This window comes from Massilia sp. 05N420, assembly GCF_056397205.1.
Map to the genome: position 1 here is coordinate 1 of NZ_JBFTMX010000020.1, position 56,329 is coordinate 56,329.

Annotated in this window: 52 protein-coding genes (1 of these 52 cut by a window edge); 21 read left to right on the top strand and 31 right to left on the bottom strand. The window is 65.2% G+C overall.

Annotated elements, in window-relative coordinates:
- Nucleotides 1-209: 209 nt before the first annotated feature.
- From AC1DIX_RS15160 to AC1DIX_RS15175, 4 genes are all read right to left on the bottom strand, one after another.
- Entirely contained in the window at nt 210-2,309 is a 2,100-nt protein-coding gene (locus tag AC1DIX_RS15160) for a M13 family metallopeptidase (RefSeq protein WP_477253938.1), read from the bottom strand.
- A 140-nt stretch (nt 2,310-2,449) separates the two neighbouring features.
- Nucleotides 2,450-2,941 (bottom strand): porin family protein, encoded by a 492-nt coding sequence (locus AC1DIX_RS15165; protein ID WP_477325405.1) that lies wholly within the window; start codon nt 2,939-2,941, stop codon nt 2,450-2,452.
- A 214-nt stretch (nt 2,942-3,155) separates the two neighbouring features.
- A complete protein-coding gene (locus AC1DIX_RS15170; RefSeq protein WP_477325407.1) occupies nt 3,156-4,946 on the bottom strand; it encodes a M56 family metallopeptidase in 1,791 nt (596 codons plus the stop codon).
- A gap of 267 nt (nt 4,947-5,213) precedes the next feature.
- Nucleotides 5,214-6,320: an S-(hydroxymethyl)glutathione dehydrogenase/class III alcohol dehydrogenase gene (locus AC1DIX_RS15175; RefSeq protein WP_477325409.1), complete on the bottom strand. Its 1,107-nt coding sequence runs from the start codon at nt 6,318-6,320 to the stop codon at nt 5,214-5,216.
- 137 nt (nt 6,321-6,457) lie between these two features.
- Between AC1DIX_RS15175 and AC1DIX_RS15180 the strand changes: the two genes are divergently transcribed.
- Entirely contained in the window at nt 6,458-7,474 is a 1,017-nt protein-coding gene (locus tag AC1DIX_RS15180) for a GlxA family transcriptional regulator (protein WP_477325411.1), read from the top strand.
- 5 nt (nt 7,475-7,479) lie between these two features.
- Here the strand turns inward: AC1DIX_RS15180 and AC1DIX_RS15185 are convergent, their stop codons facing one another.
- Complete coding sequence (locus AC1DIX_RS15185) at nt 7,480-8,133, bottom strand: ANTAR domain-containing response regulator (protein ID WP_477325413.1); 654 nt, start codon at nt 8,131-8,133, stop codon at nt 7,480-7,482.
- 323 nt (nt 8,134-8,456) lie between these two features.
- Here AC1DIX_RS15185 and AC1DIX_RS15190 point away from each other — a divergent pair, with 323 nt between their 5' ends.
- The 4 genes from AC1DIX_RS15190 (at nt 8,457) to AC1DIX_RS15205 (ending at nt 13,765) form a co-directional block, all read left to right on the top strand.
- Nucleotides 8,457-9,137: a class I SAM-dependent methyltransferase gene (locus AC1DIX_RS15190; RefSeq protein ID WP_477325415.1), complete on the top strand. Its 681-nt coding sequence runs from the start codon at nt 8,457-8,459 to the stop codon at nt 9,135-9,137.
- Between the two features lie 180 nt (nt 9,138-9,317).
- The gene (locus AC1DIX_RS15195; RefSeq protein WP_442123999.1) at nt 9,318-10,493 is read left to right on the top strand and encodes a sensor histidine kinase; all 1,176 of its coding nucleotides are present in this window, start codon (nt 9,318-9,320) and stop codon (nt 10,491-10,493) included.
- Entirely contained in the window at nt 10,490-10,927 is a 438-nt protein-coding gene (locus AC1DIX_RS15200; RefSeq protein ID WP_442124000.1) for a response regulator, read from the top strand. The genes AC1DIX_RS15195 and AC1DIX_RS15200 overlap by 4 nt, the downstream gene beginning before the upstream one ends.
- Before the next feature lie 39 nt (nt 10,928-10,966).
- Nucleotides 10,967-13,765, top strand: a complete 2,799-nt coding sequence (locus AC1DIX_RS15205; protein WP_477325418.1) for a valine--tRNA ligase — start codon at nt 10,967-10,969, stop codon at nt 13,763-13,765.
- Nucleotides 13,766-13,916: 151 nt separating this feature from the next.
- On the opposite strand, the gene AC1DIX_RS15210 is transcribed toward AC1DIX_RS15205, so the two are convergent.
- From AC1DIX_RS15210 to AC1DIX_RS15220, 3 genes are read right to left on the bottom strand one after another with little or no spacing between them, the layout of a single operon-like run.
- Nucleotides 13,917-14,546, bottom strand: a complete 630-nt coding sequence (locus tag AC1DIX_RS15210) for a response regulator transcription factor (protein WP_442124003.1) — start codon at nt 14,544-14,546, stop codon at nt 13,917-13,919.
- Entirely contained in the window at nt 14,531-15,673 is a 1,143-nt protein-coding gene (locus AC1DIX_RS15215) for a sensor histidine kinase (protein ID WP_477325420.1), read from the bottom strand. The genes AC1DIX_RS15210 and AC1DIX_RS15215 overlap by 16 nt, the downstream gene beginning before the upstream one ends.
- Before the next feature lie 21 nt (nt 15,674-15,694).
- Nucleotides 15,695-17,500, bottom strand: a complete 1,806-nt coding sequence (locus AC1DIX_RS15220) for a CIA30 family protein (RefSeq protein ID WP_477325422.1) — start codon at nt 17,498-17,500, stop codon at nt 15,695-15,697.
- Between the two features lie 203 nt (nt 17,501-17,703).
- On the opposite strand from AC1DIX_RS15220, the gene AC1DIX_RS15225 reads away from it, so the two are divergent.
- The 3 genes from AC1DIX_RS15225 to AC1DIX_RS15235 all read left to right on the top strand — a co-directional run bounded on the left by AC1DIX_RS15225 (nt 17,704) and on the right by AC1DIX_RS15235 (nt 20,911).
- Complete coding sequence (locus tag AC1DIX_RS15225; RefSeq protein ID WP_477325424.1) at nt 17,704-18,150, top strand: DUF2147 domain-containing protein; 447 nt, start codon at nt 17,704-17,706, stop codon at nt 18,148-18,150.
- A 33-nt stretch (nt 18,151-18,183) separates the two neighbouring features.
- Nucleotides 18,184-20,367, top strand: coding sequence for a putative bifunctional diguanylate cyclase/phosphodiesterase (locus AC1DIX_RS15230; RefSeq protein ID WP_477325426.1), 2,184 nt, complete (start codon nt 18,184-18,186; stop codon nt 20,365-20,367).
- A gap of 91 nt (nt 20,368-20,458) precedes the next feature.
- Nucleotides 20,459-20,911 carry a hypothetical protein gene (locus AC1DIX_RS15235; protein ID WP_477325428.1) on the top strand — a complete coding sequence of 151 codons (453 nt, stop codon included), beginning with the start codon at nt 20,459-20,461 and terminating at the stop codon, nt 20,909-20,911.
- On the opposite strand, the gene AC1DIX_RS15240 is transcribed toward AC1DIX_RS15235, so the two are convergent.
- The 11 genes from AC1DIX_RS15240 to tyrS form a co-directional block, all read right to left on the bottom strand.
- Entirely contained in the window at nt 20,908-21,360 is a 453-nt protein-coding gene (locus AC1DIX_RS15240; RefSeq protein WP_477325430.1) for a YaiI/YqxD family protein, read from the bottom strand. The genes AC1DIX_RS15235 and AC1DIX_RS15240 overlap by 4 nt on opposite strands.
- A gap of 10 nt (nt 21,361-21,370) precedes the next feature.
- Nucleotides 21,371-22,438, bottom strand: coding sequence for a Holliday junction branch migration DNA helicase RuvB (gene ruvB / locus AC1DIX_RS15245; RefSeq protein ID WP_442124010.1), 1,068 nt, complete (start codon nt 22,436-22,438; stop codon nt 21,371-21,373).
- A 109-nt stretch (nt 22,439-22,547) separates the two neighbouring features.
- On the bottom strand, nt 22,548-23,126 hold the full coding sequence (gene ruvA, locus AC1DIX_RS15250) for a Holliday junction branch migration protein RuvA (RefSeq protein WP_442124011.1): 579 nt from the start codon (nt 23,124-23,126) through the stop codon (nt 22,548-22,550).
- A gap of 19 nt (nt 23,127-23,145) precedes the next feature.
- A complete protein-coding gene (gene ruvC, locus AC1DIX_RS15255; protein WP_477325432.1) occupies nt 23,146-23,688 on the bottom strand; it encodes a crossover junction endodeoxyribonuclease RuvC in 543 nt (180 codons plus the stop codon).
- Nucleotides 23,689-23,828: 140 nt separating this feature from the next.
- Nucleotides 23,829-25,415, bottom strand: a complete 1,587-nt coding sequence (purH, locus tag AC1DIX_RS15260; protein ID WP_477325434.1) for a bifunctional phosphoribosylaminoimidazolecarboxamide formyltransferase/IMP cyclohydrolase — start codon at nt 25,413-25,415, stop codon at nt 23,829-23,831.
- Between the two features lie 97 nt (nt 25,416-25,512).
- On the bottom strand, nt 25,513-25,746 hold the full coding sequence (locus AC1DIX_RS15265) for a helix-turn-helix domain-containing protein (RefSeq protein ID WP_036235444.1): 234 nt from the start codon (nt 25,744-25,746) through the stop codon (nt 25,513-25,515).
- A gap of 87 nt (nt 25,747-25,833) precedes the next feature.
- Nucleotides 25,834-26,859, bottom strand: coding sequence for a tRNA dihydrouridine synthase DusB (dusB, locus tag AC1DIX_RS15270; protein ID WP_477325436.1), 1,026 nt, complete (start codon nt 26,857-26,859; stop codon nt 25,834-25,836).
- A 106-nt stretch (nt 26,860-26,965) separates the two neighbouring features.
- The gene (locus AC1DIX_RS15275; RefSeq protein ID WP_477325438.1) at nt 26,966-27,607 is read right to left on the bottom strand and encodes a histidine phosphatase family protein; all 642 of its coding nucleotides are present in this window, start codon (nt 27,605-27,607) and stop codon (nt 26,966-26,968) included.
- The gene (locus AC1DIX_RS15280) at nt 27,608-28,276 is read right to left on the bottom strand and encodes a YbhB/YbcL family Raf kinase inhibitor-like protein (RefSeq protein WP_477325440.1); all 669 of its coding nucleotides are present in this window, start codon (nt 28,274-28,276) and stop codon (nt 27,608-27,610) included.
- 172 nt (nt 28,277-28,448) lie between these two features.
- On the bottom strand, nt 28,449-28,907 hold the full coding sequence (gene dtd / locus AC1DIX_RS15285; protein ID WP_477325442.1) for a D-aminoacyl-tRNA deacylase: 459 nt from the start codon (nt 28,905-28,907) through the stop codon (nt 28,449-28,451).
- Nucleotides 28,904-30,178 carry a tyrosine--tRNA ligase gene (gene tyrS / locus AC1DIX_RS15290; RefSeq protein WP_477325444.1) on the bottom strand — a complete coding sequence of 425 codons (1,275 nt, stop codon included), beginning with the start codon at nt 30,176-30,178 and terminating at the stop codon, nt 28,904-28,906. Before tyrS ends, dtd begins: the two co-directional genes overlap by 4 nt.
- A 169-nt stretch (nt 30,179-30,347) precedes the next feature.
- Here tyrS and AC1DIX_RS15295 point away from each other — a divergent pair, with 169 nt between their 5' ends.
- From AC1DIX_RS15295 to AC1DIX_RS15305, 3 genes are all read left to right on the top strand, one after another.
- Nucleotides 30,348-31,709, top strand: a complete 1,362-nt coding sequence (locus tag AC1DIX_RS15295; RefSeq protein WP_442124019.1) for a M23 family metallopeptidase — start codon at nt 30,348-30,350, stop codon at nt 31,707-31,709.
- 93 nt (nt 31,710-31,802) lie between these two features.
- Nucleotides 31,803-32,906: an anhydro-N-acetylmuramic acid kinase gene (locus AC1DIX_RS15300; protein ID WP_477325446.1), complete on the top strand. Its 1,104-nt coding sequence runs from the start codon at nt 31,803-31,805 to the stop codon at nt 32,904-32,906.
- Between the two features lie 10 nt (nt 32,907-32,916).
- The gene (locus AC1DIX_RS15305) at nt 32,917-33,333 is read left to right on the top strand and encodes a GNAT family N-acetyltransferase (RefSeq protein WP_442124021.1); all 417 of its coding nucleotides are present in this window, start codon (nt 32,917-32,919) and stop codon (nt 33,331-33,333) included.
- A gap of 58 nt (nt 33,334-33,391) precedes the next feature.
- Here AC1DIX_RS15305 and erpA read toward each other — a convergent pair whose 3' ends face one another.
- The 5 genes from erpA to rplM all read right to left on the bottom strand — a co-directional run bounded on the left by erpA (nt 33,392) and on the right by rplM (nt 36,450).
- Nucleotides 33,392-33,769 (bottom strand): iron-sulfur cluster insertion protein ErpA, encoded by a 378-nt coding sequence (erpA, locus tag AC1DIX_RS15310; RefSeq protein WP_442124022.1) that lies wholly within the window; start codon nt 33,767-33,769, stop codon nt 33,392-33,394.
- A 54-nt stretch (nt 33,770-33,823) separates the two neighbouring features.
- Complete coding sequence (locus AC1DIX_RS15315; RefSeq protein WP_442124023.1) at nt 33,824-34,240, bottom strand: bactofilin family protein; 417 nt, start codon at nt 34,238-34,240, stop codon at nt 33,824-33,826.
- A gap of 126 nt (nt 34,241-34,366) precedes the next feature.
- Nucleotides 34,367-35,404: an N-acetyl-gamma-glutamyl-phosphate reductase gene (argC, locus tag AC1DIX_RS15320; protein ID WP_442124024.1), complete on the bottom strand. Its 1,038-nt coding sequence runs from the start codon at nt 35,402-35,404 to the stop codon at nt 34,367-34,369.
- A gap of 215 nt (nt 35,405-35,619) precedes the next feature.
- Nucleotides 35,620-36,012: a 30S ribosomal protein S9 gene (gene rpsI, locus AC1DIX_RS15325; RefSeq protein ID WP_323143189.1), complete on the bottom strand. Its 393-nt coding sequence runs from the start codon at nt 36,010-36,012 to the stop codon at nt 35,620-35,622.
- Between the two features lie 9 nt (nt 36,013-36,021).
- Nucleotides 36,022-36,450 (bottom strand): 50S ribosomal protein L13, encoded by a 429-nt coding sequence (gene rplM, locus AC1DIX_RS15330; RefSeq protein ID WP_435570927.1) that lies wholly within the window; start codon nt 36,448-36,450, stop codon nt 36,022-36,024.
- Between the two features lie 272 nt (nt 36,451-36,722).
- Between rplM and AC1DIX_RS15335 the strand changes: the two genes are divergently transcribed.
- From AC1DIX_RS15335 to AC1DIX_RS15350, 4 genes are read left to right on the top strand one after another with little or no spacing between them, the layout of a single operon-like run.
- Nucleotides 36,723-38,183: an alpha/beta fold hydrolase gene (locus AC1DIX_RS15335; protein WP_477325448.1), complete on the top strand. Its 1,461-nt coding sequence runs from the start codon at nt 36,723-36,725 to the stop codon at nt 38,181-38,183.
- A 13-nt stretch (nt 38,184-38,196) separates the two neighbouring features.
- On the top strand, nt 38,197-38,931 hold the full coding sequence (locus tag AC1DIX_RS15340) for an ABC transporter ATP-binding protein (RefSeq protein ID WP_442124026.1): 735 nt from the start codon (nt 38,197-38,199) through the stop codon (nt 38,929-38,931).
- A complete protein-coding gene (locus AC1DIX_RS15345; RefSeq protein ID WP_442124027.1) occupies nt 38,928-40,112 on the top strand; it encodes an ABC transporter permease in 1,185 nt (394 codons plus the stop codon). The genes AC1DIX_RS15340 and AC1DIX_RS15345 overlap by 4 nt, the downstream gene beginning before the upstream one ends.
- 41 nt (nt 40,113-40,153) lie before the next feature.
- Nucleotides 40,154-40,576 carry an OsmC family protein gene (locus tag AC1DIX_RS15350; RefSeq protein WP_477325451.1) on the top strand — a complete coding sequence of 141 codons (423 nt, stop codon included), beginning with the start codon at nt 40,154-40,156 and terminating at the stop codon, nt 40,574-40,576.
- A gap of 35 nt (nt 40,577-40,611) precedes the next feature.
- On the opposite strand, the gene coq7 is transcribed toward AC1DIX_RS15350, so the two are convergent.
- Nucleotides 40,612-41,259: a 2-polyprenyl-3-methyl-6-methoxy-1,4-benzoquinone monooxygenase gene (coq7, locus tag AC1DIX_RS15355; protein ID WP_442124029.1), complete on the bottom strand. Its 648-nt coding sequence runs from the start codon at nt 41,257-41,259 to the stop codon at nt 40,612-40,614.
- 255 nt (nt 41,260-41,514) lie between these two features.
- Here coq7 and AC1DIX_RS15360 point away from each other — a divergent pair, with 255 nt between their 5' ends.
- Genes AC1DIX_RS15360 through AC1DIX_RS15370 form a run of 3 tightly spaced genes read left to right on the top strand, consistent with a single transcriptional unit; the run spans nt 41,515 to nt 46,247 of the window.
- Nucleotides 41,515-42,408: an ABC transporter ATP-binding protein gene (locus tag AC1DIX_RS15360; protein WP_442124030.1), complete on the top strand. Its 894-nt coding sequence runs from the start codon at nt 41,515-41,517 to the stop codon at nt 42,406-42,408.
- A 4-nt stretch (nt 42,409-42,412) separates the two neighbouring features.
- Nucleotides 42,413-45,994, top strand: coding sequence for an ABC transporter permease/M1 family aminopeptidase (locus AC1DIX_RS15365; RefSeq protein WP_477325453.1), 3,582 nt, complete (start codon nt 42,413-42,415; stop codon nt 45,992-45,994).
- Nucleotides 45,995-46,040: 46 nt separating this feature from the next.
- Nucleotides 46,041-46,247 carry an addiction module protein gene (locus AC1DIX_RS15370; protein ID WP_477325455.1) on the top strand — a complete coding sequence of 69 codons (207 nt, stop codon included), beginning with the start codon at nt 46,041-46,043 and terminating at the stop codon, nt 46,245-46,247.
- Nucleotides 46,248-46,308: 61 nt separating this feature from the next.
- Here AC1DIX_RS15370 and AC1DIX_RS15375 read toward each other — a convergent pair whose 3' ends face one another.
- The 5 genes from AC1DIX_RS15375 to AC1DIX_RS15395 all read right to left on the bottom strand — a co-directional run bounded on the left by AC1DIX_RS15375 (nt 46,309) and on the right by AC1DIX_RS15395 (nt 53,347).
- Nucleotides 46,309-47,244 (bottom strand): bile acid:sodium symporter family protein, encoded by a 936-nt coding sequence (locus tag AC1DIX_RS15375; protein ID WP_442124033.1) that lies wholly within the window; start codon nt 47,242-47,244, stop codon nt 46,309-46,311.
- Between the two features lie 232 nt (nt 47,245-47,476).
- A complete protein-coding gene (locus tag AC1DIX_RS15380) occupies nt 47,477-50,158 on the bottom strand; it encodes a DNA topoisomerase III (protein WP_477253845.1) in 2,682 nt (893 codons plus the stop codon).
- 264 nt (nt 50,159-50,422) lie between these two features.
- On the bottom strand, nt 50,423-50,890 hold the full coding sequence (locus AC1DIX_RS15385) for a Smg family protein (protein ID WP_477253843.1): 468 nt from the start codon (nt 50,888-50,890) through the stop codon (nt 50,423-50,425).
- A 107-nt stretch (nt 50,891-50,997) separates the two neighbouring features.
- The gene (dprA, locus tag AC1DIX_RS15390) at nt 50,998-52,122 is read right to left on the bottom strand and encodes a DNA-processing protein DprA (RefSeq protein ID WP_477325457.1); all 1,125 of its coding nucleotides are present in this window, start codon (nt 52,120-52,122) and stop codon (nt 50,998-51,000) included.
- Nucleotides 52,123-52,210: 88 nt separating this feature from the next.
- Complete coding sequence (locus tag AC1DIX_RS15395; protein ID WP_477325459.1) at nt 52,211-53,347, bottom strand: LysM peptidoglycan-binding domain-containing protein; 1,137 nt, start codon at nt 53,345-53,347, stop codon at nt 52,211-52,213.
- A gap of 273 nt (nt 53,348-53,620) precedes the next feature.
- Between AC1DIX_RS15395 and def the strand changes: the two genes are divergently transcribed.
- Nucleotides 53,621-54,157 carry a peptide deformylase gene (gene def / locus AC1DIX_RS15400; protein WP_442124038.1) on the top strand — a complete coding sequence of 179 codons (537 nt, stop codon included), beginning with the start codon at nt 53,621-53,623 and terminating at the stop codon, nt 54,155-54,157.
- 11 nt (nt 54,158-54,168) lie between these two features.
- Entirely contained in the window at nt 54,169-55,116 is a 948-nt protein-coding gene (gene fmt, locus AC1DIX_RS15405; RefSeq protein ID WP_477325462.1) for a methionyl-tRNA formyltransferase, read from the top strand.
- 96 nt (nt 55,117-55,212) lie between these two features.
- On the opposite strand, the gene AC1DIX_RS15410 is transcribed toward fmt, so the two are convergent.
- Nucleotides 55,213-55,443: a BrnA antitoxin family protein gene (locus AC1DIX_RS15410; protein WP_442124040.1), complete on the bottom strand. Its 231-nt coding sequence runs from the start codon at nt 55,441-55,443 to the stop codon at nt 55,213-55,215.
- A 296-nt stretch (nt 55,444-55,739) separates the two neighbouring features.
- On the opposite strand from AC1DIX_RS15410, the gene metH reads away from it, so the two are divergent.
- Nucleotides 55,740-56,329 carry the 5' portion of a methionine synthase gene (gene metH, locus AC1DIX_RS15415; RefSeq protein WP_477325464.1) on the top strand. 3,178 nt of this gene lie beyond the right edge of the window, so the window shows 590 of its 3,768 coding nt (coding positions 1-590); its start codon is at nt 55,740-55,742; its stop codon lies off the right edge, out of view.

A 56,329-nucleotide genomic window follows, 5' to 3' on the forward strand; every position in this document is an offset into this window, starting at 1 on the left:
GCGCGCAGCTACCCGCGATTGGACTCGGATCGACGTGGTACATCTCAATCCAGCAAAATCTGACGCCGCAGCGCGGCGTCAAATACAAAGAGCAGCTTAACAGTTAAGGCGACAACTAGCTTGACAGCCACCGCTTCGCGGGGACGACGTGGTTAATGCGCGGGGACGACGTGGTTAATGCGCGGGGACGACGTTGTTTTAGTGCACGGTCACCACACCCTGCACCGCTTCTCCTTCACCATCGGCTGCCCCGGCTTGCAGTGGAAAGCCTCCTGGAACTGCGGCATGTTCACCACCAGGCCGTTCACGCGGAAGCGGCCCGGCGAGTGCGGGTCGGTCAGGGCTTTTACGCGCAGGTTTTCCGGGCGGTCGTTTTCGCAGGCCCATTGGGCGTTACCGACGAAGAAGCGCTGTTCCGGGCTCAAGCCGTCGCGCAGGGGCTGGGCCTGTTGCGGCATGCTGGCCATCTCCTCCTTCCACGCCATCCAGCCCAGGATCAGGCCGCCCAGGTCGGCGATGTCCTCGCCCAGGGTCAGCTTGCTGTTGATCTTGATGTCGTCCACCACCGTGTACTGCGCGTACTGGTCGACGATGCACTGGGCACGCTCTTCGTATTCCTTGGCGTCCTTCTTCGTCCACCAGTCCTTCAGGTTGCCCTTGGCGTCGAACTGGCGGCCTTCGTCGTCGAAGGCGTGGGTCAGCTCGTGGCCGATGGTGCCGCCGGTGTTGCCGTAGTTCGGCGCATCGTCCATCTTCGGGTCGAACAGCGGCGGCTGCAGCACGCCGGCCGGGAAGTTGATGTCGTTCATCTGCGGATCGAAATAGGCGTTCACCGTCGGCGGGGTCATCGACCATTCGCCGCGGTCGAGCGGCTTGCCGATCTTGGCCAGCTGGCGCCGCGATTCGAACATATTGCCGCGCTCGACGTTGCCGGCGAAGTCGCCCGGCTTCACCTCATAGCTGCCGTAGTCGCGCCACTTGTCCGGATAGCCGATCTTGTTGACGATCGCGGCCAGCTTTTCCTGGGCGCGCTTCTTGGTTTCGGGGCTCATCCAGTCGAGCGATTCGATGTCCTTCTTCATCGCCTCTTCGACCTGGCGGGTCATGTGCAGGGACTTGGCCTTCAGCTCGGGCGAGAAGGCGCGGCTGACGAATTCCTGGCCCAGCGCTTCGCCGAGCTGGCGGTCGACCAGGCCCACGCAGCGTTTCCAGCGCGGCGGCTGTTGCTGGACGCCGCGCAGGGTCTTGCTGAAGAAGTCGAAGTGTTCCTGGTCGAAGCGGGACGCCAGCGCCGGCGACAGATTGCGCGCCACGTGCCACTGCAGATAGGTGCGGGTGGCGTCGATGTCGCTGCTCTTCCACATCTTCGCCAGCGCCTTGAAGAAGGCCGGTTCGGTGACGTTGAAGGTGTTCTGCTTGCCCTGCCCGATCTCGCCCAGGTAGGTGTGCCAGTCGAAGCCCGGGGTCAGAGCCTGCAGCCCCCTGGCGTCGAGCTTGTGGAACAGCTTGTAGGGGTCGCGCTTGTCGACGCGCGACAGCGAGGCCCTGGCGAGTTCGGTCTCCATCGCCATCACGCGCTCGGCCTTGCGCTGCGCCAGCTCCGGCGCGTCGCCCAGCAGCTTGAAGGTGTTGGCGATGTGGAGGATGTACTTGGCGCGCACCTCTTTCGACTTGTCGTCGGTCTTGAGGTAGGAATCGCGGTCAGGCAGGCCCAGGCCGCCGGCGCTGGCGAAGGCGATCACGCGGGTCGAATCGCCGAAGTCCTGGCTCGATCCGAAACCGAAGTAGAGGCCCTGGTCGGCCAGCGCCAGGTGCAGGCGCGCCAGCACGCGCGGCAAGTCCTTGTTGGAACGCAGCGCCGCGATCTGGTCGAAATAGGGTTTCAGCGGTTCGGCGCCGCGCGCCTCGATGGTGCGCTCGTCCATGCAGGCGCCGAAGTAGTCGCCGATCTTCTGCTGGTTGGCGTTGCGGCCGTCCTGGCGCTTCGACAGGTCTTCGAGGATGCCCCACAGGAAGCGCTGGTTGTCCTGGGCCAGCTTGCCGTAGACCGACCAGCGCGCCTGGTCGGCGGGGATCGGATTGTTCTTCATCCAGCCGCCGCAGGCGTACTGGTAGAAGTCGACGCAGGGATCGGCGCTGCGATCCATCGAATTCACGTCCAGCCCGGGCGTGTACGGGAATTCCTTGGCCGGACGTTCGGCCGTCGTCGGTGCGGCGGTGGCGGGTGCGGTTGCCGGCGTATTCTGGGCATGTGCCAGCGCAGCGGCGCCGGCAAGGGATAAAACGACAGCTAAACGTGCTGGGCGCATGGCATGGACTTTAAAAAATATAAACGTCCGTATGCTGCCATACCGCTCCCGAAAAATAAATGGCACACGTTCCGAAAATCGAAACATGTGCCACTTGTTTTAATAAGCGGACGATGAATTACCGCTTATTCCCCTCTCAATTAAAACTTGAAGACGACGCCGACGCCGTAATTGGTCGAATCGCTGGACGGCTTCTGCACTTCGAAACGGCCCGAAATGGTCGGGGTGAAGCTGTAGCTCAGGCCGGCACCGTACATGACGCCGCTGGTGTCGTCGCCATAGGACCGGCCGCCGTAGCTGGCTTCACCGCGCAGTTGGTTGTAGCCCAGGCGGCCATAGACCTCGACCTGGTTGCCCAGCGGGTAGGAACCGACCACCGACACGTGGGTCTGCTTGGCTTTGACGTTGACGCCCAGCACATCCCAGCTGCCCAGCTGGCGATAGCCCAGCTCGATGGCAAAATTCTGGTTGAAGCCATAGCCGAGGAAGCCGCCGACGCTGGCCTTGTTGTCGCTGAGGCCGTCGAGCTTGGTCGAGCCGAGGTCCAGGCCGCCGTAATAAGCGGTCGGTGCGGCGAAAGCGGAAGATGCCGCGAAAGCCAGTGCGGCGGCGGCAGCGATTTTCTTGAACATGTTAATTCCTATCTCTTGGTGATTATTATTGAATAGCACCGGAAAACATTTTTCCGGTTGCTGAAAAGAAATTATACATGTCTTATTTTGCGCCGCACAATACGGTGTAATTACCGTATTAAACCCTTTTATATGCACATTTAATCGAATACATATAAATAAGACCGGAAATGAAATCCATTTCCGGTCTTATTTATGCATGCAAGGATAGTAGTCAGCCTTGCCCCGGTGCCGGCTGCGCCAGTCCCCTGGCCATCGCATCGCGGATCAGGCTGCGCATGGTCTTGTCGGCGGCCTTGCTCTCCTGGTCCATCTGCTTGCCGAGCGCATCCATCTTCTTGCCCAGCGCGTCCATCGGCTTGCCGGCCTCGTTCATGCGCTTGCCGGCGGCGTCCATGCTGGCCTGGGCGCGGCGCTGCCCTTCGCTCTCATGCGCGGCGCGCATCTGCTCGCCCAGTGCGTTCATCTGCCGGCCGAGCGTGTTCATCCTGTCGTTCAGGCGGTCGCGCTCGCTGTCGCTGCCGGCCTTGCCGATCTGCTGGCCGAGGCTGGACATCTGCCGCCCCAGCTCGTTCATCTTGCGCTCCAGCTCGCGCACCCGCCCCTCGTCGGGCTGCATGCCGGCGGCGGCCTGCTCCATCTCCTTGCCGATGGCTTCCATGGCCTTGCCGTGCTTGTCCATTTCCTTGCCGTAGGCGTCCATCTGCTCGCCCAGCCGGTTGACCGGTTCCCAGGCCGCGTGCGCCCTGGCCAGCGTGTCGCGGTCCTGCACGATCCAGGTCTTGCCGCCGTCGCGGAACCACAGGAATTCGCCCTGGATGCTGCGCTTGAGCTGCTTGATCGACGGCCAGTCGGCGCTGTTGCCGGTCATATTGAAACCGTTGTCGCCCTCGCCCACCAGCGCATACGGCGCGTCGCGGCTATCCTGCTGCGTCACGTGCACACTCGATTTTTGCTGGACCGGCGCGGCCGCCGGCGTGGTGCCGGCATGGGCGTGGATGGCGGCCGTCAGGGCCAGGCCAAGGGCCGGCAGTGCCAACTTCCAGTTGAAGGGTTCGGCATGCGGGCGAACCAGGCGTTTGATGCGAGACATGAGCGTTCCTCTTATTCCAAATGCCCCAGGGGCGAGTTGCGGGGTGGAGAGCTGGAACAGGTCCAGCTCGGATAATGCAAGCGCGAGACGCCGCGGTTCGCCCAGCGCGCTTGCGGCCAAATCGTCGGCGATCAGTTCCCGCTCGATCCGGATGCGGTGCGACAGCCACCACACGGCCGGGTGATAGAACAGCAGGATCTCGATCGCACTCTGTACCAGGTTGACCAGGTAGTCGTGGCGCCGCACATGGGCCAGCTCGTGCGCCAGCAGGGCCTCGAGCAGCTGCGGCGCCATGCCGGTGGCCAGCGAGGCCGGGACCAGCACCAGCGGGACTAGAGCCCCTGCCGTCACCGGACTGGCGAGGTCGTCCACCAGTCCGAGGATGACCTTGCGGACTATCCCCAGCCGCGGCGCCAGGCGGTCCAGCACGGCCTGCCACTCCGCGTCCAGCCGGTAGGCGCCGGGACGGCTGCGCCGGCGCACCCAGGCCAGGCCCAGCAGCAGGCGCACGGCCATCAACGCGGCCCCGGCCGACCAGCACAGGATCACCAGCGGCAGGCGCGGCTGCAGCGCCTCGCGCCAGTCCGCCAGTCGCCACCCGGCCGGCAGGTCGGCGCCATGGAGAGGACCGGCCGCCGCCTGCCCGGCGCCGGACGGCAGCGTTTGCAGCAGCGCGGACGGCAGCACAAGAATGCTGTCTGCGCCCTGCCCCGCCACGCGCGCCAGCATGCCGGCCAGCGGCAGCGCCGCGCACAGCAGCAGCGCGCTGCAGGCGACCAGGTAGCGCCACTGCGGACGCGCCCTGCTCAGCAGGCCCAGCAGCACGGCGGCGGCGCAGCCGACCAGCGCGCCCTGCCAGACGAAGTCCAGCAATGCCCAGGCCAGGCCGGACATCCAGGCCGCGGCGTTCATCGCGTTTCCTTCCAGTGATGCAGGCTCATGCGGGTTCCTTTCGACGGATTCAGAATAGGTCAGCTAGAAAAATTTGTCTAGAACTTTTTTTCTAGTTTTGGGCGCGTGATCGATGAGGCAGGATAGGATCAGGTGGGAAGGAGAGCCAGCGTTCTGCGACAGGCTGCAGAATTGGCGGGTCAGGCGGAAAAAAGAAGGCCGGCTTGGTGCCGGCCTGACTTGCCCCCGCCTTCGCGGGGGTGACGGTTCATACTGCGCGTGCCAGTGTCAGTACACCACCACCGAACGAATCGACTCGCCCTTCTTCATCAGCTCGAAGCCTTCGTTGATCTGGTCGAGGCGCAGGTGGTGGGTGATCAGGTCGTCGATGTTGATCTTGTTTTCCATGTACCAGTCGACGATCTTCGGCACGTCGGTGCGGCCGCGGGCGCCGCCGAAGGCCGAGCCTTTCCAGACGCGGCCGGTGACCAGCTGGAACGGACGGGTCGAGATTTCCTTGCCCGCTTCGGCCACGCCGATGATGATCGACTGGCCCCAGCCCTTGTGGCAGCACTCCAGCGACTGGCGCATGGTGGTGACGTTGCCGATGCACTCGAAGGAGTAATCGGCGCCGCCGTCGGTCAGCTGGACGATGGTGTCGACCACGTTCTCGACCTGGGTCGGATTGACGAAGTGGGTCATGCCGAACTTGCGGGCCATCTCTTCGCGGCCAGGGTTGATGTCCACGCCGATGATCTTGTCGGCGCCGACCATTTTTGCCGCCTGGATGACGTTCAGGCCGATGCCGCCCAGGCCGAACACGACCACGTTGGCGCCCGCCTCCACCTTGGCCGTGAAGATCACGGCGCCGATGCCGGTGGTGACGCCGCAGCCGATGTAGCAGACCTTGTCGAAGGGTGCGTCGGAACGGATCTTGGCCAGTGCGATTTCCGGCACCACGATGTAGTTCGAGAAGGTCGAGGTGCCCATGTAGTGGTAGATCGGCTTGCCGTCCAGCGAGAAGCGCGAGGTGGCGTCCGGCATCAGGCCGCGGCCTTGCGTGGAGCGGATGGCCTGGCAGAGATTGGTCTTCTGCGACAGGCAGAATTTGCACTGGCGGCACTCCGGCGTGTACAGCGGGATGACGTGGTCGTCCTTGCGCAGGGATGTCACGCCGGGACCGACGTCGACCACCACGCCCGCGCCTTCATGGCCGAGGATGGCCGGGAAGATGCCTTCCGGATCGGCGCCCGACAGCGTGTACCAGTCGGTGTGGCAGATGCCGGTGGCCTTGACCTCGACCAGCACCTCGCCCGCCTTCGGGCCTTCGAGCTCGACTTCCTCGATCGTCAGCGGCTTACCCGCCTGCCATGCAATCGCTGCCTTGGTTTTCATATGGGATTTCCTGAGTGGTTGTGCAATCCTGCCATTATCCGCACAAGCCATGCCGCGGCCAATAGGCGCTCTGCTGGATGTCCGAAATTAATGCAATAATGACCGGATTTGTCAGCCGTCAAGAGCAGTACAGACCCATGCAGAACAGGCCAGCGCCCCCGGCAATTACCGTCGATATCGTCGTTTATCCCGGCTTCAAGGCCATGGAAGCCATCGGTCCGATGTCGGTCTTCGAATATGCCAACGTGCACCTGCGCAAGAGCGGCAAGCCGGACGGCTATGAGGTGCGCATCGCGTCCAGCAGCGAAGGCAGCGTACCCTCCGATACCCTGATGTCGCTGCACGCCGGCAAGTGCCTCGACCTGCTGGCGCTGCCGCATACGGCGATCGTCGTCGGCGCCCGCGACATCCACCGCGCGCTGGCCGAAGGCGGCGCCATCGTCGACTGGGTCGCCGCCGCCGGCCCGCGCCTGCAGCGCCTGGCCGCCCTGTGTTCCGGCGCCTTCTTCCTCGGCGCGGCCGGGATCCTCGACGGCAAGGCCGCGACCACCCACTGGAGCGTGGCCGAACGCCTGCAGGCCGAGCATCCGGACATCGCCGTCGATGCGGACGCCATCTTCGTGCGCGCCGGGAACCTGTGGACTTCGGCCGGCGTCACCGCCGGGATCGACCTGGCGCTGGCCCTGGTCGAAGAGGATTTCGGCAAGGAGCTGGCGCTGCAGGTGGCGACCGACATGGTGGTCTACCTGAAGCGCCCGGGCGGACAGTCGCAGTTCAGTTCCCACCTGCTGAGCGAACGCACGGCGCGGCCCGGCATCCGCGAGATCCAGAAGTGGGTCCTCGAAAACCTGCACGAGCGGCTGAGCGTGACCCAGCTGGCGGAAAAGGCGATGATGAGCGAGCGCCACTTCGCCCGCGTCTTCCTGCAGGAAGTCGGCATGAGTACCCAGGAATTCATCGCCGCCTGCCGCTTCGAACGCGCCCGGCAACTGCTGGCCGACCTCGCGCTGCCGCTCAAGACGGTGGCGGCGCGCGCCGGCTTCAATGGCGAGGCGCAGATGCGCCGCGCCTTCCAGAAGCGGATGGGGATCGCCCCCACCCTCTACCGCGAACGCTTCGCCACCACCGGCGTGGCCTCGGCGCAGCGAAACTAAGCCTTTTACTTGCCGCGCAGCCGGCCCGCGAACGCCCCGTGCAGGCTGTTGAGCAGCTCCTCGGCCGCGACGATCTGTTCGGCCACCTCGTTGACCTTGCGCCGGCTCGAGCGCGCATGGTCGCGCAGCACTTCGAAGGCGGTATTCCTGTCGGTCTGGTAGCGCGCCATCAGGAGGCCCACGGCCAGGCTGGTCTCGCGGCCGGCGGCCAGGGCCGCGTTCAGGTTGGCCTCGGTGCGGCGCAGCTGGCGGATCTCGTCCGCACGCGCCAGCGCCGCCTCGAAGGCCGGCAGCAGGCGGGCCGCATCCACCGGCTTGACCACGAAACCGAGCGCGCCATGGCTGGCGGCCTGGCGCGCGGTCTCGGCATCGTCCACCGAGGACAGGAACATGAAGGGCACCTCGGTGTGCTCCCTCAGGCGGCGCGCCAGGTCGAGGCCGGACATGCCGGGCATCGTGATGTCGAGCAGGGCCATCGCGAAGCAAGGTTCCTGGTGCGCGGCATCCCGTTCGGCGATGCATTGCAGCGCTTCCGGCGCCGAGGCGGCGCCCACGGTGTCATAGCCGGCGTGCTGCAGTACGGTGGCGAGGAATTCGAGCAGGAGGGAATCGTCGTCGACCAGCAGGATCGGCCGGCGGGAGGAAGCGGGCGCACTCATCGTGTTGTGTTCTCGCAGCGGAAGAAGAAGCAATCGCCGGAATTGACGGAGTCTTCCCAACTCCGGTTCCGGCGGCCAAAAATATAGAATGCACATTCTCGGTGCATTTCGATCTGTATCAATTGAATCATATGCAAAGACGATAGAGCAATAACTCTCGTGCACGATTCAAACCCCGGCGCAAAGGCGGACGTGAAGTCGCTGGTCGCCGCGTCCGGACTTGGTCAAGCCGGAGATCTTCAACATGGATGCGATGGCTCGCTGGGCTGCGGCAAATAAAAGACGGCGCTTCGGCGCCTTCCTTTGGTTAGAATCGAGCGATCATGGACACGAAAATCATCGCCTCCTGGGGCAAGAACACCTCGCCGTGGGTGCAGACGGTGCGCGAAGGCGAAATCGCCAGCCGCACCCTGGTCACCAACCGCGCCATCGTCGACACGGTGCGCAGCCTCGGGCCGGCCAGCGGCATCGATATCGGCTGCGGCGAGGGCTGGCTGGTGCGCGCGCTCGACGGCGTCGCCATGCTCGGCGTCGACGTCGTGCCCGGCCTGGTCGAGGCCGCGCGCCAGGCCGGCGGCGGCGACTTCCGCAGCATGTCCTACGAAGAGATCGCGCAAGGCGGCCTGGACCTGGCCCTCGATGTCGCCATCTGCAATTTTTCGCTGCTGGGCGAAGAGTCCGTCGCGGGCCTGTTCCGCGCGGCGCCGAGCTTCCTCAGGCCCGGCGGCCATTTCGTAGTCCAGACCATGCATCCGGTCGCGGCCTGCGGCGATGCGCCCTACCGCGACGGCTGGCGCGAAGGCAGCTGGGCGGGTTTCAACGCCGGCTTCACCGATCCGCCGCCCTGGTATTTCCGCACGCTGGGCAGCTGGGTCGATCTGTACCTCAGCCATGGCCTGCGGCTGCGGGAAATCCGCGAACCCGTGCATCCGGACACCGGGAAACCGGTGTCGCTGATCCTGGTGGGCTCGCTGATCGGCACCCGGGAAAATAAGAGTAGGTAATAGCGGGTTCCGGCTGTATATTGGTGCCGCATCCCTCAGGCCTCATTATTGTCGGTCTCTCCCCCAGCCTGCGTTCGCCATGGCGGATCATTCCTGCGTGAATCTCCTTCGGTCGTCTTCCTGATCGTGCTGCAGTCCGGGCAGCCGTCCTGACTTTACCCGCATTCGCACAAGGCAGGCATGCTCACGAAAACAACCATACGATTATCCGACTTCATCGTCACGAACATGGAGCCGATCCTGCAGGAGTGGGAAGACTTTGCGCGCACCATCGAACCGCCAGCCCTGACGATGGACGACATCGCACTGCGCGACCACGCCAAGCTGATGCTGACGGCGATCGCGGACGACCTCAAGACGCCGCAAACATCGCTCGAGCAGGCGGAGAAATCCAAAGGAAAAGCGCCGCGCGGCAAACAGGATAGCGCAGCGGAAACCCATGCCGAGGCACGCCTGCTGTCCGGTTACAATGTCGACCAGCTGGTATCGGAATACCGGGCGCTGCGCTCCAGCGTGCTGCACCTGTGGGCGTCGCAGGCAAAGGATACCCAGGTCACCGACATGGAAGACGTGATGCGCTTCAACGAAGCCATCGACCAGGCACTGGCCGAATCGGTTGCGCGCTACGCCGCCATGGTCAAGCAATCGGAAAACATGTTCCTGGCCATTCTCGGACACGACCTGCGCAACCCGCTCGGCACGGTCGTCACCGGCTCCACCTTCCTGATGCGGGCGAACGACATACCCAGCAAGTACGTGCTGGCGGCAACGCGCATGTTCAACAGCGGCCAGCGGATGAACAAACTGATCGCCGACCTGATCGACTTTACCCGCACCCACCTCGGGGCCGGCATTCCGGTCAAGCTGAAGAGGATGAACCTGACCGAGGTCTGCATGAACGTCGTCGACGAACTGCGCACCTCCCATCCCGAGCGCATCATCGATTTCAACAGTTTCAGCCGCGAGGACCTGTATGGCGACGACAACCGGCTCGCACAAGTCCTGTCCAATCTGATCGGCAATGCGCTGCAGTATGGCGCGCCCTGCGAACCGATCGGCGTGCGCATGTCGTCGACCGAGCAGGACGTCAGCGTTGCCGTCAACAACAAAGGGCCCGTCATTGCGGCCAACAAAATCGGCAGCGTGTTCGATCCGCTGGTGCGCCTGGCGATCAAGCAGAATGCAAACGACGTCCGCGAAACCAGCCTCGGCATCGGGATGTTCATCGCACGCGAGATCGTCACCGCGCACAAGGGCAGCATCAGCGTCGAGTCGAACGAGGCGGAGGGCACGACCTTCCGCCTCACCTTGCCGCGCCGTCTGCAGCCAGGCTTGCGTGCAGACGACCTCCAGTGAGCGCGCCTGCCGAGGGACGACCGACGCCCGCGCGACGGATCCTGCTGATCGACGACAATGACGACGCCCGCGAACTGATGGCCGTCGGGCTCGAACTGTACGGCCATGAAGTCGCCACCGCCGCCAGCGGTGCGCGCGGCTTGGCGCGTGCCCGCGAGTTTCAGCCGGAGGTCGTCTTCCTCGATCTCGGCATGCCGGTCATGGATGGCTATGAGACCGCCGTCGGGCTGCGCCGGATTACCGGCCTGGAACGGATCGTGGTCGCTGCGCTGAGCGGCTGGAACGATCAGGCAACGCTGGCGCGCGTGATCGACGCCCGTTTCGACCACCACCTGACCAAGCCCGCCACCTTCGCGCAGATCGACAGCGTCCTGCGCGGAGAATACCAACCGGTGACGCGACCGCCATTGCAGGGGCCATCCCGTCATCTATAATGACCGTTTCCGCAAATTAAACGCCACTACAGCCATATCATGGAATTAGCCAAGTCTTTCGAGCCAGCCGACATCGAACAATTCTGGCGTACCGAATGGGAACAGCGAGGTTATTTCGCCGCCACCATGGACGCCGACAAGCCTTCGTTCAGCATCCAGCTGCCGCCGCCGAACGTGACGGGCACCCTGCACATGGGCCACGCCTTCAACCAGACCATCATGGATGGCCTGACCCGCTACTACCGCATGCGTGGCTATAACACCGCCTGGATCCCGGGCACCGACCACGCCGGCATCGCGACCCAGATCGTGGTCGAGCGCCAGCTGGACGCCCAGAATATCTCGCGCCACGACCTCGGCCGCGAAGCCTTCGTCGAGAAGGTCTGGGAGTGGAAGGAAAAGTCGGGCAACACCATCACCGGCCAGATGCGCCGCCTGGGCGCCTCGGCCGACTGGAAGCGCGAATACTTCACGATGGACGAGCCGCGCTCGCAGACCGTGGCCGAAGTCTTCGTGCGCCTGTACGAACAGGGCCTGATCTACCGCGGCAAGCGCCTGGTCAACTGGGACCCGGTGCTGGGCACCGCCGTTTCCGACCTCGAAGTCGACTCGCAGGAAGAAGACGGCTCGATGTGGTACATCCAGTACCCGCTGGCGGACGGCAGCGGCCACCTGACGGTCGCCACCACCCGTCCGGAAACCATGCTGGGCGACGTCGCCGTCGCGGTCGATCCGACCGACGAGCGCTATACCCACCTGCACGGCAAGATGCTCAAGCTGCCGCTGAGCGGCCGCGAGATCCCGGTCATCGCCGACAGCTACGTCGACAAGGCCTTCGGCACCGGCTGCGTGAAGATCACCCCGGCCCACGACTTCAACGACTACGCGGTCGGCCAGCGCCACAACCTGGCGATGCCGAGCATCCTGACGCTCGACGCGAAAATCGTCGACGACGCGCCGGAAGCCTACCGCGGCCTGGACCGCTTCGAAGCGCGCAAGAAGATCGTCGCCGACCTCGAAGCCCAGGGCCTGCTGGAACAGGTCAAGCCGCACAAGCTGATGGTGCCGCGCGGCGACCGCACCGGCGTCATCATCGAGCCGATGCTGACCGACCAGTGGTTCGTCGCGATGAGCAAGCCGGCGCCGGAAGGCACCTTCAATCCGGGCAAGTCGATCACCGACGTGGCGCTCGAAAAAGTGGCGAACGGCGAGATCCAGTTCGTGCCCGAGAACTGGACCACCACCTACAACCAGTGGCTGAACAACATCCAGGACTGGTGCATCTCGCGCCAGCTGTGGTGGGGCCACCGCATTCCGGCCTGGTACGGCCCGAACGGCGAGATCGTGGTCGCCCGCAGCGACGAGGAAGCGCAGCAGAAGGCGGCGGCGGCCGGCATCAGCGGTGAGCTGAAGCGCGACCAGGACGTGCTCGACACCTGGTTCTCCTCGGCCCTGGTGCCCTTCTCGACCATGGGCTGGCCGGAACAGACCAGGGACATGGACCTGTTCCTGCCTTCGTCGGTGCTGGTGACCGGCTTCGACATCATCTTCTTCTGGGTCGCGCGCATGGTCATGATGACCGCGCACTTCACCGGCAAGGTGCCGTTCGAGACGGTCTACGTGCACGGCCTGGTGCGCGATTCCTCCGGCCAGAAGATGTCCAAGTCGAAGGGCAATACCCTGGACCCGATCGACCTGATCGACGGCATCGGCATCGACGAGCTGGTGGCCAAGCGCACCACCGGCCTGATGGACCCGCGCAGCGCGCCGAAGATCGAGAAAGCGACGCGCAAGGAATTCCCGGAAGGGATCCCGGCCTTCGGCACCGACGCCGTGCGCTTCACCATGGCCAGCTACGCCTCGCTGGGCCGCAACATCAACTTCGACCTCGGCCGCGCCGAAGGCTATCGCAACTTCTGCAACAAGCTGTGGAACGCGACCCGCTTCGTGCTGATGAACACCGAGGGCAAGGACTGCGGGAAGCCTGATCCGGCCGACCTGTCGCAGGCCGACCGCTGGATCATCTCGCTGATGAACCGCGTCGAGCAGGACGTGGCGAAGGGCTTCGCCGACTACCGCTTCGACAACATCGCGAGCAGCATCTACAGCTTCGTGTGGGACGAGTACTGCGACTGGTACGTGGAACTGGCCAAGGTCCAGGTCCAGCAAGGCACCGAGGCGCAGCAGCGCGCCACCCGCCACACCCTGCTGCGCGTGCTGGAAGTGATCCTGCGCCTGGCGCATCCGATCATTCCGTTCGTGACCGAGGCCCTGTGGCAGGCCGTCGCGCCGCTGGCGGGTAAAACCGGCGACACCATTATGCTTCAGCCTTACCCGATCGCCGACGAAGCGGCGATCGACGAATGCGCGGAAGCCTGGATGGCGCAGTTCAAGAAGCTGACCGACGCCACCCGCAACCTGCGCGGCGAGATGAAACTGTCGCCGTCGGTGCGCGTGCCGCTGATCGTCGAGCCGGGCTCGGAAGCCGACCGCGAAGCGGCCAAGGGCTTCGCGCCCTACGTCCAGCTGCTGGGCAAGCTGTCGGAAGTGCAGATCGTCGACGCCCTGCCGGAATCGCCGGCCGCGGTGTCGATCGTCGGCACCACCAAGCTGATGCTGAAGGTCGAGATCGACGTCGCCGCCGAGCGCGAGCGCCTGTCGAAGGAGATCGCGCGCCTGCAGGGCGAGATCGCCAAGGCCGAGGGCAAGCTGTCGAGCGAAAGCTTCGTGGCCCGCGCCCCGGCCGCCGTGGTGGCCCAGGAACGCGAACGCGTCGCCAACTTCGGCGCCACCCTGGCCAAGATGCAGGAGCAACTGGGCAAGCTGCCGCCGGCCTGATCGGCCAGCACCTGTGAAAAGCCGCGCCCGGCGTATGCCCGGCGCGGCTAATGAGATGGTCCCCCTCCACCCTTCCGCGATGCGCCGGACCACGCCGCACAAATGCCTGCTTGACTTCGCAACACAGCAACGGCTACTCGCATGAAGCCCCTCACAGCCAGCCCGCATTCCTCGCCATCCGGTAAGCCTCGATCCGGTTGCCGGCATTCAGCTTGCTGATCGCCTCGGACAGGTAGTTGCGCACCGTGCCCTCGGACAGGTGGACCTGTTTCGCGATCTCGGCGCTGGTCTTGCCCTCGCCGGCCAGGCGCAGCACCTGGCGCTCGCGGTCGGACAGTGGGTCCTGGCCCGCGCTCCAGCTCTCCAGCGCCAGCTCGGGCGCGATCGCCCTGCCGCCGCCGGCCACCTGCCGGATCGCCGCCGCCAGGTTCTCGGCCGGCGCATCCTTCAGCAGGTAGCCGCGCACCCCGGCCTCCAGCGCGCGCCGCAGGTAGCCGCTGCGCGCGAAGGTGGTCACGATCACCACCTTGCTCGGCAGGTCGAGTTCTGCCAGCCGCGCCGCCAGTTCGAGGCCGGTCATCTGCGGCATCTCGACGTCGGTCAGCACGACGTCCGGCCGCAGCTCGCGGCACAGCGCCAAGGCGTCCTTGCCGTTGCCGGCCGTGCCCACCACCTCGAGGTCGGCTTCCAGCCCGAGCAGGGCCGCCAGCGCGCCCAGGACCAGGGCCTGGTCTTCCGCAATCACGATACGGATCGGATGCGGGATCAGATTCGCGGACATGCAGTCTCCTTCGATTCCTTCATCGGCAGGCGCAGCTCCAGGCGCATGCCCTTGTCCACGGCGATCGCCAGCCGGCCGCCCACGCTGGCGGCGCGTTCGCGCATGCCGCTCAGGCCGTTGCCGGCGCGGACTTCGCCGCCGGCGGGCAGGCGGCCGCCGTCGTCGGCCACGCGCAGCACGGCCTCCTGCCCTTCCAGCGCCAGCTTGACCGTGCAGCGGGTGGCGCCGGCGTGGCGCACCACATTGGTCACCGCTTCGCGCAGCGCGAGCGCCAGCACGTGTTCCTGCCCTGCCGCCAAAGCGCCGTGCAGGAAATGCGGCGGCACGTCCTCGCGCAATTCGACGCCGGCCGCGGCCAGGCTGGCGCGGGCGCTGGCCAGGGCACCGAACAGGCCGCTGTCGCGGTAGCCGGTGACGGCAGTCCGCACTTCGGCCAGGGCGCGGCGGGCGGTGGTTTCGATGTCGCCGATCTCGCGCTTGCAGGCCTCAAGGTCGCGCCCGGCCAGCTTGCTCGCCAGTTCCGCCTTCAATGCGATCAGCGACAGCGAGTGGCCCAGCAGGTCGTGCAGGTCGCGCGAGATGCGTTCGCGCTCGGCGATGCGGGCGATGTGCTCGACCTCTTCCTGCTTGCGCAGCAGCTGCCTGCGCGCGGCCCGCTGTTCCGACTCCATGATCGAGCCCAGGCCCACCGCCACGCCGATGATCCAGGGCGCCAGCAGAAAGGTCTTGCCGATCGGCGACAGCAGATAGCCGCCCACCGTCGCCAGGCCCAGCACCGCGGCCAGCATCCGGTAGGCATTGCGCCCCGGCGACAGGCGTCCGCACATGCCGGCCGCGAACACGAACAGCGTGCCGGCGCCCGTGTTGTAGGGGATCCAGATGACGCCGATCAGGCAGGTCAGCGCGATGCAGAGGATGGCCGCCCGCCCCTCGGCCCAGAAGCTGTACAGGTAGAGCGGCAGGAACAGCACGGCGGTGACGCCGAACATCACGAGCTCGATCGCGCGCGGCGGCACGAAGAAGTACTGCCACAGCATGAAGGTCAGGGAGAAGGCCCACAGATAGGGGAGCTTGCCCAGTTCCGGCGGCACCCAGGGCCCGGCCAGCACGCGCTTGAGAGTCTGCATCGCTTGGTGTTGTAGTGGTTATCAGCGGTCGACCAGGCGAACGTCGGCGATCTCGAAGCGGTAATCGCCAGGTTGTGGTCCAGCATTAAATCCTATCATGGTCACCGCGGCCGGATCGAGTCCGTCGAAGGCGCTGAAGGGAATCGCCACTTCCTTCCACTCGGCGCCGGCCTCGAAGGGCACGCTGCGCGGGATCGTCATGCCGGTCGAGGCCATCGCCAGCATGTACTTGCGGCCGTCGCCGCGCACCCGGAAGCGGATCACCCTGGCGTTGCTCAGGTCGGCGCCCTGCATCGGCTGCGCGCCCGGCATGAAGGCCGCGCCGGCCCAGGGAAACATGAAACCGGGCTTGACCTGGGCGGCGACGGCGATCGCGGCGCCGCCCTCCTGTGCGGCCCTGGCATCGAGGTTCACGCTGGAGACGCCGCCGGCGAACTTGTCGGAGGACGGCAGCCAGCCGGTGCCGAAGGGGCTGGCCAGCCTGCCGTCCTTCAGCAGGCTGATCCTGCCGTCGGCGGGCAGCGCCAGCGCGCGCTTGCCGGCGGCTTCCTGGGCCACGTGCTCGCGCTGCCGGTCGCGCTGCGCGGCCATGCTTTCGCCGTCCTTCCACACCTCGACGATGCGGCGGGTGGCGCCGATGTCCTGCAGCGGGTTGCCCTCGACCAGCACCAGGTCAGCCTTGTAGCCGGTCGCGATCTCGCCGCGCTTGCCCAGGCGGAAGGCCTTCGCCGGTGCGCTGGTGGCCGACACCAGGGCTTCGCGCGGGCTCAGCCCGGCCTCGACCAGCGCGGCCAGTTCGTGGTGCAGGCTGGCGCCGTACTGGGTGCCGGGGTTGCCGGCGTCGGTGCCGGCCAGCACCGGCACGCCGGCCTTGCGCAGCGCGGCGGTCACCATCTTCGGCGCGTTCAGGGCGGCCGGCCTGGCTACCTGCCCGTAGCCGGTTTCCAGGAAAGCGCGTTCCTCGCGGTCGAGCAGGCCGGCGACGGCCGGATCGTCGAGGATGTCGCGCGGCTTCACGCCCGCCATGCTCTCCAGCACCGAGAAAGTCGGCACGATGAAGGCGCCCTTCGACATCGCCAGCTGCGCCAGGCCCTCGGCCTCTTCCGGCGTCATCTTCGCGCCCAGGAACAGGTGGGCCAGGCCGTCCGCGCCCGCTTCCAGCGCGGCGCGCGCATTGGCCAGGGTGCTGATGTGGACCACGGCCAGCTTGCCGCGCTTGTGGGCGGCGTCGATCACCGCTTTCACGGTGGCGGGGTCGAGGCTGTTGAAGTGATGGTCGCCGAAGCCGTCTTCCATCACGATCTTGATGAAGTACGAGCCCTCGGCGATGCGCTCGTCGACGAAGGCCTGGACGTCGGCGCCCTTCTCCAGGGTCGGGATCCTGATCGGGAATTCGGTGCCGTGGCCGCCCGGCGCGGTCACCAGGGTGCCGGCCGAGAACAGGTCGGCGCGGTCGTGGTTGCGGCCTTCCGCCATCGCCTTGCTGAAGTCCTGCATGATCGTTACCGGGGCCATCATGTCGACCTCGGTGGTGACGCCGAACACCAGCGGCAGCTCGAAGTGCCGGTAGGTGTGGACGTGGGCGTCGATCAGGCCCGGCAGCAGGGTGCGGCCCGTGCCGTCCACCACGCGCGCGCCAGCCGGCACCTTGCCGCGATAGTCGCCGTCGGCGATCACGCCGTCGCGCACCAGCACGGAACGGTGTTCGTGGGCGGTCTTGCCGTCGAACACCCGCACGTCCTGCACCAGGGTGGTGCCGGCAAGGGCGGAAGAAGCGCAGGCCAGGCCGGCGGCCAGCAGCAGCGAAGTCAGGATGGTCGGTTTCATGTGTTTCCCTTGATTGTTGTATCGGTTTTCGTCGATGGCGATTGCCACTGACGCCAGTATCGGGAAACGGCGGCGGCCGCGACAGAAGCGAGCGCCATCACTTTCAGGTGACAAATGTCACCCGCAAGAATTTCCATCCGGCTGTTTACCGAACGACCGTACAGTTTGCTACACTCGATTACCCATAAATCAACGGAGACACCATGCGCACCCTCATCAAGGCCACATTGATCGCGTCCATCCTCGCCGCCCCGCTCGCGTGGGCACAGGACGGATCGCCGGTCGGCCTGTGGAAGACCATCGACGACAGCTCGGGCAAGCCGACCGCGCTGATCCGCCTCACCGAGAACCAGGGTGTGCTGACGGGCAAGATCGAAAAGCTGTTCCGTGCGCCGGACGAAGACCAGAATCCGAAATGCGTGGCCTGCACCGACGCGCGCAAGGACCAACCCATCGTCGGCATGACCATCGTCTCCGGCCTGAAGAAGGACGGCGACGAATACAAGGGCGGCGAGATCCTGGACCCGAAGAACGGCAAGGTCTACAGGAGCAAGCTGACGGTGCACGAAGGCGGCAAGAAGGTCGAGGTACGCGGCTATGTCGGCATGCCGATGTTCGGCCGCTCGCAGGTCTGGCTTCGCCAGGAGTGAACCACCGGGTCATGGTGCGTTACACTGCGCATCATGACTCCGCCCGTTGACCAGCCTTCGGACCCGGCATCCAGCCAGGTCGCACGCTACCTGGCCGCTCCCGATGCGCCGCCGGTGCCCCTGCCTTACCTGACTTACCTGTTCGAACACGTCGCCGACGTCATCTTCTTCCTGGAGGTGCTGGACGGCGACCGTTACCGCTTTTCCGCTGTCAACGAACGCTTCACCGAAACCACCGGCCTGCCGGTCTCCGCGGTGGTCGGCAAGGAAGTCGACGAGATCATCCCTCCCGCATCGCTGGACCTGGTGAAGTCGAGATACCGGGAAGCCATTGTCACCGGCAAGGTCGTACGCTGGCAGGAAGTGTCGTCCTACCCGACCGGCACCAAGACCGGCGAGGTCACCGTGACGCCGGTGCTCGATGCGGACGGCGCCTGCCGCCTGCTGATGGGCGTCGTGCACGACATCACCGAACATGTCCATAACCGGCACCAGCTCGAACTCGCTTCGCTGATGTTCGAGAACAGCCACGATGCGATCGCCGTGCTCGACCCCGAGGGCCGCATCGAGGCGGTCAATCCGGCCTTCACCGTGGTGCGCGGCTTTTCGCTGGACGAAATTGCCGGCAAGGCGCCGCGCGTGTACGCCGCCGGCCTGCAAGAGCCCGGCTTCGATGACGCCTTGTGGGCGCAGCTGCGCGCCACCGGAAATTGGCAGGGCGAATTGTGGAGCCGGCACAAGGATGGCCACGTACTGGCCGAATACCGCACCATCACCGCCGCCCGCGGTCCGGACGGACAGGTCCGCAACTACATCGAGATCGGCACCGACATCACCGAGAGCAAGCGCGCGGAAGAACTTGCCTGGCGCCAGGGGAACTACGATGTCCTGACGGGCCTGCCGAATCGCCAGATGTTCATGGAGCGCGTGGCCCAGGCGATCCACGATGCCGACCAGGAGGCCGGCAGCTTCACCCTGCTGGTGATCGACCTCGACCGCTTCAAGGACGTCAACGAAACCCTGGGCCACTCCGCGGGCGACGAGATCCTGAAGGATGCCGCGAAGCGGCTGCTCGACTGCACGCGCGACGGCGACACCGTGGCGCGCCTCGGCGGCGACGAGTTCATGGTGCTGCTGGCCTCGGCGCGCACCGTCGACCGGACGGCGCAAACCATCATCCAGGCGATGGCCCGCCCGTTCGCCATCGCCGACGAAACCCTGCACCTGTCGGCCAGCATCGGCATTACGCATTACCCGCGCGATGCCACCGACATGGAAAGCCTGATCAAGCACGCCGACCAGGCCATGTACGTGGCCAAGCAGCAGGGACGCAACCGCTATGCGTATTTCTCGCATGTGATGCAGGAGCGCGCCCAGGCGCGCCGGCAGCTGATCAAGGACTTGCGCAACGCGCTGGGCGAACGCCAGCTCGAAGTCCACTACCAGCCCATCGTCGACCTGGCGACCGGCTCTCTGCAGAAGGCGGAGTCGCTGGTGCGCTGGACCCATCCGCAACGCGGCATGATCGGCCCGGCCGAATTCATTCCCCTGTGCGAAGAAACCGGGATGATCGTCGAGCTCGGCGAACAGATCTTCGAGACGGTGGTGCGCGACGTCGCCGACTGGAAACGGGAGCATGGCACCATCCTCCAGGTCGGCGTCAACATGTCCCCGGTCCAGCTGCTGTCCGGCCGCGAATCCTGCGAGCGCTGCTTCCAGCTGGCCAGGAATGCCGCGCTGCCGGAACATACCCTGACCGTCGAAGTAACCGAGGGCATGCTGCTCGACAACAACCCCATCGTCGTCCAGCAATTGCGCCAGATCGCCGAGCATGGCATCGACCTGGCGCTGGACGATTTCGGTACCGGATATTCCTCCCTGTCCTACCTGAAAAAATTCGAGTTCCAGTACCTGAAGATCGACCGCTCCTTCGTCATGCACCTGGAAGCCGGCACCACCGACTTCGCCCTGTGCGAAACGATCGTCACGATGGCCCACAAGCTCGGCATGCAGGTCATCGCCGAAGGCATCGAGACACCCGAACAGCTCGAACTGCTCCAGCAGGCCGGCTGCGATTTCGGCCAGGGTTATCTGTTTTCGAAGGCCGTTCCACGGCGAATCATCGGTCAATGGCTGGCCAGCCAGGCCATGCCATGGATGCGGAGCGGATTTGCGGCACAGGCCTTCAAACGTGCGCATCAGCAATTATCTCAATGATAAGATTGCCTGACTCATCGTTGTGCCTGATCCAAGGAAATCCAGTGAATCGACTACATCCAGTGCGGCCATGCGTCAAGGAAACCGCCTCATGATCTTTCTGCGTCTGCTTGCCCTGCTGGCGGGAGGCCTGGTCCTTATCCTGCCTCCGGCGCTGCTGTCCAATGCCGGCCAGACCGGCATGCCGGCCTGGATCGTCGCCGGCGGCCTGGCCGGGCTCGCGCTGGTAGCGCTCAGCTTCCTCTACATCGCCGTGCTGGGCAAGCGCATGCGCCGTTCCGCGCATGTCCGCATGCTCGGCGGCCTGCTTCTGCTGATCCCGGCCACCGCCGGCATCGTCGTGCTGGCGACGCGCACCAATGCCGAGCTGCTGTGGGCCAGCGGCATGCTGGTGTCGTTCGCGGTACTGCTGTTCATCAGCTTCGTCTACCCGGCAGCGCCGGATCGCCGCCAGCGCCCGATGCGCCAGCGCGAACGCAGCGAGCCCGCGCTTGTGCTGGTCCAGCGCCATCCGTCGGCGGAGCGGCGCGGTTCGCGGTTCTAAATTTTTGGACGGCGCGCCAGATGCCTGTCGAGGGCATTCGCAAACTGCTGGCGGTCGGCCTGGCTGAAGGCGGCGGGGCCGCCGGTATCGATGCCGCCGCTCCTCAACTCTTCCATGAAGGCGCGCATCGTCAGCTGCTGGGCGATATTGTCCTTGGTGTAGAAATCGCCGCGCGGATTCAGCGCATCCCCACCCTTCTCCAGTACCCGCGCCGCCAGCGGAATGTCGCCGGTGATCACCAGGTCGCCCGGCGCCAGGCGCTCGACGATCTCGGTATCGGCGACGTCGGGCCCGCTCGGCACCTGGAGGGCGCGGATGAAGCGCGAACCCGGCACCCGGATCAGCTGGTTGGCGACCAGGGTCACCTGCAGCTGCAGGCGCTCGGCCACGCGGAACAGGATGTCCTTGATCACGCCCGGGCAGGCATCGGCATCGACCCAGATTTCCATGGCCGGCGCCTTATGCCGGCGGCAGGTTGTCCCACAGGTCGCCGGTCGGGCTGATGCGGGGTGCGGCGACGCCGAAGTGCTTATAGGCCAGCGGCGTGGCGATGCGCCCGCGCGGGGTGCGCTGCAGATAGCCCTGCTGGATCAGGTAGGGTTCGAGCACGTCCTCGATGGTGTCGGCGGCCTCGCCGATCGCCGCCGCCAGGTTGCCGATGCCGACCGGACCGCCGGCGAACTTGAACAGCACCGCCTCGAGCAGCTTTCGGTCCATCACGTCGAAGCCGACGGTGTCGACGTCCAGCATCTTCAATGCGCGGTCGGCCATGTCCTTGGTGATCTCTCCGGTGCCCTTCACTTCCGCATAGTCGCGCACGCGGCGCAGCAGGCGGTTGGCGATACGCGGGGTGCCGCGGGCGCGCTTGGCGACTTCGCGCGCGCCGTCCTCGTTGATCGGCGCCTCCAGCAGCGCCGCGCTGCGGGTCACGATCCTGGTGAGTTCGTCGACGTTGTAGAACTCGAGGCGGGCGACGATGCCGAAGCGGTCGCGCAGCGGATTGGTCAGCATGCCGGCGCGGGTGGTCGCTCCCACCAGGGTGAACGGCTGCAGGTCGAGCTTCACGGAACGCGCGGCCGGACCCTCGCCGATCATGATGTCGATCTGGTAGTCCTCGAGCGCGGGATACAAAATCTCCTCGACCACCGGCGACAGGCGGTGGATCTCGTCGATGAACAGCACGTCGTTCGCTTCGAGGTTGGTCAGCAGCGCAGCCAGGTCGCCCGGACGTTCCAGCACCGGGCCGGAAGTCTGGCGCAGGTTCACGCCCATCTCGCGCGCGATGATGTGGGCCAGCGTGGTTTTACCCAGGCCAGGCGGACCGAACAGCAGGGTGTGGTCGAGCGCCTCGCGGCGCTTGCGGGCGGCCGAGATGAAGATCTCGAGCTGGTCGCGGATTTTCGACTGGCCGACGTATTCGTCGAGGTGCTTGGGCCGCAAGGCGCGCTCGATCGCCTCCTCGTTCGGCGAGGCCGGCGCGGCGTCGATGATGCGCTGCTCGGTGAAGTTGTCGGTTTGGATGCTCATATGTGTTAGCGAATGAACGTCGTCCCCGCGAAGGCGGGGATCCAAGTTTGCGTGCGTTTCGATAGCTCAAGCAGAACTTGGGTTCCCGCCTGCGCGGGAACGACGGGTTTCAGGCCTTCGACAGCGACTTGAGGGCCAGCTTGATGCCCTCGGAAACACTGGTCCCCGCCGGCATGTTCTTGATCGCAGCCAGCGCTTCCTTGTCAGAATACCCCAAGGCCAGCAGCGCATTGAGCACGTCAGCCTGGGCGTCGTCCTGCACGGCGCCGCCGACCGCGCCGATGTCGGCACCCAGCTTGCCCTTCAGTTCCAGCAGCAGGCGCTCGGCGGTCTTCTTGCCGATGCCCGGGATCTTGACCAGGCGTCCGGCTTCCTGCAGGGTCACGGCCTGGGACAGGTCGGCCACCGACATGCCGGACAGGATGGCCAGCGCGGTGCGGGCGCCGACGCCGGTGATCTTGATCAGCTGGCGGAACACGGCGCGCTCGTTGGCGGAGCCGAAGCCGAACAGCAGGTGGGCGTCTTCCCTCACCACGTAGTGGGTGAACAGCACCACCTTCTCGCCCGTGTGCGGCAGGTTGTAGAAGGTGCCCATCGGCACGTCGACCTCGTAGCCGACGCCTTGGCAATCCACGAGCACTTGCGGGGGATTCTTTTCCAGCAGCACGCCGGAGAGACGACCGATCATGGTTGACCTTTCAATGTAATCAGGAGGAGACCAGGCGGCCGCGCCGCATGTGCAGGGCCTGCTTTTCCGGGGACAGCGAACCGATCAGCGCCAGCGCATCCATGCCGTGGGCGTGGCAGATCGCGATGCCGAGGGCGTCGGCGGCGTCGGTGCCGGGCAGGCCGGGAAGTTTCAGCAGGCGCGCCACCATTTCCTGGACCTGGGCCTTGACGGCCTTGCCACTACCGACCACGGCCTGCTTGACCTCGGCCGGCGTGTATTCCGCCACCTCGAGATCGGCCCCGACCAGCGCCGTGATGGCGGCGCCGCGCGCGGCGCCGAGCAGCAGGGTCGACTGCGGATTGACGTTGACGAAGACTTTTTCGATGGCCGCGCAGGCCGGCTTGTAAGTAGCGACGACTTCGCTGATGCCGCCCAGGATGATCTTGAGGCGCGGCGGCAAGGCGCCCTCCGTGCCGGTCTTGATGGTGCCGGATGCGATGTAGCGCAGCCGCTGCCCGTGTTTTTCAATGACCCCGAACCCCGTCGTGCGCAGGCCCGGGTCGATGCCGAGAATAATCATTATCGAATGTTATACCGGCTGGCTTGTTTCGTGGGAAAAATACTGTGCAAAAACACAGGTGCATGGCAAACATGCCACGCAAGGTGCGTGGGCTCGTGATTGAGGCCCCCGGCATCAATCACCCCACGCATATCGCCAGATCAGTGACGGAAGTGGCGGGTGCCAGTATAGAGCATGACCACGCCACGCTCGTCAGCCGCATCGATCACTTCCTGGTCGCGCATCGAGCCGCCCGGGTGAATGACGCAGGTCGCGCCGGCATCGACCACCACGTCCAGGCCGTCGCGGAACGGGAAGAAGGCATCCGACGCCACCGCCGAACCGACCAGCGAGAGGCCGGCGTTCTGGGCCTTGATCGAGGCGATGCGGGYGGAATCGATGCGGCTCATCTGGCCGGCGCCGACGCCCAGGGTCATGCCGTTGGCACAGAACACGATCGCGTTCGACTTGACGAACTTGGCCACGCGCCAGGCGAACATCAGGTCCGCCAGCTGCTGCGGGGTCGGCTGTTTCTTGGTGACCACGCGCAGGTCGGCCGGCAGTACGTTCTTCGCATCCGGCGATTGCACCAGCAGGCCGCCGCCGACGCGCTTGACGTCGAACAGGTTCTGGCCCTCACCCAGCGCAATCTCGAGCAGGCGCACGTTCTGCTTGGCCGCCATGATCTGGCGCGCTTCCGCCGTGAAGGCCGGGGCGATCACCACTTCGACGAACAGCTTCGCGATCGCTTCGGCCGCCTGGCCGTCGACCGGCACGTTGAAGGCGATGATGCCGCCGAAGGCCGAGGTCGGATCGGTCTTCAGTGCGCGCTGGTAGGCGTCCAGGGCGTCGGCGCCGATCGCCACGCCGCAGGGATTCGCGTGCTTGATGATCACGCAGCCGGCCGGCTGCTCGAGGCCTTTCATCGTCTTGACGCATTCCCAGGCGGCATCGGCATCGGCGATATTGTTGTACGACAGTTCCTTGCCCTGCAGCTRGCGGTAGTTGGCCAGGCTGCCGGCGGCCGGGACCAGGTCGCGGTAGAAAGCGGCGCTCTGGTGCGGGTTCTCGCCGTAGCGCATGTCCTGCACCTTCTCGAAGTGCAGGTTCAGGGTCTGCGGGTAGGCGGCGCGGGTGGCGTGCTGCTTGTCATCGCCCAGGCTGGTCAGGTAGTTGGTGATCGCGCTGTCGTACTGCGCGGTGTGGGCGAAGACTTTCTTTGCCAGACGGAACTTGGTGTCGTAGGACACGCTGCCGGCGGTCTCGCCGGTACCTTTCATTTCCGCCAGCACCGGACCGTAGTCGGCCGGATCGACGAGCACGACGACGTCGCGGTGGTTCTTGGCCGCCGAGCGCAGCATGGTCGGGCCGCCGATGTCGATGTTCTCGATCGCATCTTCCAGCGAGCACTGCTCCTTGGCGACCGTGGCCTGGAAGGGGTAGAGGTTGACCACCACCATGTCGATCTGCGGGATGCCATGCTCTTCCAGTTTGGCGATATGCTCGGGAAAGTCGCGCCGCGCCAGGATGCCGCCATGCACTTTCGGGTGCAGGGTCTTGACGCGGCCATCGAGCATTTCCGGGAAACCCGTGTAGTCGGCGACTTCGGTGACGGGGACGCCATTGTCCTGCAGCAGCTTGGCGGTACCGCCGGTCGACAGGATGTTCACGCCGAGTGCGGACAGCGCGCGCGCGAAATCGAGCACGCCGGTTTTATCGGAAACGGAAATGAGGGCTTGTTTGATCATGGGAGAGGCCTGTTGATAAAAATCGGTGCGAGCATGGAGTGTCTACTACGCCGGACAGGGTCGGCGCACGCTCGCACGCCGGCCCTCCCGCCGGCGTTTACAGCAGCCCGTGCTCCTGCAATTTCTTGCGCAGGGTATTGCGATTAATGCCCAGCATCTGCGCGGCATGCGACTGGTTGCCCTCGGCACGGGTCATCACCACTTGCAGGATCGGCTTTTCGACGGTCAGCAGCATCATGTCGTAGATATTCGTCGGTTTCTGCTCGCCCAGGTCGTTGAAATAATCTTCGAGGCTTTTCTGAACGACTTCCTGGATACTTTCTTTGCTCATGTGCTACTTCACCTTGGTTGATGTGCCGCTTTTGGCAGCCCTGTCTCCGATTGTTTCTTATTTTTTTGCTATTACTTGATTATTCGTTCATGCCGCAATCGCGACATCATCGGAATGCGCGGGCCGGTATTGTAACCGCTCGCCATACCGCTGTTGCGATTTGAAAAATTCATCCACGGCCGCCAGCTGCTCGGCGGTCGATTCCAGCAGGTTCATGCGCTGGCGGAATTCCTCGCCGCCGGGCAGGTCCTGCACATACCAGCCGATGTGCTTGCGCGCGGTGCGCACGCCCAGGTATTCGCCGTAGAAGGCGTAATGGGCCGGCAGGTGTTCGTTCATCAGCTCGCGCACTTCCTCGACCAGCGGCGCCGGCAGGTATTCGCCGGTGCGCAGGTAGTGATCGATCTCGCGGCAGATCCATGGACGGCCCTGGGCCGCGCGCCCGATCATGACGGCGTCGGCGCCCGTGTGGTCGAGCACGAATTTCGCCTTTTCCGGGGTCGTGATGTCGCCATTCGCCACCACCGGAATCGAGACCGCCGCCTTTACCGCGGCGATGGTGTCGTATTCGGCATCGCCCTTGTAGCCGTCGGCGCGGGTGCGGCCGTGCAGGGTCAGCATGGCGATGCCGGCCTGCTCGGCCATGCGCGCGATCGTCAGGGCATTCTTGTTCTGGCGGTCCCAGCCGGTGCGGAATTTCAGCGTGACGGGCACGTCGACGGCACCAACCACGGCTTCGAGGATCCGCTGGACCAGGTCTTCGTGCTGCAGCAGGGCCGAGCCGCACCAGTTGTTGCAGACCTTCTTGACCGGGCAGCCCATATTGATGTCGATGATCTGGGCGCCGCGGTCGACGTTGAACTTCGCGCATTCCGCCAGTTCTTCCGGCACCGCGCCGGCGATCTGCACCGCCTTCGGCTCCATCTCGCCCGCATGGTCGGTGCGCCGCGAAGACTTTTCGCTGGCCCACAGGCGCGGATTCRAGGCTGCCATCTCCGACACCGCATAGCCGGCGCCGAGCTTCTTGCACAGCTGACGGAACGGGCGGTCGGTCACCCCGGCCATCGGAGCGACGAAGACATTGTTACGCAGCGCGTAGGGACCAATTTGCACGGGAGAAAAACCAGAAAATAATCGGGAACTCGCTATTTTACCCGAAGCGCTGCTCAATTTATCAGCACACTTTTATCGTGTGTTGCAAATCTGACATAAACCTCTGTCAGCTTAGTTCGTCGAGCAGGGCCGGACGCAGGTGCGCCACCTCGCCCCAGCTCTCGAGCAGGAGTTTTCCGTCGTCGATGCGGAAGCGGTTGATGCTGGCGTTGTAGACCTTGAAGTCGCGCGGCGTCTCCAGCGGCAGCGCCCTGGCCATCCGGTAGGCGCATTCGAGCACCCCGCCATGGGCCACCATGGCGATGGTCCGGTCCGGATGCGCGGCGGCGGTGGCCAGGATGGCGCTGGTCGCGCGGGTGTAGAACTGGCGGAAGGTTTCACCACGATTTTTGCCAGTTGGCAAAATTGCGTCGACATCGCGCGCCTGCCAGGCGGCAAATTCGGCCGGGAAGCGCTGTTCGATCTCGCTGTACAGCAAGCCTTCGAAGCCGCCGTAGCAGCGCTCGCGCAGGGCCGGGTCGACGTGCAGGGGCATGCCGCGCAGGGTGGCCACGGCCTGGGCCGTCTGGCGGGCGCGGTGCAGGTCGCTGGAGACGACCACGTCGATGGACTCGGACTCCAGCGCTTCGGCCAGCAGCCGGGCCTGGCGTTCGCCTTCCTCGTTCAGCGGGATATCGAGATAGCCCTGCAGGCGGCGTTCGGCGTTCCAGGCGGTTTCGCCATGGCGGATCAGGAGAATCTTGTTCAATTATTTATCGATGATAGTGGCGGCGATTTGCGGGTTCAGCGAATACACGCCGAAGATCCGCGCTTCGTCCAGAATGTGGCCCGTGATCGCCAGGCGCGCTTCCCTGCCGGTGAAGCGCCCGGTCAGCGGCAGGCGCGGGATGTCGAGGGCATACAGCGTGAACACATAGGTGTGGATGCGCTCGTCGTTCCAGGGTGGACAGGGGCCGTCGTAGCCGTAGTATTCGCCAGCCATGTCGGGATCGTTGGCGAACCAGCTCGTATAGTCGTTGATGCCGTGGCGCAACTGGTGCTCGGTGCCGTTCTTGATCGTGAACGGGACCAGCGGACCGCTCTTGCCGCCCGGCGTGACCATGTCCGAGAACAAGCCTTCGGCAAAGGAAGTCAGGCTGACCGGGATGTCGACCAGCGACCAGTGGTAGAAGTCGGTACGCGGCAAGGCGTCCGGCACCGCCCTCCCCTCCTGGTTGACGTCGGCGCCGCTGGCCGGCACGTCGAGGTCGTGACACAGCAGCACCAGGGACTCGGCGCCGGCCGGGACGTCGTCCCAGGCGAGGTGGGGACTGCGGTTGCTCGACAGCTTGATGTGGTCGCCGGGATCGATCTCGGCGAACGCGCAGCGGGGCGGAATGAGGCCGCCCTCGATAAAGGAATCGCTCCAGATTTTCATCTCTCAGCCCTCCATTTCCCTCTGAGCCTCTGCCAAACCCGGCATGGCGGCGTTGCATTCGTCTCGCCGTACTGGCGTACTGTCTTCGCGGTCCGCCGCTGCGGCGATGCCCCTTGCCCTGCCGGCTTTGCCAGACGCTCTTTTACATTGACCTGCGCCACCCGCCGCAGTTTCAGCTCAAGACCTTGGGTGGATCAATACGAAGCCAGAAAGTCACTGGACCGTCATTGGTCAGCGAGACCTGCATGTCGGCGCCGAAGCGGCCGGTCTCGACCTTACCGTGACGCTCGCGCGCCTGGCGCACGAAACGCTCGAACAGGCGGCGCCCGTCGTCCGGCGCGGCCGCCGGCGAGAACGAGGGCCGGGTGCCGGAGCGCGTGTCGGCCGCCAGCGTGAACTGCGGCACCAGCAGCAGGCCGCCCTCGACGTCGGCGACGCTGCGGTTCATCTTACCGGCCTCGTCGGAAAAGACGCGGTAGCCGAGCAGCTTCGCGAGCAAGGCGTCGGCCTCGCGCTCGGTATCGCCCTTCTCGGCGCAGACCAGCACCATCAGCCCGCGGCCGATGGCGCCGACGGTCTCGCCGTCGACCACGACGCTGGCCTGGGTCACGCGCTGCACCAATCCGATCATGCGGCGGCCAGGGTCACGCGCGCGAACTTGCGCTTGCCGACCTGCAACACGAAGGTGCCGGCCTCGACCTGCAGCGACTTGTCGGACACGACCGTGCCGTCGATGCGCACGCCGCCCTGGTCGATCATGCGCATGGCTTCCGAGCTGGAAGCGCACAGGCCGGTCTGGCGCAGCAGCTGGGGCAGGCCCAGCGGGGCGCCGCCGAGGCTCACTTCCGGCACGTCGTCCGGAATGCCGCCCTTCGAGCGGTTGACGAAGTCGGCCAGCGCATCCTCGGCCGCTTTTTGCGAGTGGAAGCGCGCGACGATTTCCTGGGCCAGCGCAACCTTGGCGTCGCGCGGGTTGGCGCCGCCCTCGACGGCCTTCTTCAGCGCCGCCAGCTCGTCCAGCGAGCGGAAGGACAGCAGCTCGTAGTACTTCCACATCATCACGTCCGAGATGCTCATCAGCTTGCCGAACATGGTGTTGGCCGGCTCGGTGATGCCGATGTAGTTGTTCTTGGACTTGGACATCTTCTCGACGCCGTCCAGGCCTTCGAGCAGCGGCATGGTCAGGATGCACTGCGGTTCCTGGCCGTAGTCCTTCTGTAACTCGCGGCCCACGAGCAGGTTGAATTTCTGATCCGTTCCACCCAGCTCAAGGTCTGCTTTCAAAGCGACCGAATCATATCCCTGCATGAGCGGATACAGGAACTCGTGGACCGAAATCGGAGTCCCATTCTTGAAGCGCTTGGTGAAGTCATCGCGCTCCATCATTCGTGCCACCGTGTAACGCGAGGCCAGCTGGATCATGCCTCGCGCGCCCAGCGGATCGCACCACTCGGAGTTGTAGCGGATTTCCGTGCGTGCGGCATCGAGCACCAGCGAGGCCTGCTTGAAATAGGTCTGCGCATTGGTTTCGATCTGTTCGCGGGTCAGCGGCGGACGGGTCACGTTGCGGCCCGAGGGATCGCCGATCATCGACGTGAAGTCGCCGATCAGGAAGATGACCTGGTGGCCCAGGTCCTGCAGCTGGCGCAGCTTGTTCAGCACCACGGTGTGGCCCAGGTGCAGGTCGGGCGCGGTCGGGTCCAGGCCCAGCTTGATGCGCAGCGGCTGGCCGCTCTGCTCGGAGCGCGCCAGCTTCTGGGCGAATTCGCTCTCGATCAGCAGTTCGTCGACACCGCGTTTGGTGATCGCAAGGGCTTCCTGGACGGCATCGCTCAAGGGAAGAGCCGTCGCGCCGGCCGAAGTTGCATTTTTTGCATTAGCAGAAAGCTCAGCAGAAGTCATAAAAATCTTGTAGGAATAAGGCTAAAACGGTTGTAGGACCCAGTATTTTGATATAATTCGCGATCCCGTCAATCTTGCCGCATGAAAAGTTCCACAGACAACAAGTAAGAAAACAAAAAGAAAAAGCGTTGGTCTTGGGACGATGAAGCGGTAAATTTTAACTGATTGCATGAACCCAATACAGAAAATCACCGGCAAGCGCTGGTTCGGTCTCGCAGAGACCAGCCGCAAAACCCGCATCATCGCGGGTGGCGCCGCTGCCCTGGCCCTGTGTGCCTTCGGCGCGACCGCAGTCGCCCCGATCGCGCCGGACGCCTCCGACATTCCTGTCAAGTCCATCGCACAAGACCTGCAACTGCCGAACCTGGCTGACCAGATCGCCGCGCTGCAGCAGGACCAGCAGGAATTCATCCACGAAGAACGCATCCGCCCGGGCGACTCGCTCGGCTCCGTCTTCACCCGCCTCGGCATCGACGACCAGCAGGCAGCGGCTTTCGTCCGCAACGACAAGCTGGCCCGCAGCATCCTCTCCCTCAAGACCGGCAAGCGCATCCAGGCCGAGACCGACGAGAACGGCCTGATGCTGTCGCTGCGCGCCACCATCGCCGTCGACAAGGATCAATTTAATACCGTTACCGTGACGCGCAAGGGCGACAAGTTCGTCGTCACCAAGGCGCCGGCCGAACTCGAGCGCCGCGTCGAAATGCGTTCGCGCGAAATCAGCACCTCGCTGTATGCCGCTACCGACGCCAACGTCGACGGCGGCCAGATCCCGGATTCGGTGGTCAACCAGATCATCGAGATGTTCTCGACCAACATCGACTTCCGCTCGGACCTGAAGCGCGGCGACCGTTTCAACGTCGTCTACGAAAACTTCTACCAGGATGGCGAACTGGTCCGTACCGGCCGCGTGCTGGCCGGCGAGTTCATCAACCGCGGCGTCGCCTACCAGTCGGTCTGGTACGAAGACCCGGTCAGCCACCAGGGCGGCTACTACAGCCTGGACGGCCAGTCGCTGAAGAAAGCCTTCCTGAAGTCGCCGGTCGCCTTCAGCCGCATCTCCTCCGGCTTCTCGATGCGCATGCACCCGGTGTTCAATGTGTGGAAAGCGCACAAGGGCGTCGACATGGCCGCCCCGACGGGCACCCCGATCCGCGCCGCCGGCGACGGCACCGTCGACTTCGTCGGCGTGTCGAACGGCTACGGCAACATGGTCGTGCTCAAGCACTGGTCGAACTACAGCACCGCCTACGGCCACATGAGCCGCTTCGCCAGCGGCCTGCGCCGCGGCGAGAAGGTCCACCAGGGCGATGTGATCGGCTACGTCGGTTCGACCGGCTGGGCAACCGGCCCGCACCTGCACTACGAATTCCGCATCGGCGGCCAGGCTACCGACCCGATGAAGCTGAAGAACCTGCAGGCCCAGCCGTTGAACGCCGGCGAACTGTCGCGCTTCCGCATGGCCGCCACCGATATGTCGCACCGCTTCTCGTTGCTGAATCCGGCCGGCAACGCGATGGCTGCGCGCTGAGCTGCAACTGAATCGTAGATAGAATGAGGCGCCTTGCACTGCACAGTGCAAGGCGCTTTTTTTTACTCAAGAGCCCATTCAAGCAAATAGAATATGAGCGCTTCCTCCCTCTACATCGGCCTGATGTCCGGCACCAGCCTGGACGGCGTCGACGGCGTCCTGGCCGATTTTTCCGGCCGCGGCATCCGCACCCTGGACGCCGCCTTCACGCCCTTCCCTGCCGAACTGCGCACCGAGCTGATGGCCCTGCAGGCGGCCAGCGAGAACGAACTGGAGCGCGAAGCCCTGGCCGCGAACGCGCTGGCGCGCTGCTACGCCGATTGCGTGCAGCAACTGCTGGCCCGGGCGCCGGGTCCGGTACGCGCCGTCGCCGTGCATGGCCAGACCATCCGCCACCGCCCGGAACTGGGTTTTACGCGCCAGACCAATAATCCGGCCCTGCTGGCGGAGTTGACCGGCGTCGACGTGATCGCCGATTTCCGCACGCGCGACATCGCCGCCGGCGGCCAGGGCGCGCCGCTGGTGCCAGCTTTTCATGAAGCCCGTTTCGGCAAGCCGAAGATGCTGAGGGTGGTGGTGAATATCGGCGGCATCGGCAATATCAGCGTGCTGCACGGCGACGGCCGCGTGAGCGGCTTCGACACCGGCCCAGGCAACGTGCTGATGGATCTGTGGGTTGCGCGCCACACCGGCAAGCCCTATGACGAGGATGGCGCCTTCGCGGCGGCCGGCAAGGTGGACGGAAAACTGCTGGAGATCCTGCTGGACGAGCCATATTTCCGCCAGCCGCCGCCCAAGAGCACGGGGCGCGACCTCTTCCATGCGGAATGGCTGGATGCGAAGCTGCTCCAGCGCCCCGGCCTGGCCCCGGCCGACGTCCAGGCAACCCTGACGCGCCTGACGGCGGTGACGATCGCGCAGGCGATCCAGGATGCGACCGCCGGCCGGCCGGCCCAGGCCGTCTACGTGTGCGGCGGCGGCGCCTATAACGGCATGCTGCTGAAAGACATCGCAGAGGCGCTCGGCGGCGGGATTCCGGTGGCGTCCACCGAAGAACTCGGCGTGGCGCCGAACCGGGTCGAGGCGCTGGCCTTTGCCTGGCTGGGTTACCGCTTCACGAGGCGCCAGCCGGGCAACCTGCCGGCAGTGACCGGCGCGGCGGGCCTGCGCGTACTCGGCGCCTTGTATCCAACCTGAGGAGCGTTCGATGACGCCCTATATTACCCGGCTGTCCACGCCTTCGATCGATACCTACCGCATGCTGCGCGTCGGCGCCGGCCTGAGCCCGAAGCTGGTGGAGGCGGCCGCGAAAGGCTTGCCGAACACGCTGTTCGCCGTGCAGATCCTGCATGAAGGCGCGCCGGTCGGCATGGGACGCGTGATCGGCGACGGCGGCTGCTTCTTCCAGGTTGTCGACATTGCCGTCCTGCCGGCACACCAGGGCCAGGGACTCGGCAAGACCATCATGCGCGAGATCATGGCCTATATCGAGCGCGAGGTGCCGGACAGCGGCTACGTCAGCCTGATCGCGGACGGCAAGGCGCATGCCCTGTACGCGCAGTTCGGTTTCGTGCCGACGGCGCCGGCATCGATCGGCATGGCTTACCGGCGCGCGCCGGCCTGACAATGAAATGGCCGCCGCGGCAATGCCGGGGCGGCCATTTGATGAATGCGAAGAACGATTACGCCGAGAACGACGAACCGCAGCCGCAGGTCGAGGTGGCGTTCGGGTTCTTGATGACGAACTGGGCGCCTTCGAGGTCGTCCTTGTAATCGATCTCGGCGCCGACCAGGTACTGGTAGCTCATCGAGTCGATCAGCAAGGTGACGCCGTTCTTTTCCATGGCGGTATCGTCGTCGTTCATGATCTCGTCGAAGGTGAAGCCGTACTGGAAGCCCGAGCAACCGCCGCCCTGCACGAACACGCGCAGTTTCAGGTCGGGATTGCCCTCTTCCTCGATCAGCTGGGCGACCTTCTGCGCGGCGCTATCGGTGAAGTTGATGGGCGACGGCATGGTGTCCTGCTCTTGCGAGCGATGCAATTCGGCGATTGCGGTCATGGATAAACTCCTGATTGAATTCGGATTTCGTCCATTATAGACGGTTGGCGCCAGTCATGCTGATGCCCCTTCCGCGGCGACGCCCAAATGAAACACCGGCTCGGCGGCCGGGATCGGCGCGGCTTCGTGGGTCAGCTTGCCCGTCACCAGGGCGCCGCCGTGCATTTCCAGCAGGCGGTAATGGACATCCCCATGTATGCGGCCTTTCGGCTGTAATTCAAGCAGTTCCGTCGACCGCACCGTCCCGGCGATATGGCCGTTGACAACCAGGTTGGCGCAGCGCACCTCGCCCTCGATGCGCGCGTGCTCGGAAACGATCAGGACGCTGTCGGCGGCGGCATCGCCGGCAATCACGTTGCCGTGCACCTCGCCGTCGATGCGCAGGCCGCCGGTGAATACCAGGTCACCTTCGATGCGTGCGGAAATGCCGATCAGGCTATCGATTTCGCTTTTTGCATTACGACCGAACATGGGACTCCCCTCGCGTTGTGATGGGTTGCCAAGCAAGCTAGTGCAAAGATCAATTTACCGTGCTCAACATCACCTGCCTTGATCTGCATCTTGTCGGCAACCCTTGCGAGGGGAGACGCGCTTTCCTTACGGCAGCAGCGCGATCTGCTGCAGACCCATGTTTTCCGGCACGCCGAACATCAGGTTCATGCACTGCACGGCCTGGCCGGCGGCGCCCTTGACCAGGTTGTCCTGCACCACCAGGATCACCACGGTGTCGCCGCCGTCCGGACGGTGCAGCGCGATGCGCAGCATGTTCGAACCGCGGGTCGAGCGGGTTTCCGGGTGCGAGCCGAAGGGCATCACGTCGACGAATTCGGCGTCGCGGTAGGCGTCCTCGAACAGGGCCTGCAGGGCGGCGTTGTCGATCTCCTTCGTCAGGCGCGCGTACAGGGTCGAGTGCATGCCGCGGATCATCGGCACCAGGTGGGGCGTGAAGATCAGGCCGACTTTCTGGTCGGTATAGCGCTGCAGCTGGGCCGAGGTTTCCGGGGTGTGGCGGTGGCCGGCCACGCCGTAGGCCTTGAAGTTGTCGCTGGCTTCCGAGAACAGGGTGCCGATCTCGGCCTTGCGGCCGGCGCCGGACACGCCCGACTTGCTGTCGGCGATCAGGTTGCCGGCGTCGATCAGGCCGGCCTTCAGCAGCGGGTAGAAGCCCAGCTGCATGGTGGTCGGGTAGCAGCCCGGGTTGGCGATCAGGCGGGCCTTCTTGATGTCTTCGCGGTTCAGCTCCGGCAGGCCATACACCGCTTCCTCGATCAGCTCGGGCGCGGTGTGCTCCATCTTGTACCACTTCTCGAAGGCGGCGCGGTCCTTCAGGCGGAAGTCGGCGGCCAGGTCGATGACTTTCACGCCGGCGGCCAGCAGCGCCGGGGCCTGGGCCATGGCGACGCCGTGCGGGGTGGCGAAGAACACCACGTCGCACTGGGTCAGGTCGGCCTTGTCCGGGCTCGAGAAGGCCAGGTCGACGTGGCCGCGCAGCGACGGGAACATGTCTGCCACCGGCAGGCCGTCTTCCTTGCGCGAGGTGATGGCGGTCAGCTGCACCTCGGGATGGGCCGACAACAGGCGCAGCAACTCCACGCCCGTGTAACCGGTACCGCCAACGATGCCAACTTTGATCATGTTCTTTCCTTCGTAAAGATAAATAAGGCCCAGCGAGGACGAGGCTGCAATTTTAGCAGCGTCACCGAAAATTCGGGGTCAGAGCACTTTTTCGCATGCTGAAAAAGTGCTCTGACCCCGAATTACTGACCCGAGTTATTGGAAAACAAAAAAGCCGCCGGCTTTGCAGCGGGCGGCTTTCTGTCTGGCAGCAGCGCAGAGCGCTGCAGATCCAATTAACGCTTCGAGAATTGCTTTGCGCGACGTGCTTTGCGCAGACCAACTTTCTTACGCTCGACTTCACGGGCGTCACGGGTGACGAAACCGGCACGTGCCAGGTCAGGCTTCAGGCCTGCATCGTAGTCGATCAGTGCACGGGTGATGCCGTGGCGCACTGCACCTGCCTGGCCGGACTCGCCGCCGCCATGCACGTTGACCTTGATGTCGAAACGCTCGACGTTGCCGGTCAGTTCCAGCGGCTGACGGATGACCATCAGGCCGGTTTCGCGCGAGAAGTACTCGGCAGCCGGTTTGCCGTTCACGATGATCTGGCCGGTGCCAGCCTTGATGAACACGCGGGCGACTGCACTCTTGCGACGGCCGGTGCCGTAATTGTAGTTACCGATCATGTCAGTTCCTTAGAAATCGAGTGCTTGCGGTTGCTGGGCTGCGTGCGGGTGGGTAGCTTCCGCATAGACCTTCAGCTTCTTGATCATGGCGTAGCCCAGCGGGCCCTTCGGCAGCATGCCTTTGACAGCCTTTTCCAGGGCGCGGCCCGGGAAGCGCTGTTGCATTTTCAGGAAGTTGGTTTCGTAGATACCGCCCGGGTAGCCCGAGTGACGGTAGTAGGTCTTCTGGGTGGCCTTGGTGCCGGTCACGCGCAGTTTGCCTGCATTGACGACGACGATAAAGTCACCGGTGTCGACGTGCGGAGTAAATTCCGGCTTGTGTTTGCCGCGCAGTCGGCGTGCCACTTCGCTGGCAACACGTCCGAGGACTTTGTCCGTCGCGTCAATCACGTACCAATCGCGCTGGACTTCATGGCCCTTAGCGGAAAAAGTTTTCATGTTGACTTCCTATATCTAGGTGTAAATGCTCAAATGGTGGTTCCGCTCGTCGATGCTGCCAACTGCGGACTCTGCCTTATTGTCTTTTCCTGAGCAAATGGAAAGCCCACGATCATAGCTGATCGGGGGCTCCCCAGTCAAGCCAGCCTTGACGCATACCCCACACTCCGCATGGTGATCCAGCACAAAGAAGGTTAATGCGTATATGCAACTATTTGTTGACCCACAAAAGAATAGCAATTTACTATGGGTGACATCGTAGAGGAGACTCCGTGAACACCCGTCCGATCCTGCCTGCCCTGTTCGCCCTGCTGTACTCGGCGTCGGCGCTCGCCGCGCCACCTGCCGCATCCGCCAGCGCATCCGCCGTCGCCGCCGCCAAGCCGGCTGCCCGCAGCTGCCACCTGCCCGGCGCCGAGGAAACGCTGCGCTGCCTGTCCATTCCCGTCCCGCTCGACTATGCCGCGCCCGTGGCCGCCGGCCTGAAGCTGCACGTGACCGTGGCCCCGGCCTTCCGCGCGCCGGCGCGCCCCGATCCGCTGTTCGTGCTGGCCGGCGGTCCCGGCCAGGCCGGCAGCGACGTGCTGCCGCTGCTGTCGGCCGCATTCAAACGCGTGCGCGCCACCCGCGACATTGTCTTCATCGACCAGCGCGGCACCGGCCTGTCCGGCAAGCTCGATTGCGAGACCCCGCCCAACGAAGAGATGCTGAGCGACGCCGAGATCGAAGCCGGGCTGCGCCGCTGCATCGGCACCAAGCCGGCGCCCTTCGCCGCCTACACCACGGCCGCCGCCGCGCGCGACATCGAGCAGGTCCGCCGCGCCCTCGGCTACGGCAAGATCAACGTCTGGGGCGGCTCCTACGGCACGCGCCTCGGCCAGGCCTATGCGCGCGCCTTCCCGGACAGCGTGCGTTCGCTGGTGCTGGACGGCGTTGCCGCGCCGGACCAGGTGATCCCGGCCGGCGGCCGCGACGGCCAGGCCGCGCTCGACAAGCTGTTCGCGCAATGCCGGGCCGACGCCGCCTGCAACAAGGCCTACCCCAAGCTGCGCGCCGAGTTCGACACCCTGGCCGCGCGCGCCGAGGCCGGCCTCAAGCTGTCGGTCGCCGATCCGCGCACGGCCCAGCAGGTGACGTTCACGATGACCGGTCCGCGCTTCCTCGGCACCGTGCACAACATCCTGTACTCGCCGGCCGACGCGCGCCGCCTGCCCTTCCTGCTGCACAGCGCCTGGCAGGGCCGCTGGGAGCCCTTCATCGCGCGCCACAACATCGCCGGCGACTTCGCCAGCGATGCCTCGACCGCGACCCTGCTCTACCTGTCGGTGGTCTGCGCCGAGGACGTTCCGCGCATGACGCCGGCGCTGCTGAAGGACGACGCGGCGCTGCTCACGCGCCCGCTGGCCGACCGCATTCCCGGCCTGTGCCGGCTGATGTCGGTGCCGGCGGTGCCGTATGCCGAGCCGTCGACGATCCAGGCGCCGGCGCTGCTGCTGTCCGGCGCCCTCGATCCGGTGACGCCGCCGCGCCGCGCCGAAAGCGCCGCGCGCCACATGCGCAATGCCCAGCAACTGGTGGTGGCGAATGCCGGCCACGGCGTCTCGCAGCTCGGCTGCGCGCCGCGCCTGCTGCGCGAATTCCTCGACCGCCCGGCCAGCCCGCTCGACGCCAAGTGCCTGTCCGAGATCCCGGCCCCGACCTTCCAGCTCGGCAGCGCCGGGCCGCAACCCTGATCCCCAGTCCGCCATGATAGAAGTCCAGGAAGTACGCAAACAGTTCGGCTCCGTGCACGCCCTCGGCGGCGTCAGCTTCACCGCACGCGACGGCCAGATCACCGCCCTGCTCGGCCCCAACGGCGCCGGCAAGACCACCCTCCTGCGCACCCTAGTCGGGCTGCTCAGGCGCGACCACGGCAGCATCGCGATCGACGGCGTCGACCCGGAAAAGGATCCGCTGGCGGTACGCCGCAACATCGGTTTCCTGACCGACCAGTTCGGACTCTACGAGCGCCTCAGCACGCGCGAATACCTGCGGTACTTCGGTGAACTGAACGGCATGGCCGGCCCCTCGCTGCAGGAGCGCATCGACGAAGTGTCCGGGCTGCTGCAGATGGACGACATCCTGGAGCGCCGCGCCAAGGGCTTCTCGCAGGGCCAGCGCATCAAGGTGGCGCTGGCGCGCACGCTGCTGCACCGCCCGCGCCACCTGCTGCTGGACGAACCGAGCCGCGGCCTGGACGTGATGAGCACGCGCGCCCTGCGCACCGCCTTGTCAAGCCTGCGCGCCGAGGGCTGCTGCGTGATCATGGCCACCCACGTGATGCAGGAAGTGACCCACCTGTGCGACGACGTGATCGTCATCGCCAAGGGCCATACGGTGGCCCAGGGCTCGCCCGAGGACCTGTGCCGGCGTACCGGCATCGCCAACCTGGAAGACGCCTTCGTCAGCCTGGTCGGCACCGAAGAAGGGATCGCCGCATGAAACCGAAATTCCTGATCGTCTTCCTGAAAGAGCTGCGCGAAGCCCTGCGCGACCGCCGCACGCTCGCCCTGCTGGCGCTGTTCACCCTGATGTATCCGATCATGATCGGCTACGTGGTCAACCAGACCATCAAGCGCGCCACCAAGCCGGAGCGCGACGGCGTCGAGATCGCGGTCATCGGCGGCGCCCAGGCGCCCACGCTGATGGCTCAGCTCAAGCAGCGCAACATCACCGCCAGGGAACTCGGCCCGCTCGACGAGCCGGCGATCACCGAAGCGCTGCAGGCGCGCAAATACGCCGTGGTGCTGCGCCTGTCCGACAAGTTCACCGAGAACTATGCGGCGATGCGCCCGGCGCGCGTCGAGCTGTGGTACGACTCGGCCGACGAAAACGGACCGCGCCGCCGCGAAGTCGAGAGCGTGCTGGAAGCCTACAACGCCAACGTCGCCGGCGCGCGCCTGCTCGCCCACGGGGTGTCGCCGGCGACGCTGGCGCCGGTCCAGGTCCAGCGCTTCGATACCGCCACCAATGCCTCGCGTTCGGCGGGCCTGATCGGCGGCATCCTCGGCATCCTGTTCGTGCCGGCTTTCATCTGCGGCATGTCGACCGCCGTCGACAGCACCGCCGGCGAGCGCGAGCGCCGCTCGATGGAAGTGCTGATGGCGCAGCCGGCCAAGGCCTGGGAGCTGGTGGTCGGCAAATGGCTGACTTCCGGCAGCCTGGCCATCATCGGCGTCACGCTCGAACTGGTGCTGGCGCACGCCATCCTGTCCTGGCTGCCGCTGGAAGAGATCGGCATGTCGTGGAGCATGGGCTGGGGCGAGCTGATACTGATCTGCATCGTCAGCGTGCCGCTGTGCCTGTTCGCCGCCGGGCTGCAGGTGGCGCTGGCCATGAACGCCAAATCCTTCAAGGAAGCGCAGAGCGTGCTGAGTTTCGTGATGATCGTGCCGATGCTGCCGGCCTTCATCGTGCCGATGATGGAGCTGAAGACCGCTGACTGGATGTATATGGTGCCGGTGCTGTCGAACCAGACCCTGCTGCGCGAAATGAGCAAGGGCGGCGACATCGGCGCCCTGCCCGTCCTGATGACCTTTGCCTGTTCGGCGCTGGCGGCGCTTGTGGCCGTCGGCTTCGCCAGCTGGCGCATGAAGAGCGAACGCTACGTGCTCTCCGTGTAAGCCTTAGAATAGACGCCCTGAATCACGCAAGGGAGAATGCAATGGAAGTCAAAGTCAGCTGGAACGGCCCGTCGGGGATGAGCTTCCGGGCCGAAACCGGCTCGGGCCACATGGTCAGCATGGACGGCGCGCCGGAAGGCGGCGGCCACAACCTGGCGCCGCGCCCGATGGAGATGGTGCTGCTCGGTACCGGCGGCTGCACCGCCTATGACGTGGTGCTGATCCTGAAGCGCGGCCGCGAGGACGTGCGCGGCTGCGACGTCACGCTGAAGGCCGAACGCGCGGACGCCGATCCGAAGGTGTTCACGAAGATCCACTTCCATTTCATCGTCAGCGGCCGCAACCTGAAGCCGGCGGCGGTGGAGCGGGCCGTCAGCCTGTCGCACGACAAGTACTGCTCGGCTTCGATCATGCTTGCCAAGACGGCCGAGATCACGCACTCGTTCGAGATCGTCGAGGCGTAAGCACGTGGGCACGGGGTGCCCACGCGGACATCCAATCAAATGTAATACGCGGTGGTGGTCATGACCTTGGCCATCGCCCGCATCGCCATGCGCACCGGCAGCGGCATCTCGGCCGCGCCCATCGCCTGGGCCTTGGCGCCGTGCTCGATCTCGTCGACGCGCATCTGGTCGACGATGGCGCGCGACTTGCCGTCCTGCGGCGGCAGTTTGTCCAGGTGGCTGTTCAGGTGGGCCTCGACCTGGCGTTCGGTCTCGACGACGAAGCCCAGGCTGTGGGCGTCGCCCATGCGCGCCGCCACCGTCCCCAGCGCATAGGCGCCGGCATACCACAAGGGATTCAGGAGGCTCGGCTGGGAACCCAGTTCGGCCAGGCGTTCGGCCGTCCAGGCCAGGTGGTCTTCTTCCTCGCGGCCGGCCTGCTGGAACTGGGTGCGCATCGCCGGGCTGCCGGCATGGCGCGACTGCGAGTCGTACAGGGCCTGGGCGCAGACTTCGCCGACGTGGTTCACGCGCATCAGGCCGGCGCTGTGGCGCGCCTCCTGGGCATTCAGTTCGCAGTCCTGGGCCAGGGTGCCGGGATTCGGACGCGAGGCCTTGGCCACGCCGCCGACCACGCGCAGCGCGCGGTCGAAGCCCGAGATCAGGTTGTCGAGAGGATTGATGGAGCGGGACAGGTTATCCATGGCTTGCATGTTCAATACGCTTGAAAGCGCCATTATATCCCTCGGCCGCTTTTCCCCCCATCCGGCAGGGAAAGGAAGTTGTCAAACTGGACAGAAATTTTTCACTGCCGTATGCTGAGACGCAGTTTCCGCTGCACCCTGGTCGCGCATTTTTGCAATCTGGGACGGTGAAACTGCCGTGTGTCGCATGGACGCTGCCCCTGGCGCTCATTTTTAATACAATGCAATAGTCATCAAAATACGCAGATTCTCACTATGGAATTAGAAATCCGCAACCTGTCCAAGACCTACGCCAACGGCGTGGTGGCGCTGGACGGGGTCACGCTGAGCATCCCGCCCGGGATGTTCGGCCTGCTCGGGCCGAACGGCGCCGGCAAATCGACCCTGATGCGGATCCTGGCCACCCTGCAGGAATGCGATTCCGGCTCGGTGTTCCTGGACGATATCGACCTGCTCGACGAAAAGGACGAGGTGCGCCGCCTGCTCGGCTACCTGCCGCAGGATTTCGGCGTCTATCCGAAAGTGACCGCTTACGAACTGCTCGACCATTTCGCCCAGCTGAAAGGCCTGGCGAACCGCGCCCGCCGGCGCGAAGTGGTCGACGGCCTGCTGCAGCAGACCAATCTGTTCGAGGTGCGCGACCAGCGCCTCGGCACCTTCTCGGGCGGCATGAAGCAGCGCTTCGGCATCGCCCAGGCCCTGCTGGGCGACCCGCAGCTGATCATCGTCGACGAGCCGACCGCCGGCCTCGACCCGCAGGAGCGGGTGCGCTTCCATAACCTGCTGTCCGACATCGGCCAGGACAAGACCGTGATCCTGTCCACCCACATCGTGTCCGACGTCGCCGACCTGTGCGCCAACATGGCGATCATCAACAAGGGCCACGTGCTGCTGTGCGGCGAGCCCGCCAGGCTGATCGAGGGCATCGAAGGCAGGATCTGGGCGCGCTTCGTCAGCAAGCCCGAGCTGCTCGCCTTCCAGAAGCGCCATACGGTGATCTCGACCCGCCTGCTGAGCGGACGCCCGATGATCCACGTGTATGCCGAGCGCTATCCGGGCGACGATTTCGAACCCGTCCACCCCACCCTCGAAGACGTCTACTTCGCCACCATTGCCGGCCGCCACAATGCGGCGGCGGGAAACTGCTGAGTTCATGCGCGCGCTCTACGCCATTGCGCTGTTCGAGGCCCGGCAGCGCCTGAAGCTCCTCTCGACCTGGGTCTATTTCGCCTCCTTCCTGGCGCTGGCGATGCTGTGGGTGGCCGCGTCCGGCGGCGCCTTCAAGGAATTCACGGTCTCCTTCGGCGGCCGGGTGCTGGTCAACGGTCCGCGCCAGGTGGCGCTGTCCGTGGCCCTGCTGGGCTGCTTCGGCATCGTGGTGGCGGCCGCCATGCTGGGCCGCTCGGTGCAGCAGGACTTCGAATACGAAACCCACCACTTCTTCTTCAGCGCGCCGATCCCGAAGTCCGCCTACGTGTTCGGGCGTTTCCTCGGCGCCCTGGCCACGATGGCCGTGGTGTATTCCTCGATCGTGCTGGGCAACCTGCTGGGGACCCTGCTGCCGGGCGTCGACCCGTCGCGGGTCGGGCCGTTCTCGGCGCTGGCCTACCTGGCGCCCTACTTCCTGACCCTGCTGCCCAACCTGTTCATCTTCGGCGCCATCTTCTTCGTGCTGGCGGCGCTGACGCGGCGCATGCTGCCGGTGTACGTGGCCGGCGTGGTGATGATGATCGGCTACCTGGTGGCGCCCTCGCTGGCGCGCGACCTCGACTACAAGACCCTGGCGGCCCTGATCGACCCCTTCGGCACCACCGCCCTGATCCGCCTGACCGAATACTGGACCATCGCCGAGCGCAACACGCGCATGGTCCCGTTCGAAGGCGTCTACCTGGCGAACCGCCTGATCTGGTCGGCCTTCTCGCTGGTCGTGCTGCTGCTCGGCTACTGGCGCTTCAGCTTCGTCTCCAGCCCGCCGGCCCGGCGCGCGGCCGCGCGCGGCGAAGGCGAGACCGCGGCGGCCACGCCCCAGCCGGCCGCCAGCACGCGCGAGGCGCCCGACTTCGCCGCCCGCAACCTGGGCCTGCTGCTGCTGAAATCGACCTGGCTCAACCTGCGCGAGTCGGTCAAGAACGTCTACTTTGCCGTGATCGCGCTGGCCGGCGTGCTGGTGCTGGTGGTCAGCTCGCTCGACCTGGGCACCATCTACGGCACCACCACCTATCCGGTCACCTACATGGTGCTGGACCTGATCCGCGACGTGTTCGCGGTGTTCCTGCTGATCGTCACCACTTTCTATGCCGGCGAAATGGTCTGGCGCGAACGCGAATCGCGCATGGCCCAGATGCTGGACGCGATGCCGGTGCCGAGCTGGCTGCCGCTGGCGGCCAAGACCCTGGCCCTGGTCGGCCTGCAGGCCGTGCTGCTGCTGGTGGCGATGGTGTGCGGGATGCTGATCCAGCTGTTCCGCGGCTACGTGGCGCTGGAGCCCGGCCTCTACCTGTTCACCCTGTTCGGCGTGCTGCTGCCCAAGTACGCGCTGGTGGCGGTGCTGGCGGTCGCGGTCCAGGCCATCCTCAACCACAAATACCTCGGCTACTTCGTGCTGGTGCTGTACTACGTGGCCAGCATCACCCTGTCCACGCTGGGCCTGGATCACCCGATGCTGCTGTACGGCGCGCTGCCGGACGTGACCTATTCGGCGATGAACGGCTTCGGCCACCACCTGGCGCTGCAGCGCGCACTGCTGGTGTACTGGGGCGGCGCCGCGCTGGTGCTGCTGGCGGCCGCGCTGGTGCTGTGGCCGCGCGGCGTGACCGACCGCTTCCACGACCGCCTGCAGCTGGCGCGCCAGCGCCTGAGCCCGGGCGTGCTGGGCGCCTTCGGCCTGGGCGCCCTGCTGTTCCTGGGGTCCGGCGCGCTGCTCTGGTACAACCTGGAACACGTGGGCGCCTACCAATCCGCCTGGACCAAAGACCGCCTGCGCGCCGAGTACGAACTGCGCTACCACCGCTACGCGAAACTCGCGCAGCCGCGCATCACCGACGTCGACCTGCAGGTCGACATCATGCCGGCCACCCGCACCCTGAAGGTGAAGGGCGCCTACCAGCTGGAGAACCGCAGTGGCGCGCCGATCTCGGAACTGGTCCTGACCCAGCAGCCCGGCCCGGTGCTGCGTCCGCGCTTCTCGCAGCCGGTGCGCCTGCTGTCGGCCGACGCCAAGCGCGGCTTCTACCGCTACACCCTGGCCACGCCGCTGGCGGCGGGCGCGCGCATCGCCCTCGAATTCGAACTGGAGGATGCGCCGGGCGGCGTGCTGGGCCTGGGCCGCGACACGGCGGTGGTGGGCAACGGCACCTTCTTCAGCAACGCGCTCCTGCCCCACGTCGGCTACCAGCACAACGTCGAACTGCAGGACGACCGCGACCGCAAGCGCCACGGCCTGGCGCCGAAGGAGCGCATGGCGACGCGCGAGGACGAAAGCGCGCGCGCCAGCAACTACCTCGGCGGCGACGCCGACTGGATCCGCTTCGACGCCGTGGTCTCCACCTCGCTCGACCAGATCGCGGTGGCGCCGGGCACCCTGGACAGCGAGTGGATGGCCAAGGGCCGCCACTACTTCCACTACCGGATGGACAAGCCGATCCTGAACTTCTATACCTTCCAGTCGGCGCGCTACGAAGTGCGGCACGACCGCTGGCAGGATGTGACGATCGACGTCTACTACCAGCCCGGCCACGACTTCAACGTCGACCGCATGATCAGCGGCGCCAAGGCCGCCCTCGAATACGGCACGAAGCACTTCGCTCCCTACCAGTTCCGCGAGCTGCGCATCGCAGAGTTCCCGCGCTATGCCTCGTATGCCCAGGCGGCGCCGGGCGCCATCGCGTTCTCGGAGAGCGCCGGCTTCATCGCCAAGGTCGATCCGGAATCGCGCAAGGACATCGACTACCCGTATTACGTGACCGCCCACGAAGTCGGCCACCAGTGGTGGGCGCACCAGCTGATCGGCGCCGACACCCGCGGCGCCACCGTGCTGTCGGAGAGCCTGGCCGAATACACGGCGCTGATGACTATGCGGCGCAGCTTCGGCTCCAGCAAGATGCGGCGCTTCCTGCGCTACGACCTCGAGGAATACCTGATGGGCCGGGCGACGGAACGCAAGCGCGAACTGCCGCTGGCGCAGAACGAGGACCAGCCCTACATCCACTACCGCAAGGGCAGCCTGGCGATGTACCTGCTGCAGGACCTGGTGGGCGAGGAAACCGTGAACGGCGTGCTGCGCCAGCTGCTGGCCGAATACGCCTTCCGCGGGGCGCCCTACCCGACCGTCACCACCCTGATCGAGAGGCTGCGCGCGGTGACGCCGGCGGACAAGGCCTACCTGATCGACGACCTGTTCGAGTCCATCGTGCTGTACGGGAACCGCGCCGACAGCGCCAGCGCGCGCCGCCGCAAGGATGGCAAATACGAGGTGACGATCCGCGCCACCGCCGGCAAGGTGAGCGCCGGCGAACTGGGCGAGGAACGCGAGGTGCCGCTCAAGGACTGGATCGAATTCGGCGTCGACGACGAAAACGGCAACCCGCTGGCACGCGAGCGCCGCCTGGTCGAGCGCCGCCAGCAGACCGTCGTGCTGGTGGTCGACGGCCGCCCGGCAAGGGCCGGCATCGACCCCGATAACAAGCTGATCGACAGGAAACCAACGGATAATATGGTCCCTGTCGACACGCAATAAACTTCACGTTATTATCTGGTCACAATTTCCTGTTAGGAGTATGAGGATGTCTACCGTCGCCGAACTGGCCGCACAGATCCAGCAGCTTTCCCCAGCGGAAAAACGCGAGCTGCTGCAGTTGCTGCTGACCGACAGCGACGAGGCGGAACAGGACGCCGACGAAGCCTGGCGCGCCGAGATCGTGCGCCGCGTGAAGGCGATCCGTAACGGCGAGGCGGCGATCCGCGCGCTGAAGGAAGACTGGCGGGAGTAATCCGCCGCTGCCGCGGCTTGTGGCAGACCTTGAAACAACCGCGAAGCGATTCGCGGTTTTTTTATGCCCGGGTATCGGTCCTGCGCGCGAACCAGGCCGCCAGCACGGAACCGGAGAGGTTGTGCCAGACGCTGAACAGCGCACTCGGCACCGCCGCCAGGGGACTGAAGTGCGCGGCCGCCAGGGCGGCGCCGAGTCCGGAATTCTGCATGCCCGTCTCCAGCATGACCGCCTTGCGCTTCGCGAGGTCCATGCCGAACATCCTGGCGAACAGGTAGCCGAGCGCGAAACCCAGCAGATTGTGCAGGACCACGGCCACCAGGATCAGCAGGCTGCCGGTCGCGAGCTTGGGTTGATTCAGGGCAACGACGATGGCGACGATCACCACGATGGCCGCCGTGGACACCAGCGGCAGGACCTTGACGCTGGCCGCCGCCTGCCGGCGGAACAGGGTCTTGGCGACGATCCCCAGCAGGATGGGGACGATGACCACCTGCACGATATCCAGGAACAGGGACTGCGTGTTAATGCTCATCCATTTGCCGGCCAGCAGGGACACCAGGGCCGGCGTGGCGAGCGGCGCGACCAGGGTCGACACCGAGGCGATCGACACCCCGAGCGCAACATCGCCCTTCGCCAGGAAGGTCATCACGTTGGAGGCCGTGCCACTGGGACAGCAGCCGACCAGGATCACGCCGACGGCGATGTCCGGCGGCAGGCGCAGCGCCACCGCCAGCACGTAAGCGATGCCGGGCATGATGAGGTAGTGGCCGACGACGCCGATCGCGACGTCCTTCGGCCGGCGGAAGACTTCCCGGAAATCCGCCGCCGACAGGGTCAGCCCCATGCCGAACATGACGATGCCGAGCAGGGGCGTGATCCAGGCCTTGTGGCCCGTGAACAGCTGGGGCGCGAAAAAGCCGAAGCAGGCGAACAGGAGGACCCAGGCCGAAAATGTTCTGCCTACAAAACTGCTGACTTTTTCCAGTGCCTTCACGCGTGTTCACTTTCCGATGACGAATCCTGGAAGAGCGTAACACGCCTCCATCGGTAATGCTTATAGGCACTGTCGATTTATCGGCTCAGCTTCTGAATTGGCGCAGAAGCTTTCCCAGCCATCGCCGGGCGTGACGGCCTGGCCGGACATTGCGGAAAAGATTCCATACATGGCGCGAACAGCAAAAAAACGCGGGCCAAAGCCTGCGTTCCTTTATGGGAAACAGCTGGTCTTATTCGCCAACCGCCTTCTTTGCCGCCGTGGCACGCTTGGCCGCCGGCTTCTTGGCTGCCACTGCCTTGGCGGCAGGCTTTTTGGCGGCAACCGTCTTGGCCGCCGTCTTCCTGGCGGCGGTCTTGGCTGCCGTCTTGGCCACTACCGCCGTGCCGCCCTCGTCTCCGCCCTCGTCGGCACCCGCAGCCTTGCCCTTGGCGCCCGGCTTGGCCTTGCGCTCCTCGAATTCGAAGCTGATCTTGCCGTCCTTGCCGCGCACCAGGAAAGCTTTGAATGGGCGGCGCGTGCGCTGCGAGATGAAGCCCGGCAGCAGGTCGGTCTTGCCTTCGTTCAGCAGCTTGGCCATCTGCTCCGGCAGGATCTCCTGCTGCAGGATGATGCGGCTGCTGCGGAAGTCGCAAGTCTTGGGCTTGGCCACCTGGTGTTCGCACACATAGGCCAGGCCCATCTCGTAGACGCCGCCATTGCATTTCGGGCAGGGGCCGAGCGGGGTCTGGCCGGTGAAGTCGACGCCTTCGCCCTCCTCGCCCTCTTGCTGGTCCTGGCCGAAGTCGAACTCCAGCTTGTAGTTGTGGATGTCCTCGTCGCGCACGATGCGCAGGATGGCGGCGAAGGGACGGCCCATCTTCGAGCGGAAGCCCTGCAGCGGGCCGATGGTGCGGTTCTTCAGCAGTTCCTCGACTTCCTCGATCTCGAACTGGCGGCCGCCCGGCACCTTGCTCATCGAGAAATCGCACTTGGTGCAGGCGAAGCGGCGATAGTTTTCCTTGACCACGCCGGCGCAATTCGGGCACGGCGTCTTGAGGGTCGCGTACTCGCCCGGAATGGTGTCGTTGTCGTATTCCTTGGCGCGCTTGACGATGATCTGGGTCATCTGCGCGATCTCGCGCATGAACTCTTCACGCGAGATCTGGCCCTTCTCCATCTGCGACAGCTTGTATTCCCATTCGCCGGTCAGTTCCGGCGCGGTCAGCTCGTTCACGCCCAGGCCGCGCAGCAGGGTCATCAGCTGGAAGGCCTTGGCGGTCGGGATCAGGTCGCGGCCTTCGCGCAGCAGGTATTTCTCTGTCAGCAAGCCTTCGATGATGGCGGCGCGGGTCGCCGGCGTGCCCAGGCCCTTGCCGGCCATGGCGTCGCGCAGCTCGTCGGAATCGACCAGCTTGCCCGCGCCTTCCATCGCCGACAGCAGGGTCGCTTCGTTGTAGCGTGCGGGCGGCTTGGTCACCAGGCCGTTCGGCGTGACCTTGTCGGCCAGCACCTTCTCGCCCTTGGCGACCGGCACCAGGCTGGCGCCGTCCTTGTCGTCGCCGGCGGCTTCCTTGCCGTACACGGCCAGCCAGCCGGGGTTGGTCATGACCTTGCCCTCGGTCTTGAACTGGTGGCCCGAGACTTCGGTATAGCGGGTCGTGACCAGGAACTCGGCGGCCGGGAAGAACACGGCCATGAAGCGGCGCGTGACCAGGTCGTAGAGCTTCTGTTCCGGCTCGGACAGGTTCTTCGGCACCACGCCGGTCGGGATGATCGCGAAGTGGTCCGAGATCTTGCTGTTGTCGAAGATGCGCTTGTTCGGCTTGACCCAGCCTTTATCCAGGATCTGCTTGGCGAACTGGTGGTAGTTCGGGTTTTCCTTCAGCACGCCCAGGGTGTCCTTGACCGTGCCGATGTAGTCTTCCGGCAGCGCGCGCGAATCGGTACGCGGATAGGTCAGCACCTTGTGCTTCTCGTACAGCGCCTGGGCCAGGCCCAGGGTGTTCTTGGCCGAGAAGCCGAAGCGGCCGTTGGCTTCGCGCTGCAGCGAGGTCAGGTCGAACAGGGCCGGCGCCATCGAGGTGGTCGGCTTCGATTCCTCGGTGACGATGCCCTGCTTGCCATGGCAGGCGACGACGATGGATTCGGCGGCGGCCTTGCTCCACAGGCGCTCGGCGCGCTTTTCCGGATCGTTCTCGTCCTTCTTGAAATTCGTGTCCAGCCAGCGCCCTTCGTAGACGCCGGCGGCGCAGACGAACTCGGCGCGCACCTCCCAGTAATCGCGCGGCACGAACTTGCGGATCTTCTCTTCGCGCTCGACCACGATCGACAGGGTCGGGGTCTGCACACGGCCGACGGTGGTCAGGAAGAAGCCGCCCTCCTTCGAGTTGAAGGCGGTCATGGCGCGGGTACCGTTGATGCCGATCAGCCAGTCCGCTTCCGAGCGGCAGCGCGCGGCGTCGGCCAGCGGCAGCATCTCTTCGTCGCTGCGCAGGTGGGCGAAGCCGTCGCGGATCGCGTTCGGCGTCATCGACTGCAGCCAGAGGCGCTTGACCGACTGCTTGGCCTTGGCGTTCTGGGCGATCAGGCGGAAGATCAGTTCACCTTCGCGGCCCGCGTCGCATGCGTTGATCAGGGTCGTGACATCCTTGCGCTTGATCAGCTTGTTCAGCACCTTGAGGCGCGATTCGGTCTTGGCGATCGGGTTCAGCGCGAAGTACGGCGGGATCATCGGCAGGTGGGTGAAGCTCCACTTGCCGCGCTTGACGTCGTACTCCTCCGGCACCGCGATCTCGAGCAGGTGGCCCACCGCGGACGACAGGACGTATTCGTCGGATTCGAAATACTCATCGTGCTTGGTGAAGCCGCCGAGCGCCTTGGCGATGTCGTTCGCCACGGAGGGCTTCTCGGCAATGATGAGGGCTTTGGTCATATGGTTTCTCTATATTCGGTGGTCGCGGCACGCGCATCATACATGACGGCGGCCGCACGGATCAGGATCGCATCCCCTGGAGTCCCGTCCGTTGATAGCTTATTGGTAACAATTAACAAGTAGCCGCAAATGATAAGCGGGTTGACGCGCACTCCGCAAGTAGACTCTGCCTCCCGTCTGCTGAGCGAAAATACGCCTCATCTTGCCTTATTGCAAGAAAAAACGGGGCCGCAGCCCCGTTTTCGTCATGACGATTGTGAAATATCAGTGTAGCAAGCGCGGTTCGGCGTCTTCGTCTTCGTCGGCCCCGAACAGGTCGTCGAACATGAGCGCGTCCGGCTCCTTGCCCTGGCTCCACAGCAGCATCAGGACGATGATCTTCAGCTTGCCCAGCGTGACCGGCGATTCGTCCAGCGCCAGCGCGCGTTCGATGACGATCTCGCGCTGCAAGGCGGTAAGCAGGCCGGCCAGCTCAAGGAACTGGATGAAGCCGACGGCAGCGCTGCCGAGGGCATCGACTTCTTGCGAAATATAGAAACGGGTACCGCTGGATTCAAGGGCCGGATTGGTGGTGCCGGCCATTTCGGTGAGACCGTTCAGCCAGTCCAGCGCTTCGGAAATCTCGACATCGTCGAAACCGACGGCGGACAGCTTGCGCGCCAAAGCGGCCGGCTCGGGGCAGGCATCGGGACGGTAATACGTCTCGTAGAGGTAGACTAGAATGTCGAACATGGTGACGCTACTGTAGCAGCTAAGTTCGCCCCGGCACAAGTGCGTCACAAGGTCCACTGCCGTCCAGAAACATCACCGTTGTTTATCGGCCTTATCCGCTTCTCTACTTACTTCACCACTCTTTGCACCCTGCCACCTGGCTGGCGTTCGACCATTCCGGCGAGCTCGAGCGCAAGCAATTGGCTGCTCAATAATGCGGGGCCGATGCCCAGCGATGCCAGCAAAATATCGGGCTCGACCGGGTCATGGCCGAGCGCGGCCAACAGGGCGTCGCTGCCGGCCAGCGCGGCGTCCGGCGCATCGCAGCGGGCGGCGCAACGGGGCGCCTCCGGCGACGCCCAGCGCGCCAGCGGCGACATCGCCATCGCCTCCAGCACGTCGGCCGCGGTGTCGACCAGCTTGGCGCCTTCGCGGATCAGCATATGACAGCCCTTGGCCAGCGCGGCATGGATCGAACCCGGGATCGCGAACACCTCCCTGCCCTGCTCGGCCGCCTGGCGCGCCGTGATCAGCGAACCGGACTGCGCCGCCGCCTCGACCACCAGCACCCCGGCCGCCAGCCCGCTGATGATCCGGTTGCGCTTCGGGAAATTGCCTGGCAATGGAGGCGTGCCGACCGGATATTCGCTGACGATGCAGCCTTCCACGCCGATGCGCTCGCACAGGGCGCGGTTGCGCGCCGGATAGACCAGGTCCGGTCCGGTGCCGATCACGGCGACGGTCGAGGCGGGCCCCGTCAGCGCGCCCTCGTGGGCGGCGGCGTCGATCCCCAGCGCCAGGCCGGAGACGATGCACAGGCCGGCACCGGACAGGCTCGCGGCAAAGGCCAGCGCGTTCGCCTTGCCCTGGGCGCTGGCGTTGCGGCTGCCGACCACCGCCAGCATGGGCGATGCCAGCAATTCCACACGCCCTTTTATATAGAGCAGCAAGGGCGGATCGGGAATCTGGGCCAGCAGTTCCGGATAGCCGGGCTCGCCCAGCCCCAGCACCCGGTGGCCGGGCCGCTCGCGCCAGCGCAGCGTGGCCTCGACCAGGCGCTCGAGCTCGGCCGGGGCGGGCGCCAGCAGCGCCCTTGCCTGGGCCGGGTTCACATGCGCCGCCAAGGCCGCCTGGCCGGCGCCGAACACGGCGTCGATGCTGCCGAAGGCCTCGATCAGCTTGATGCCGGTACGCGGGCCGATGCCGCTCGCCCGCTCCAGGCGCAGCCAGGCCGCCAGCCTTGCGTCGCTCATGGGTGACGCCAGAAACGCGACGGCCGCTGGATCGTCTGCAGCGGCCGTCTTGTGCGAGGGGTGGAAGTCCGTGTCCTGCACGGCGGGATTACTCCGGTGATTTCGCCACGTCGCCTATTTCCACCGGCAACGTCACTTGCATGACCAGTCCATACGAGACATGGCCGAACACCCGGAAAATGAACAGTTCGCCATACTGCTCGTCCGGCATCCTCAAGCTCGACTTGCCGAAGCCGAGGAAGCCTTTGCTGCCGCCCGGGTCCTGGATCGTCTTCCCGAGATGATAGAGCTGCAGCACGGAGCCGACATCGAGTCCGTCAAGCGCGCCCCGGTTGACAGTCACGACCTGGTTCTGCGACGCGTAATTCGATTCGCTGGCCATCGACATGATGCGCGCCGTGACCGGCCGCTCCGGCGCGTGCGGCACGTAGTTGCGCATCGGGACGGCCGGGGTCGGCAGCAGGCGGTCGCCGACACCCATTTCCTGCACCGAACTGGTGACCGTGAAGATGTGCACGTCCACGCCCGGCCCGGCTTCCTTCACCAGCCTGGCCGAGCCGACATAGGCAGCCTCGTGGGCGACGACCTTGCCGGTATCGGGGTCGATCAGTTCCTTGCCGGGACGGAAGACCTGGAAATTGGCGGCGCCGTTCAGGGGGCCGCGCACATAGACGCGGTCGCCTTCGGCCAGGTAGACCCGGGTTTCCGGGGTCGCGGCGATGCGCGGCGCGGCATCCAGCTCGCGCGGCTCGACCACCAGCGGCTGGGTCAGGAAGGGCTCGATCGCGCTCGAGGGAATCGAGGAGATGGCGTCGCGCTCCATTTCCTCGGTGCGGATCTGCGGCGACAGTTTCGTCACCGGCGGCAGGCCGGCGTCGGCGCCGGCGCCGCCCGCGCCCGGCTTGCTGAGCGTCAGGCGGCCGTGGGCGCGGTCGAAATAGATGATCTGGCCGGGGTAGATCCAGTGCGGGTTGCGGATCTCGTCGCGGTTCATGCCCCAGACCTGGGGCCAGCACCAGGGATGCTCGAGAAACTTGCCAGAAATATCCCAAAGCGTATCGCGCTTGACGACCACGTGCTGGTCGGGCGCGTTCGGGCGGAAGCTGCAGTGGGGGCCGGCGGCGGGAGCGGCCAGGGCCGGGATGGCCAGAACGGCAGATGCAAGAGCGGCGGCGGCGCTGCGGACCGTGAGCGATCGGACGACGCCTGTGCTAAAATTTTTCATCAAAGAGTCCGTAAAGTGCGGCTAAAACACAGATAAGTTCCTGGCAATCGACTCGCTGACCGCACGCCGGATCAAAGCTTGTTGTACCGAAGGGYTGCCGAACTGAATCAAATTCTGCCCACAAATCCCTGAACTAGCAAGACAACCGCGTCCTGCCACAGGCGCGGCGTGTTGCTTTTGTGTCTGTGCGGAAACAATTGTACAGGCTTGAACGGGCGTGACGGACACCCCATCTACGCATTACGACAGAATAAACAGAGTAAATAGAGAGCCATGGCCTTACTGAACATCCTTCGCTATCCCGACCCGCGCCTGCACAAAGTGGCCAAACCGGTCACCGAATTCGACGAGCGCCTGCACAAGCTGGTCGAGGACATGGCCGAGACCATGTATGACGCCCCCGGCGTGGGCCTGGCTGCGACCCAGGTCGACGTGCACGAGCGCGTGATCGTGATCGACGTCACCGAAACCCACGACCAGCTGCTGGTATTCGTCAACCCGGAAATCACCTGGTCGAGCCCGGAAAAGCAGGTCTACGACGAAGGCTGCCTGTCGGTGCCCGGCGTCTACGACGGCGTCGAGCGTCCGGCGCGCGTGAAGGTCAAGGCCGTCGACCAGCACAACAAGCCTTTCGAGATGGAATGCGACGGCCTGCTGGCGGTATGCATCCAGCACGAGATGGACCACCTGATGGGCAAGGTCTTCGTCGAATACCTGTCGCCGCTCAAGCGCAACCGCATCAAGACCAAGCTGCTCAAGGAAGAGCGCGCCCACCAGAACAGCGGTCCGAAGGCCGCCGGCCGCCGTTGATGGCGGCTCGCATGAAGGTCGTCTTCGCCGGCACGCCGGAGTTTGCCGCTTGTGCCCTGCGCGCCCTGATCGACGCCGGTGTCGAGATTCCCCTGGTGCTGACCCAGCCGGACCGTCCGGCCGGGCGCGGCATGCAGCTGCAAGCCTCCGCCGTCAAGCAGGTCGCGCTGGCCCATGGCATCGAGGTGCTGCAGCCGCTGTCGCTGCGCATGGATGCCAGGGATGCCCAGCGCGCCGAGGAGGCGAAAGCCGCCCACGAACGCCTGCTGGCCACCAGCTATGACGTGATGGTGGTCGCGGCCTATGGCCTGATCCTGCCGCGCTCCACCCTCGACATCAAGCCCTGCATCAATATCCACGGCTCCCTGCTGCCGCGCTGGCGCGGGGCGGCACCGATTCACCGCGCGATCGAATCCGGCGATGCCGAGACCGGCGTCACCATCATGGAAATGGAAGAAGGCCTGGATACCGGCCCGATGCTGTCGATGGAGCGCCTGCCCATCCTCGACACCGACACTACCGGCAGCCTGCACGACAAGCTGGCCGCGATGGGCGGCCGCATGATCGTCGAGGCCTTGCACAAGATGGCGGAAGGCGGCCTGGACGCCGTGCCGCAGCCGGAACAAGGCGTGACCTACGCCGCCAAGATCAGCAAGGAAGAAGCGAAGCTGGACCTGCAGCGCCCCGCTGCCGAACTGGCGCGCAAGGTGCGGGCTTTCAATCCCTTCCCGGGTGCGCATGCGCAGGCGGGTGGCCTGACCATCAAGATCTGGAATGCGCAGGCGGTCGACGGCAAAGGCCGGCCCGGCCAGGTGCTGGCGGCGGATGCCCAGGGAATCGTGGTGGCTTGCGGGGAAGGCGCGCTGCGCCTGACGGAACTGCAGAAACCGGGCGGCAAGCGCCTGGCGGCGGGAGAGTTCCTGAAGGGATTTTCGTTCGACGGCGTGTCGTTCGAATAATTGCTACATAGGGTGGGCACTCCATGCCCACCTTTACACATTCACATCTTTCGTGGGCTTCGTGATCGATGCCCTGCATCAATCACACCCTGCATCTTAGTGCTGCTCTACCTGAGCACGCACGCGATTGGCTTCCATGTACTCGCGCAGGACCTGGTTGATGCGGGTCTGGTAGCCCGGGCCTGCCGATTTGAACCATTCCAGCATGTCGACGTCCAGGCGGATCGTCACAATCTGCTTCACGCCGCTGGCGGCGTTCTTGTTGGCGGTGCTTTCTTCAGTGCGGGTTGCCGGCTGGTCCCATTCAGGCACGTATTCTTTGTTCATTGCAATTCTTCCCATTGAGGCGGCGGACGACGGGTCCGCACATTCCGTTCGATTTGGACTAGGGGCCGCGCCAGCGGCGGCTCCATGGGAATTAATTGTCGTCCCTGTATGTATCCGGGAAATTGCTAATAAGCCTCATTTTGTATCGTACTGTAACAATGTGACTTCTGATACATAAGGTTACAAACGTCTTTACACGGAGGCCTTCGGCAGCCTCCGCTTGACAGCCGAACAAACTCTGCTAGTAAAGGTATAATCGAAGACCCGCCTCTGTAAAACCCTCCCGGAAACCGACGATGAACACCGCTGCCCCGACCTATTCCCCCGCCGACGCCCATCTGCGCGAGATCCTTGCGCGCCGCATCATGATCCTCGATGGGGCGATGGGCACGATCATCCAGCAGTACAAGCTCGACGAACAGGCCTACCGCGGCGAACGCTTCCGGGATTTCGCCGCGCCTGCCGGCAGCGGAGCACGCGAGCTGTTCGTGAAGGGGAATAACGAGCTGCTGAACCTGACCCAGCCGCAGATCATCCAGGAGATCCACGAGCGCTACCTCGCGGCCGGCGCCRACATCATCGAAACCAATACCTTCGGCGCCACCGGCATCGCCCAGGACGATTACCACATGGCGGAGCTGGTCTACGAGATGAACGTGGAGGCCGCCAAACTGGCGCGCGCCGCCTGCGCCAGGTATTCGACCCCGGACAAGCCGCGCTTCGCCGCCGGCGCCCTCGGCCCGACCCCGAAGACCGCATCGATCTCGCCGGACGTGAACGACCCGGCCGCGCGCAACGTCAGCTTCGATCAATTAGTGAGCTCTTATTACGAGCAGCTGCGCGGCCTGGTCGACGGCGGCGTCGACCTGCTGCTGGTGGAGACCAT

Excerpts from the sequence above, each read along its gene's own strand:
- AC1DIX_RS15160 (WP_477253938.1), bottom strand. The coding sequence starts at position 2,309 with ATGCGCCCAGCACGTTTAGCTGTCGTTTTATCCCTTGCCGGCGCCGCT.
- AC1DIX_RS15165 (WP_477325405.1), bottom strand. The coding sequence starts at position 2,941 with ATGTTCAAGAAAATCGCTGCCGCCGCCGCACTGGCTTTCGCGGCATCT.
- AC1DIX_RS15170 (WP_477325407.1), bottom strand. The coding sequence starts at position 4,946 with ATGAACGCCGCGGCCTGGATGTCCGGCCTGGCCTGGGCATTGCTGGAC.
- AC1DIX_RS15175 (WP_477325409.1), bottom strand. The coding sequence starts at position 6,320 with ATGAAAACCAAGGCAGCGATTGCATGGCAGGCGGGTAAGCCGCTGACG.
- AC1DIX_RS15180 (WP_477325411.1), top strand. The coding sequence starts at position 6,458 with ATGCAGAACAGGCCAGCGCCCCCGGCAATTACCGTCGATATCGTCGTT.
- AC1DIX_RS15185 (WP_477325413.1), bottom strand. The coding sequence starts at position 8,133 with ATGAGTGCGCCCGCTTCCTCCCGCCGGCCGATCCTGCTGGTCGACGAC.
- AC1DIX_RS15190 (WP_477325415.1), top strand. The coding sequence starts at position 8,457 with ATGGACACGAAAATCATCGCCTCCTGGGGCAAGAACACCTCGCCGTGG.
- AC1DIX_RS15195 (WP_442123999.1), top strand. The coding sequence starts at position 9,318 with ATGCTCACGAAAACAACCATACGATTATCCGACTTCATCGTCACGAAC.
- AC1DIX_RS15205 (WP_477325418.1), top strand. The coding sequence starts at position 10,967 with ATGGAATTAGCCAAGTCTTTCGAGCCAGCCGACATCGAACAATTCTGG.
- AC1DIX_RS15210 (WP_442124003.1), bottom strand. The coding sequence starts at position 14,546 with ATGTCCGCGAATCTGATCCCGCATCCGATCCGTATCGTGATTGCGGAA.
- AC1DIX_RS15215 (WP_477325420.1), bottom strand. The coding sequence starts at position 15,673 with ATGCAGACTCTCAAGCGCGTGCTGGCCGGGCCCTGGGTGCCGCCGGAA.
- AC1DIX_RS15220 (WP_477325422.1), bottom strand. The coding sequence starts at position 17,500 with ATGAAACCGACCATCCTGACTTCGCTGCTGCTGGCCGCCGGCCTGGCC.
- AC1DIX_RS15225 (WP_477325424.1), top strand. The coding sequence starts at position 17,704 with ATGCGCACCCTCATCAAGGCCACATTGATCGCGTCCATCCTCGCCGCC.
- AC1DIX_RS15230 (WP_477325426.1), top strand. The coding sequence starts at position 18,184 with ATGACTCCGCCCGTTGACCAGCCTTCGGACCCGGCATCCAGCCAGGTC.
- AC1DIX_RS15235 (WP_477325428.1), top strand. The coding sequence starts at position 20,459 with ATGATCTTTCTGCGTCTGCTTGCCCTGCTGGCGGGAGGCCTGGTCCTT.
- AC1DIX_RS15240 (WP_477325430.1), bottom strand. The coding sequence starts at position 21,360 with ATGGAAATCTGGGTCGATGCCGATGCCTGCCCGGGCGTGATCAAGGAC.
- ruvB (WP_442124010.1), bottom strand. The coding sequence starts at position 22,438 with ATGAGCATCCAAACCGACAACTTCACCGAGCAGCGCATCATCGACGCC.
- ruvA (WP_442124011.1), bottom strand. The coding sequence starts at position 23,126 with ATGATCGGTCGTCTCTCCGGCGTGCTGCTGGAAAAGAATCCCCCGCAA.
- ruvC (WP_477325432.1), bottom strand. The coding sequence starts at position 23,688 with ATGATTATTCTCGGCATCGACCCGGGCCTGCGCACGACGGGGTTCGGG.
- AC1DIX_RS15265 (WP_036235444.1), bottom strand. The coding sequence starts at position 25,746 with ATGAGCAAAGAAAGTATCCAGGAAGTCGTTCAGAAAAGCCTCGAAGAT.
- AC1DIX_RS15280 (WP_477325440.1), bottom strand. The coding sequence starts at position 28,276 with ATGAAAATCTGGAGCGATTCCTTTATCGAGGGCGGCCTCATTCCGCCC.
- dtd (WP_477325442.1), bottom strand. The coding sequence starts at position 28,907 with ATGATCGGATTGGTGCAGCGCGTGACCCAGGCCAGCGTCGTGGTCGAC.
- tyrS (WP_477325444.1), bottom strand. The coding sequence starts at position 30,178 with ATGACTTCTGCTGAGCTTTCTGCTAATGCAAAAAATGCAACTTCGGCC.
- AC1DIX_RS15295 (WP_442124019.1), top strand. The coding sequence starts at position 30,348 with ATGAACCCAATACAGAAAATCACCGGCAAGCGCTGGTTCGGTCTCGCA.
- AC1DIX_RS15300 (WP_477325446.1), top strand. The coding sequence starts at position 31,803 with ATGAGCGCTTCCTCCCTCTACATCGGCCTGATGTCCGGCACCAGCCTG.
- AC1DIX_RS15305 (WP_442124021.1), top strand. The coding sequence starts at position 32,917 with ATGACGCCCTATATTACCCGGCTGTCCACGCCTTCGATCGATACCTAC.
- erpA (WP_442124022.1), bottom strand. The coding sequence starts at position 33,769 with ATGACCGCAATCGCCGAATTGCATCGCTCGCAAGAGCAGGACACCATG.
- AC1DIX_RS15315 (WP_442124023.1), bottom strand. The coding sequence starts at position 34,240 with ATGTTCGGTCGTAATGCAAAAAGCGAAATCGATAGCCTGATCGGCATT.
- argC (WP_442124024.1), bottom strand. The coding sequence starts at position 35,404 with ATGATCAAAGTTGGCATCGTTGGCGGTACCGGTTACACGGGCGTGGAG.
- rpsI (WP_323143189.1), bottom strand. The coding sequence starts at position 36,012 with ATGATCGGTAACTACAATTACGGCACCGGCCGTCGCAAGAGTGCAGTC.
- rplM (WP_435570927.1), bottom strand. The coding sequence starts at position 36,450 with ATGAAAACTTTTTCCGCTAAGGGCCATGAAGTCCAGCGCGATTGGTAC.
- AC1DIX_RS15340 (WP_442124026.1), top strand. The coding sequence starts at position 38,197 with ATGATAGAAGTCCAGGAAGTACGCAAACAGTTCGGCTCCGTGCACGCC.
- AC1DIX_RS15345 (WP_442124027.1), top strand. The coding sequence starts at position 38,928 with ATGAAACCGAAATTCCTGATCGTCTTCCTGAAAGAGCTGCGCGAAGCC.
- AC1DIX_RS15350 (WP_477325451.1), top strand. The coding sequence starts at position 40,154 with ATGGAAGTCAAAGTCAGCTGGAACGGCCCGTCGGGGATGAGCTTCCGG.
- coq7 (WP_442124029.1), bottom strand. The coding sequence starts at position 41,259 with ATGGATAACCTGTCCCGCTCCATCAATCCTCTCGACAACCTGATCTCG.
- AC1DIX_RS15360 (WP_442124030.1), top strand. The coding sequence starts at position 41,515 with ATGGAATTAGAAATCCGCAACCTGTCCAAGACCTACGCCAACGGCGTG.
- AC1DIX_RS15365 (WP_477325453.1), top strand. The coding sequence starts at position 42,413 with ATGCGCGCGCTCTACGCCATTGCGCTGTTCGAGGCCCGGCAGCGCCTG.
- AC1DIX_RS15370 (WP_477325455.1), top strand. The coding sequence starts at position 46,041 with ATGTCTACCGTCGCCGAACTGGCCGCACAGATCCAGCAGCTTTCCCCA.
- AC1DIX_RS15380 (WP_477253845.1), bottom strand. The coding sequence starts at position 50,158 with ATGACCAAAGCCCTCATCATTGCCGAGAAGCCCTCCGTGGCGAACGAC.
- AC1DIX_RS15385 (WP_477253843.1), bottom strand. The coding sequence starts at position 50,890 with ATGTTCGACATTCTAGTCTACCTCTACGAGACGTATTACCGTCCCGAT.
- dprA (WP_477325457.1), bottom strand. The coding sequence starts at position 52,122 with ATGAGCGACGCAAGGCTGGCGGCCTGGCTGCGCCTGGAGCGGGCGAGC.
- AC1DIX_RS15395 (WP_477325459.1), bottom strand. The coding sequence starts at position 53,347 with ATGAAAAATTTTAGCACAGGCGTCGTCCGATCGCTCACGGTCCGCAGC.
- def (WP_442124038.1), top strand. The coding sequence starts at position 53,621 with ATGGCCTTACTGAACATCCTTCGCTATCCCGACCCGCGCCTGCACAAA.
- fmt (WP_477325462.1), top strand. The coding sequence starts at position 54,169 with ATGAAGGTCGTCTTCGCCGGCACGCCGGAGTTTGCCGCTTGTGCCCTG.
- AC1DIX_RS15410 (WP_442124040.1), bottom strand. The coding sequence starts at position 55,443 with ATGAACAAAGAATACGTGCCTGAATGGGACCAGCCGGCAACCCGCACT.